The organism is Kitasatospora sp. NPDC058048 (genome assembly GCF_042885555.1).
In the GTDB taxonomy this organism is placed as follows: Bacteria; Actinomycetota; Actinomycetes; order Streptomycetales; family Streptomycetaceae; genus Kitasatospora; species Kitasatospora lactacystinica.
Map to the genome: position 1 here is coordinate 227,161 of NZ_JBHVRT010000007.1, position 46,375 is coordinate 273,535.

The 46,375-nt window shown below is 75.3% G+C and carries 38 protein-coding genes (1 of these 38 cut by a window edge); 17 read left to right on the forward strand and 21 right to left on the reverse strand.

Annotation, left to right across the window (positions count from 1 at the left end):
• From ACFVVA_RS10195 to ACFVVA_RS10260, 14 genes are all read right to left on the reverse strand, one after another.
• On the reverse strand, positions 1-1,672 hold the start of the coding sequence (locus tag ACFVVA_RS10195; protein WP_387687726.1) for a DUF4157 domain-containing protein. It extends 4,562 nt beyond the left edge of the window; 1,672 of the gene's 6,234 nt are visible here — the first part of the coding sequence; the start codon lies at positions 1,670-1,672; the stop codon falls past the left edge of the window.
• On the reverse strand, positions 1,669-2,049 hold the full coding sequence (locus tag ACFVVA_RS10200; protein ID WP_387687728.1) for a hypothetical protein: 381 nt from the start codon (positions 2,047-2,049) through the stop codon (positions 1,669-1,671). The genes ACFVVA_RS10195 and ACFVVA_RS10200 overlap by 4 nt, the downstream gene beginning before the upstream one ends.
• A complete protein-coding gene (locus ACFVVA_RS10205; RefSeq protein ID WP_387687730.1) occupies positions 2,040-4,019 on the reverse strand; it encodes an ATP-binding protein in 1,980 nt (659 codons plus the stop codon). Before ACFVVA_RS10205 ends, ACFVVA_RS10200 begins: the two co-directional genes overlap by 10 nt.
• A gap of 20 nt (positions 4,020-4,039) precedes the next feature.
• Positions 4,040-5,308 (reverse strand): DUF4255 domain-containing protein, encoded by a 1,269-nt coding sequence (locus ACFVVA_RS10210; protein ID WP_387687732.1) that lies wholly within the window; start codon positions 5,306-5,308, stop codon positions 4,040-4,042.
• Positions 5,309-5,422: 114 nt separating this feature from the next.
• The gene (locus tag ACFVVA_RS10215; RefSeq protein ID WP_387687734.1) at positions 5,423-6,121 is read right to left on the reverse strand and encodes a hypothetical protein; all 699 of its coding nucleotides are present in this window, start codon (positions 6,119-6,121) and stop codon (positions 5,423-5,425) included.
• Entirely contained in the window at positions 6,114-6,845 is a 732-nt protein-coding gene (locus ACFVVA_RS10220) for a hypothetical protein (protein ID WP_387687736.1), read from the reverse strand. Before ACFVVA_RS10220 ends, ACFVVA_RS10215 begins: the two co-directional genes overlap by 8 nt.
• A gap of 11 nt (positions 6,846-6,856) precedes the next feature.
• Positions 6,857-7,381, reverse strand: coding sequence for a phage tail protein (locus ACFVVA_RS10225; RefSeq protein ID WP_350550005.1), 525 nt, complete (start codon positions 7,379-7,381; stop codon positions 6,857-6,859).
• Between the two features lie 7 nt (positions 7,382-7,388).
• Complete coding sequence (locus tag ACFVVA_RS10230; RefSeq protein WP_387687738.1) at positions 7,389-9,236, reverse strand: phage tail sheath family protein; 1,848 nt, start codon at positions 9,234-9,236, stop codon at positions 7,389-7,391.
• A gap of 187 nt (positions 9,237-9,423) precedes the next feature.
• Positions 9,424-9,855 carry a hypothetical protein gene (locus tag ACFVVA_RS10235; protein WP_387687740.1) on the reverse strand — a complete coding sequence of 144 codons (432 nt, stop codon included), beginning with the start codon at positions 9,853-9,855 and terminating at the stop codon, positions 9,424-9,426.
• A 19-nt stretch (positions 9,856-9,874) separates the two neighbouring features.
• Positions 9,875-11,602, reverse strand: a complete 1,728-nt coding sequence (locus ACFVVA_RS10240; RefSeq protein ID WP_387687742.1) for a peptidoglycan-binding protein — start codon at positions 11,600-11,602, stop codon at positions 9,875-9,877.
• Positions 11,603-12,152: 550 nt separating this feature from the next.
• On the reverse strand, positions 12,153-12,548 hold the full coding sequence (locus ACFVVA_RS10245; protein ID WP_387687744.1) for a hypothetical protein: 396 nt from the start codon (positions 12,546-12,548) through the stop codon (positions 12,153-12,155).
• A gap of 178 nt (positions 12,549-12,726) precedes the next feature.
• A complete protein-coding gene (locus tag ACFVVA_RS10250) occupies positions 12,727-13,632 on the reverse strand; it encodes a ketopantoate reductase family protein (protein WP_387687747.1) in 906 nt (301 codons plus the stop codon).
• A gap of 61 nt (positions 13,633-13,693) precedes the next feature.
• Positions 13,694-14,422, reverse strand: coding sequence for a hypothetical protein (locus ACFVVA_RS10255; RefSeq protein ID WP_387687749.1), 729 nt, complete (start codon positions 14,420-14,422; stop codon positions 13,694-13,696).
• Positions 14,419-14,616 (reverse strand): hypothetical protein, encoded by a 198-nt coding sequence (locus ACFVVA_RS10260; protein ID WP_387687752.1) that lies wholly within the window; start codon positions 14,614-14,616, stop codon positions 14,419-14,421. Before ACFVVA_RS10260 ends, ACFVVA_RS10255 begins: the two co-directional genes overlap by 4 nt.
• Positions 14,617-14,975: 359 nt before the next feature.
• Between ACFVVA_RS10260 and ACFVVA_RS10265 the strand changes: the two genes are divergently transcribed.
• The 3 genes from ACFVVA_RS10265 (at position 14,976) to ACFVVA_RS10275 (ending at position 18,613) form a co-directional block, all read left to right on the forward strand.
• Positions 14,976-15,740: an ABC transporter ATP-binding protein gene (locus ACFVVA_RS10265; protein WP_387687860.1), complete on the forward strand. Its 765-nt coding sequence runs from the start codon at positions 14,976-14,978 to the stop codon at positions 15,738-15,740.
• A gap of 5 nt (positions 15,741-15,745) precedes the next feature.
• The gene (locus tag ACFVVA_RS10270) at positions 15,746-17,137 is read left to right on the forward strand and encodes an FtsX-like permease family protein (protein ID WP_387687755.1); all 1,392 of its coding nucleotides are present in this window, start codon (positions 15,746-15,748) and stop codon (positions 17,135-17,137) included.
• Positions 17,138-17,299: 162 nt separating this feature from the next.
• The gene (locus tag ACFVVA_RS10275; protein WP_387687757.1) at positions 17,300-18,613 is read left to right on the forward strand and encodes a sensor histidine kinase; all 1,314 of its coding nucleotides are present in this window, start codon (positions 17,300-17,302) and stop codon (positions 18,611-18,613) included.
• 141 nt (positions 18,614-18,754) lie between these two features.
• Here the strand turns inward: ACFVVA_RS10275 and ACFVVA_RS10280 are convergent, their stop codons facing one another.
• A complete protein-coding gene (locus ACFVVA_RS10280; RefSeq protein ID WP_359900828.1) occupies positions 18,755-19,423 on the reverse strand; it encodes a response regulator transcription factor in 669 nt (222 codons plus the stop codon).
• Between the two features lie 83 nt (positions 19,424-19,506).
• Between ACFVVA_RS10280 and ACFVVA_RS10285 the strand changes: the two genes are divergently transcribed.
• Both ACFVVA_RS10285 and ACFVVA_RS10290 read left to right on the forward strand, forming a co-directional pair.
• Positions 19,507-19,995, forward strand: a complete 489-nt coding sequence (locus ACFVVA_RS10285) for a MarR family winged helix-turn-helix transcriptional regulator (RefSeq protein ID WP_387687759.1) — start codon at positions 19,507-19,509, stop codon at positions 19,993-19,995.
• Positions 19,995-21,494 (forward strand): MFS transporter, encoded by a 1,500-nt coding sequence (locus ACFVVA_RS10290; RefSeq protein WP_387687761.1) that lies wholly within the window; start codon positions 19,995-19,997, stop codon positions 21,492-21,494. The genes ACFVVA_RS10285 and ACFVVA_RS10290 overlap by 1 nt, the downstream gene beginning before the upstream one ends.
• Positions 21,495-21,501: 7 nt before the next feature.
• Here the strand turns inward: ACFVVA_RS10290 and ACFVVA_RS10295 are convergent, their stop codons facing one another.
• Together ACFVVA_RS10295 and ACFVVA_RS10300 are read right to left on the reverse strand one after the other, a co-directional pair.
• Complete coding sequence (locus ACFVVA_RS10295) at positions 21,502-22,032, reverse strand: DUF5959 family protein (protein ID WP_387687763.1); 531 nt, start codon at positions 22,030-22,032, stop codon at positions 21,502-21,504.
• A 307-nt stretch (positions 22,033-22,339) separates the two neighbouring features.
• A complete protein-coding gene (locus ACFVVA_RS10300; protein WP_387687766.1) occupies positions 22,340-23,338 on the reverse strand; it encodes a ScbA/BarX family gamma-butyrolactone biosynthesis protein in 999 nt (332 codons plus the stop codon).
• 461 nt (positions 23,339-23,799) lie between these two features.
• On the opposite strand from ACFVVA_RS10300, the gene ACFVVA_RS10305 reads away from it, so the two are divergent.
• Both ACFVVA_RS10305 and ACFVVA_RS10310 read left to right on the forward strand, forming a co-directional pair.
• The gene (locus ACFVVA_RS10305; protein WP_387687768.1) at positions 23,800-24,501 is read left to right on the forward strand and encodes a ScbR family autoregulator-binding transcription factor; all 702 of its coding nucleotides are present in this window, start codon (positions 23,800-23,802) and stop codon (positions 24,499-24,501) included.
• Between the two features lie 289 nt (positions 24,502-24,790).
• Positions 24,791-25,645 (forward strand): BTAD domain-containing putative transcriptional regulator, encoded by an 855-nt coding sequence (locus ACFVVA_RS10310; protein WP_387687862.1) that lies wholly within the window; start codon positions 24,791-24,793, stop codon positions 25,643-25,645.
• A gap of 100 nt (positions 25,646-25,745) precedes the next feature.
• Here ACFVVA_RS10310 and ACFVVA_RS10315 read toward each other — a convergent pair whose 3' ends face one another.
• Positions 25,746-26,165 carry an SgcJ/EcaC family oxidoreductase gene (locus ACFVVA_RS10315; protein ID WP_387687770.1) on the reverse strand — a complete coding sequence of 140 codons (420 nt, stop codon included), beginning with the start codon at positions 26,163-26,165 and terminating at the stop codon, positions 25,746-25,748.
• Positions 26,166-26,199: 34 nt separating this feature from the next.
• Positions 26,200-26,919 carry a TioE family transcriptional regulator gene (locus ACFVVA_RS10320; protein WP_387687772.1) on the reverse strand — a complete coding sequence of 240 codons (720 nt, stop codon included), beginning with the start codon at positions 26,917-26,919 and terminating at the stop codon, positions 26,200-26,202.
• Between the two features lie 169 nt (positions 26,920-27,088).
• Here ACFVVA_RS10320 and ACFVVA_RS10325 point away from each other — a divergent pair, with 169 nt between their 5' ends.
• Entirely contained in the window at positions 27,089-28,243 is a 1,155-nt protein-coding gene (locus ACFVVA_RS10325) for an erythromycin esterase family protein (RefSeq protein ID WP_387687774.1), read from the forward strand.
• Here ACFVVA_RS10325 and ACFVVA_RS10330 read toward each other — a convergent pair.
• Positions 28,156-29,319, reverse strand: coding sequence for a LysR family transcriptional regulator (locus ACFVVA_RS10330; RefSeq protein WP_387687776.1), 1,164 nt, complete (start codon positions 29,317-29,319; stop codon positions 28,156-28,158). The two genes, ACFVVA_RS10325 and ACFVVA_RS10330, sit on opposite strands and share 88 nt — an antisense overlap.
• Positions 29,320-29,390: 71 nt before the next feature.
• Between ACFVVA_RS10330 and ACFVVA_RS10335 the strand changes: the two genes are divergently transcribed.
• Positions 29,391-30,080: a maleylpyruvate isomerase family mycothiol-dependent enzyme gene (locus ACFVVA_RS10335; RefSeq protein WP_387687779.1), complete on the forward strand. Its 690-nt coding sequence runs from the start codon at positions 29,391-29,393 to the stop codon at positions 30,078-30,080.
• A gap of 38 nt (positions 30,081-30,118) precedes the next feature.
• Here the strand turns inward: ACFVVA_RS10335 and ACFVVA_RS10340 are convergent, their stop codons facing one another.
• Entirely contained in the window at positions 30,119-30,490 is a 372-nt protein-coding gene (locus ACFVVA_RS10340; RefSeq protein WP_387687781.1) for a hypothetical protein, read from the reverse strand.
• A gap of 140 nt (positions 30,491-30,630) precedes the next feature.
• Between ACFVVA_RS10340 and ACFVVA_RS10345 the strand changes: the two genes are divergently transcribed.
• The 8 genes from ACFVVA_RS10345 (at position 30,631) to ACFVVA_RS10380 (ending at position 46,278) form a co-directional block, all read left to right on the forward strand.
• Entirely contained in the window at positions 30,631-31,755 is a 1,125-nt protein-coding gene (locus ACFVVA_RS10345) for a PP2C family protein-serine/threonine phosphatase (protein WP_387687783.1), read from the forward strand.
• A 489-nt stretch (positions 31,756-32,244) separates the two neighbouring features.
• Positions 32,245-33,570 carry an MFS transporter gene (locus ACFVVA_RS10350; RefSeq protein WP_387687785.1) on the forward strand — a complete coding sequence of 442 codons (1,326 nt, stop codon included), beginning with the start codon at positions 32,245-32,247 and terminating at the stop codon, positions 33,568-33,570.
• A 129-nt stretch (positions 33,571-33,699) separates the two neighbouring features.
• Positions 33,700-35,013, forward strand: coding sequence for a non-ribosomal peptide synthetase (locus tag ACFVVA_RS10355; RefSeq protein WP_387687788.1), 1,314 nt, complete (start codon positions 33,700-33,702; stop codon positions 35,011-35,013).
• A 345-nt stretch (positions 35,014-35,358) separates the two neighbouring features.
• Positions 35,359-38,445, forward strand: coding sequence for an amino acid adenylation domain-containing protein (locus tag ACFVVA_RS10360; protein ID WP_387687790.1), 3,087 nt, complete (start codon positions 35,359-35,361; stop codon positions 38,443-38,445).
• A complete protein-coding gene (locus ACFVVA_RS10365) occupies positions 38,442-39,617 on the forward strand; it encodes an acyl-CoA dehydrogenase family protein (RefSeq protein WP_359900872.1) in 1,176 nt (391 codons plus the stop codon). Before ACFVVA_RS10360 ends, ACFVVA_RS10365 begins: the two co-directional genes overlap by 4 nt.
• 39 nt (positions 39,618-39,656) lie before the next feature.
• Positions 39,657-41,528, forward strand: a complete 1,872-nt coding sequence (locus ACFVVA_RS10370; protein WP_387687792.1) for an amino acid adenylation domain-containing protein — start codon at positions 39,657-39,659, stop codon at positions 41,526-41,528.
• Positions 41,529-41,596: 68 nt separating this feature from the next.
• Positions 41,597-43,447 carry a non-ribosomal peptide synthetase gene (locus ACFVVA_RS10375; RefSeq protein WP_387687794.1) on the forward strand — a complete coding sequence of 617 codons (1,851 nt, stop codon included), beginning with the start codon at positions 41,597-41,599 and terminating at the stop codon, positions 43,445-43,447.
• Positions 43,444-46,278, forward strand: coding sequence for a condensation domain-containing protein (locus ACFVVA_RS10380; RefSeq protein ID WP_387687796.1), 2,835 nt, complete (start codon positions 43,444-43,446; stop codon positions 46,276-46,278). The genes ACFVVA_RS10375 and ACFVVA_RS10380 overlap by 4 nt, the downstream gene beginning before the upstream one ends.
• Positions 46,279-46,375: the final 97 nt, after the last annotated feature.

Here is a 46,375-nt window from a genome sequence, read left to right on the forward strand (position 1 = left end):
GTGGCGCGGCCGGTTCCTCGTCGGTCTCCGGCCGGCCCTCCCGCTCCTCCTGGACCTGCTCGGCCTTGGTCGCGGGCGGCTCGGGGAACGCCGGTGCCTCGGCGTTCGCGGGGGGCGCGCCGTCCGCCGACAGCGGGATCCGGTCGACGGTCGGGACGGCCGACACGTCGAGGTCCGAGGCGGGCAGGAAGTCTTCGGGCCCCAGAGCCTGCTCGGCGGCGGACGGCTGCGGCGACCGCTCCTGGTCCGTGCCGGGAGCGTCCCGGACCTCGGAGTCCGCGCCGGGCTCCATGCCCAACGGCCCTTCCGCGTCCAGGGTTTCGTCCTGCGGTTGGGTGCCCTCCAGCAGCCCGTGCCGGGCGAGCGGGCTGTCCGGGGCCTGCGCGATCGCGTCCAGGCGCTCGGGCTTGACCGGCGCGGACTGCGGCGCCGGGGCGGCGGCGGGCTGCGGTGGCCTGGTACCGGCCGAGGGCTGGGCGGCGGCGTCCGGCGGCCCGGCTTCGGGCGACGCCGGTACGACGGCGGCCACGGGCTGGGCGGCGGCCTCCTCGGCCGGCGCGGGGGACGGCTCCGGGCCCGCCTCGGGGGCCGCCTCGACGGTCGACGGCTGCGCCTGCCCGGGAGGCCGGGCCTGATCGGCCTGCGGCTGCGCGGCCTCGCCCTGCACGGGCGGTGCCTGCTGCTCGTCCTGCCGTTCGTCCTGCTGCTGTCCCCGCTCCTCCGGGCGTTCCGCGGCGCCGTGACCCTTGCGGCGCCTGCGCCGCCCCCTCGGGGCGTCCGACTGCCGCGCCTCCTCGTCGAGTTGCCGCTGCCGGTCCTGCTCGCCGCGGTCCTTCCGGTCGATCCGCTCGTGGTCGTCGGTGGTTCGGTCAGCGGCATCGGTGACCGGTTCGGGTGTCTGCGGGCTGTCGAGGTCGGCCGGACGGTGCTCGGCGGCCTCGACCAGCTCCAGCACCCGGGTGTAGTCCGAGGAGGGCAGCCGGACTTCCAGGCGCTCCAGCACGGAGGCCTGCAACTCGGGGGCGAAGCGTGCGAGTTGCCAGCGGACCCGGCCGGCGGAGTCGGTCGGGTCGCCGCGCAGTGAGCGCAGGATGCCGGCCGCCAGCCGGTCGACCAGGGTGGCCGGGTCGAGCCGCTCGGCGCGGAACCGGTCGGCGTCGACGGTCGCGTAGCGCAGCCACCCCGGCGTGGCACCCGGCGTCGCCGCCGTCGGCCGGTCGTCGCGCGCGCCGTGCTCCGCCTCCCGTTCGATCGCGTCCTGCGGCAGGCTGACCGCGCCCAGGTCGCGGCCGGCCCGCAGCGCGCCGAGCGGGTTCGGGGCCTGGACGGTGTGCAGCAGCTCGTGGGTGAGCAGCCGCCGGCCGTCCTCCGCGGCGGGCCGGTACTTGCCCTCGCCGAAGAAGAGGTCCGGGCCGACGGCGACGGCGTCCGCGCCGATCAGCTCGGTCAGCGCGGCGGAGTCCCGGTCGGTGTGTACCCGGACCCGGCTGAGGTCGTGCCCGAGCCGCGCCTCCAGCTCCCGCCGCACACCCGGGTCGAGCGGCTGGCCGGCGCCGGAGACGATCTCCTTCGGCTCGGGCGTACGGGCCTTCGGCACCCGGGTCCTGCGCCGGGCCGCGCCCTGCTCGGTGTCCGGTGCGGAGGCCTTGGCCGCTACGGCGGGTCGAGTCATGTCCGCCCCCGTCCCGGCGGCCGGCCACCGCCGGACAGCCCGGCGTGCACGGCGCGGGCGAGCGCCTCGCCGAGCCGCTGCGGCGAGGTGCCGGCCGGGAGCGGCGGCAGGCCGGAGAGCAGGTCCAGCGTGCGGTCGCCGCCGACCGCGAGCGGCACGCCGCGCGCCTCGACCAGGCGGGTCAGTTCGCTCCGGAACGCCGCCGTCAGCCGGTCGTGGTCGATGTGTGCGAAGCCGTCGAGGACCAGTTCGCCGATCTCGACCTCGATCCGCCCGGCGCCCCCGGGCCCGGGCTCGATCCGTCCGGCGCCCCCGGGCTCGGCCCCGCTCCGCCCGTCGCCGTCCCTCCCCGTCGCAGCCCCCTCGGTCAGATCCATCCGCCGACCTCCGAGGGCGTCAGCGAGCGCTCCAGCTTCAGGTACTCGGTGCGCGCGGCGGCCAGCAGGTGCCGCATCTGCACCGGGCAGTCCTCGTCGGCGGCCAGGAAGGCGGCCGACAGCGCGATGTTGCGGATGGAGCCGCCGGCCACGGTGAGCTGCGCGAGCCGGTCCGGGTCGAGGCCCTGGCTGGGGGTCTCCTCGGGGATGACCCGGCGCCAGATCTCGGCGCGCTCCGGCACCCCGGGGAACGGGAAGTCGACCACGAACCTGATCCGCCGCATGAACGCCGGATCCAGCGCCTTCTTCATGTTGGTGGTGAGCACGGCCAGGCCCCGGTAGGCCTCCATCCGCATCAGCAGGTAGCTGACCTCCAGGTTGGCGTAGCGGTCGTGGCTGTCCTTGATCTCGCTGCGCTTGCCGAACAGCGCGTCGGCCTCGTCGAACAGCAGCAGTGCGCCGCCGCGTTCGGCCGCGTCGAAGACCCGTCGGAGGTTCTTCTCGGTCTCGCCGATGTACTTGCTGACGACCTGGGAGAGGTCGATGACGAACAGGTCCACGTCGAGCTGCCCGGCGACGACCTCGGCCGCCAGCGTCTTCCCGGTGCCCGACCCGCCGGCGAAGAGCGCGGTGACGCCGAGGCCGCGACGCAGCACCGACTCGAAGCCCCACTCCTGGTAGACCGTGCCGCGCCGGCGGACGTGGGCGACGATCTCCCGCAGGATCGCGCGCTGGCGCTCCTCCAGTACCAGGTCCTCCCAGCCGGCCCGCGGCTCGACCCGCCGGCCCAGCTCCTCCAGGGACATCCGGGCCTCCGTCAGGCCGGCGTGCCAGGCCAGCGGGCTGATGTCCCGGCCGTCCTCGGCAGCCCGCCGGGCCGTCGCCGCGGCGGAGCGGATCACATGGCCGGGCAGTGAGAACTGCGCGGCCAGCGCGCGGAGTTCGCTCTCGTTGATCCCCGGCGCACCGTCCAGTTCCGCCGCCCAGATCGCCAGCTGTTCCTCGGGGCCGAGCGGGGGTACGGTCAGCCGGGCCCGGTCCGAGGCCCCCGCCGGCGGAGGCTCGTCGCCGGAGACGACCAGCGGCACTGCCAGGCTCGCGAGGAAGGCCTCCGTGCCGTTCGGGGACCGCGGGTGCTCCCGGCCCGGCCCGCCGCCCTCCACCAGCAGCGCGGCCGGGATCAGGATCGCCTCCCGCTGCCACAGCCGGGCGAGCTGATCGCGCTCGGCGGGCTCGGTGGGCAGGTCCTCGCGGTGCGCGGCGTAGAGGCCGAGCCCGGCGCGGTGGGCCGCAGCCGCCGCGATCTCCCAGCGGGTACGGCGGTCGGCGCCGGTCAGTTCGGTGTGCGGCGGGCCGGTCAGCCCGGCCGCGGTCCACCCCAGGGCCAGCCCGGCCGCGCACCGCTCGTGGGGCTCGGGCAGCTCGCCGGGCGGCCCGACCCGGGTGAGCAGGCCGTGCAGCCGCACGTCCAGGTACGGCACGCCGACCAGGAAGTGCAGCACCCGCTCGTCGATCCGCAGCCGGGAGGCGGTGAGCGCGGTCTCGTCGTCCAGCTCGACCAGCCGGAAGCGGCGCAGCGGGCCGACCGGGGTGAGGGCGCTCCAGTGCGGTTGGTCCAGGGCGGCGAGGGCGAGCGAGAAGGTCGGGTAGGCGCGCCCGGGGTCGCCGCCGGCCGCGGCGCACCGGGCGGCGGCGGTGGGGTCGACCACGGGAGCGGCGGCCAGCACGAGGACGTCGCGCTCGAACGGGGTGAGCCCGAAGGAGGCGCTGAGCGCGTCCAGGGCGGTGGCGGGCTGTCGCCGCCCGCCCCTGCGGCCGGTGGGTTTGTCGGACGAGGTGGGGTCACCCGCGTCGCGGCCGGCCGCGTGCGCGTCGACGCGGTCGAGCACGGCGGCGACCGCGGCCGACAGCGCCTGCCGGTGCGGCTCGTCCGCCGGGCCGTCGCGGCCCTGCCCTCGACGCGTGCTCATCTCGGTCCCCCGTCCTGCGGTCAGTGCGTCAGGTCCACGACGGGACCGCTGAACGTCCCGTCGCTCGACACCGTCAACTCGCTGGGCACGCCGTCCACCTGGACCCGGGCCAGGTACGCGGTCGGGCGCACGCCGACGACCGGCACCCGGACCTCGTACGGGTCGGTGCGCGGCCGCGGCGGCGCGGGCGCGCGGAACTGGTGGCTCGCCCCGCGCCGCCCGGCGGGCGGGTGCGACTCGTCCAGCAGCAGCACGACCTGCTGGTCGTCCCGGAGCGGCAGGTCCAGCCGGACATCCAGCCGGGCCGAGACCCCGGACGGTCCGTCGCCGCGGTCCGCCGTGCCGATCGGCCCGACGATCCGCGGCTGCCGGGCGAAGGTCTGCGCATTGGACTCCAGCGCGAGGTGGTCGGCGGCGGGCCGGCCGTTCAGCGCCAGTCCGTGCAGCACCTGCACCTGGTACACGCCGGGCGGCAGGTCCTCCGGGACAGCGACCACCAGGCGGTCGTCCCGGACGCCGCCCGGATCGACCGGCACCCGCCGCTCGCCCAGCCGGGCCACGATCAGGTCCGCGCGCAGGCCGGTGCCCTCCAGCACCAGCTCCCGGTCCTTGGTCACCGGCCCTTCCTCGGGAGCACCGGGGGACCCGGCGGGCCGGGAGAGCACCCGCTCCACGACCGGTCCGCGGGACGGCACGGCCCGCACCGTACGGCGCAGCACCGGCTTGCCGGCCACCGGATCGACCCTGCCCTCCACGAGGACGGCGGCGGCCTGGTAGGTCACGGACAGCGCGTACGGCGTCTGGAGCAGCGTGCTCCACAGCTTGGACAGCTCCTCGACGTCCATCGTCGTGGGCGTGAAGCGCACCCGCTGCGGCGAGGCGGCCAGGTCCGTCCCCACCAGGTACGGCTGGGCGGCGGCCTCCTCGATCAACTGCCGGGACAGTACCGGCTGTTCGGTCAGTGCCCGGACCACGCAGCCGAGCAGCCGTTGGCCGACCAGCTGGGACTCCTCGCCGTAACAGCTGATCAGGTAGTGCAGGTCCAGGGCGGCGGCCGGCCGGGCCAGCACCGTGCCGTCCGTCGCGCGGGTGGGTGCGTCGCGATTGCGCAGCGAGGCGTTGGCCGTGACCTGGTAGAGGAAGACGGTGATGGTCGGGTCGGTGGGCGGCTCGGTCGGCGGCTTGCGGGCGCCGACCTCGACCGCGAACGGGATGTCGGGCGGGAGCGCTCGGGTGATGAGCAGCCGCAGCGCCTCGCTCACGGTGGCGATCGCGAGGTGGTTGCTCATGCGCCCGCCTCGCTGCGCTCGGCAGGGGCATTCGCCCGTACGCACCTTCTGATGGCTCGCTCGCTCCGCTCGCTCACGGGTTCGCCCCCTCGGTCGTGTGCCCCACCCGCGCGCTCATGAGGTCTCCCGGTCGAGGTACTTGTCCAGGTCGAGGGCCGGGCCCGGGCGGGCGGCCGCCGGCTTGGCCGGTCCGGCCGGGGTGCGCTGGGCGGCCCTGACCTCGACCCGCCCGATCTGGACCCGTACCACCCGCTCGACCGGGCGCTGCCGGCGTCGGGTCCCGGTCCCGTGCGCCTGGCCCGGATCAGCTGCCCCGGCGGCCCGCCGTACGGACGCCGGCGCGGCGGCCGACCGGACCGGTGCGGGCGGTGCCGCGGTCGGCCGGTCGGGGTCGGCCGCCCGGTGCCGTGCGGTGACAGGTGTCGGTACGGCTGCCGGGCGGGCGGTCTCCCTCCGCACCGCCGGCCCGACGGCCGGTGCGGCACCGGCGGTGACCTGCGGCGCGATCAGCAGCGGCGTCCGCGGCAGCGGAAGGACGGGTGCGACAGCCGGCCGGTCCTCACCGACCACCGCCCGCAGCGCCCTCTCGGCCGGCGCCGCGGGCGGTGCCGCCGGCGGCCGGGGGAGCGGCACGGGAACGGGTCGCCCGTCCGAGCGGCCCGGCCCGAACGGCTCCGCGTCGATGACCGGCGGCGCCGGAGCGAGTGCGTCGAGCCGTTCGAACGGCCCCGGCAGGCGCGGGCGCACCCGTACCCCGGCCCGGTCGCCGCCCGGGCCGCGCTTCGCCACCAGGCGGTCGAAGTGGTCAGGCATCTGCACACAGCTCCAGGTAGTAGCGGCGCCGCAGCGGGCTGAGCGCCAGGATCTCCGCCTCGCTCCAGCCGTAGGCGGTGGCCAGGAGGTGGACGTGGAGCAGGGTCGCCCGGGCCCAGTCGTCCAGCTCCTCCCAGAGGTAGGAGGCGATGTCCAGCTCGGCGAGGGCCTGCTCGCCGCACTCGGGGCAGCCGAGGTGCAGCCGGACGTCCGCGCAGGGGTCGGCCGCGGCGGCGGCCTCGGCCACGCGCCGCTGGACCGGTCCGGGGAGCTGCCGGGCGGCGACCGGCTCCCCGCCGTGCTCGGCGTCCAGCACGCACCGCTCCAGCACCACGGCCCTGGCCTGGTCCGCGGGGGCCTGTTCGGCGGCGGCCAGATCGCCGGGGGTGGGCAGCCGGAAGCCGACCTGCCAGCCGTCCAGCTCCACCCGCAGCGGGCCGTCCGCCGGCCGCGCGGCACCGACCACCTGTCCGGAGTCGAAGGTGAACTCCATCTCCTCTGCGCAACTCGGGCATCCGACCCGAACGTTGAGCCGTTTGCCGAACAACTCGGCTCGCAGGCCGAAGAGTTCGGCGTCCCGCTGGCCGAGCGGAACGGCCAGCAGCTCCTCCGTCCCGGCGCCCGGACGGGCGACGGCGTGCAGCAGCAGGGCCCGCCCGGTGCGGCCGGCCGTCAGCCCGGCCTCCCAGGCGGCCAACAGGGCTGCCTCGCCGGCGAGTTCCATCGGCCGGCCGCTCAGGCCGGCTGCTGGAACGAGGGCTCTTCCGGCTCGGGCGTCTCCTCGTCCCGCTCCCAGCCCTCCACCTCCAGCTTGAGGCTCTGGATCGCCACCGCGTTGGCGTTGGCGTCCAGTTCGCCGAGCACCTGGTACTCACTCGGCCAGGCGCGGTACAGCTTGTGGGCGACCGCCACCTGACCGGCCTCGTTGAGCACCTGGATCACCAGGTCCTTGCGGAAGTCCCGCAACGAGACCTCTGCCCCGCGGCCCGCGCCGACCATCCAGACCTTGTTGGCCCAGCGGTCGAACTCCGGGTCGTGGGTGACCCCGCGCTCCAGGGTGACCGCCTCGAAGTCGGTGCGCCCCGGCGACTTGCGCGGCGCGCTCGGATCGCCCCCGCTGCGGTGCTTCACCACCTCGGTGGTGCGTTTGAGCGGGCTGACCTTGCTGACTCCGGCGACGACCCTACCGTCCCAGACGACCAGGAACTTGAAATTCTTGTACGGATCGAACCGGTGCGGATTGACGGTGAACTCGACCATGGAGATCCTAAACCTCGAACTGTCCGGCGAGCTGCTCGATCTTGACGATCACGAATTCCGCGGGCTTGAGTGGCGCGAATCCGACCACGACGTTCACCACACCACGATTGATGTCGTCCTGCGTGGTGGTGTCCCTGTCGCACTTGACGAAATAGGCCGAGCGCGCCGACGTGCCCTGGAACGCGCCCTGCTGGAACAGCGAGTGCAGGAACGCGCCCACGTTCAGCCGGATCTGCGCCCACAGCCGCTCGTCGTTGGGCTCGAACACGACCCATTTGGTACCGCGGTAGAGGCTCTCCTCCAGCATCAGCGCCAGGCGCCGCACCGGGACGTACTTCCACTGCGAGCTGAGCGCGTCGGCGCCCGCCATGGTCCGCGCGCCCCACACCACCGGGCCCACCACCGGGAACGTCCGCAGGCAGTTCACCGCGAGCGGGTTCAGCAGGCCGTTCTCCCGGTCCGTCAGCGGGACGGTCAGCGCGCGCACCCCGGGCAGTCCGGCCTCGGTGCCCGCGGGCGCCTTCCACACGCCCCGCTGGCCGTCGGTGCGCGCCATCACGCCGGCGATGGTGCCCGACGGCGGGAAGCTGCGCAGCCGGCCGGTGAGCGGGTCGACCAGCTCCAGGTGCGGGAAGTACAGCGCGGCGTGGTCGCTGCGCACCGAGTCGAAGGCGGACAGGCCCGCCCGGGCGTCGTCCAGCGTCGTCCACGCCTGCGGCGAGTCGACGATCAGGAACATCCGCTGCTCCACGCAGAGCGCCTGGGCGGCGGAGACGACCGTGACGGCGTCGTCCACGCCGGCGTAGCCGGCCAGTTCCGGCAGCACCAGCAGGTTGACGTCCGGCACGTCGCGCAGGGCCTGGATGCCGGTCTTGCCGGCCTCGCTGCCGATCAGGTCGGTCATGCCGGGGGCTGCGCCGTCCTGGCCGCCGGCGAGGGCGAGGACCGGCGGATTGACCGAGCCCTCCAGTCCGAGGTTGTTGGCGGCCTCACCGAGGAAGCGCACCACGTCGGCCGGGTCCGTGGAGCCGGCGACGACCTGGAGCTGCCGGCCGAACACGCTCACCCGGGTGCCCGCGAAGGCCCGCCTGCCCGGGGCGTCGGGCAGGGCCCGCAGCTTGCGCTCCAGCAGCAGGGCGAGTTCGGGGACGGTGGTCGGCGCGGTGCCGTCCGCGGCCGGGTCGTAGATCGTGACGGTCCGCGAGACGTCGGCGATCTTCACCTGGATCTCGTGGGTGAGGTCCGGCAGCGTGGCGGCGAAGGGCTTGGAGACGGTGCCCACCGGATCCGGTCGGCTCTCCGTCAGGACCTTCACCCGGACGACGCCCGAGCCGCTGTTCACCACCGTCTCGGCGAACCGGGGGCTGGCGGCCCGGACCGACAGGTCCGCGAAGGACTCCCGGACGGCGCCGGAGGTGTCGAAGACCTGGAGGTTGAAGGTCTCGGCCGGGGTCGGCGTCCGGTAGTCCACGGCGACCCGCAGCCCCCCGCCCCAGAGCCCCGGCTCGACGGCCGTGACCTCCAGGGCCGGGGTGGCGGTGGAGGACTGCGTCGAGTTGAGCGTGACGCCCGCGGCGGCGCCGGTGCCGGCCGCCGCGACCCGGACCACGACCCCGACCGAGCCCCCGTTGAGGAAGAACTGCTGGACGGCGTAGCTGACCGGGCTCTGACTCGCGAGTCCGCCGAAACGGCGTTCGAAGTCCGCGAAACTGGTGATGGTGACCGGCTGGTTGAGCGGGCCGCGCCGGGTGGCCCCGACGAAGGCGGTCACCGAGGTGCTCACCGCGGTGATGGTACGGACGCCGCTGGGAAGCTCTTCGATGTAGACGCCCGGGTAGGTCGGTGTCGTCGGCAATTCCCCCTCCGTTCACTTCGTGCATCAAGAAACCGCTCAATGGGATCAGGATGCATTGGTGGCAGGCTCAGTCTCGGATTCAGGTGACAATTCGTCAAGGCCTGAACGCGAAAGGCTAATTGTATTACTGGGCCTGTTTTCGGGGGCTGCGGACTACGCTGTTCCGCAACCCTTGTGCTGGTGCCCGTCAGCCGCCCTCGGGCAGGTTCCGGTAGTCGGGTCGGGCCGGCGCGGGGTCCGGCGGCGTCGCTGCGGGTGCCGGTGCCGGTGCCGGTGCCGGTGCCGGTGCCGGTGCGGGTGTGGGCGTAGGTGCGGGTGCGGGTGCGGGTGCGGCGGGCGCAGGCGCAGGTGCGGCCGGGGCCGGTGCGGGTGTGGGCGCGGGGACCGGAGGCTGGTAGGACGGCGGCCGGGCCGCCCCCAGGAACCAGCCCCAGTTCGCGCCGAACCGGTGCTCCAGGAACCGGAACGCGGCGTAGTAGACCGTGCCGAAGCCGGTGACCAGGGCGGAGGTGACGGAGGCGTTGTCCAGGTGGATGCCGAGCCGCGCGGCCTGCACCACGAGGAACGCGACGATGTAGGGCACGCACGTGCGCCACAGGGACAGGGCGAGTTGGTACATCTGTCCTCCTCGGCCGGTGTCAGCCGGCGACGGTGAAGCCGTGCGCCTGGCCGAGCCGGGTCAGCGAGTTGGTGCCGGGTATGCCGTCCGCCTGCTGCCCGCTGTACCCGTACCGGCGCTGCAGCTCGGCGTAGGCGTCGACGGTCCTCGTGCCGAACGAGCCGTCGGCCCACTGCCGGTCGAGCAGCCCATCGGCGACGAGCGCAAGCTCCACCGTGTACACGTCGTCCGGGTACGTGGTGGCGCCCTGGGCCGCGTCCGGGTCCTGGCGGGCCGCCGCGACGACCCTCGACTTCGACACCTCGGCCAGCGGGACGGCCCCGCCGAGCAGTCGGCGCAGCGAGGCCTCGCCGGGCACGCCGTCCGCGTCCCCGCCGGAGTAGCCCAGACTGCGCTGGAAGTCGGCGTAGTTGAGGGTGTCGGCGTCGGTCCAGTCCGGGCCGGGGCCCTGGCCGTAGTGCGAGCCGAAGTTCGCCGCCACCAGCGCCTCGCCGACGAGGGTGACCTGCGGACCGTGCGCGCCGTAGCCGTACGGCAGGCCGCCGACGCTGTTCTGGTACCTGGCCGGGGTCGGGTCCGGTTGCGGCGCGGGCTGCTGGGGCGGGGCGTTCGTCGGCCCGGACGGGCGCGGCGCACCCGACGTCACCCAGGCGTACAGAGCCGGGCCGGGGCAGTCGGTCGAGTAGCCGTCCTGGTGCCCCTTGATCTCCGGGCCCGCCGGGCCCTGCTGCTCGCAGTACTCGATCGCGTCCCGCAGCCCGTTGAGCTGTTCCGGGGTGGGCACGGTCGAGCCGGAGGAGCCGACCAGCCCGCACACCGCGTAGTGCGCCTCGTTGAGCGGGACGTCGCCGTTGGCGCTGTTGCGCCGGTTCAGCCCGCGGCCCTCGAACACGTGGCCGTGCTCGCAGACCACGAAGCTGTAGCCGATGTCCGACCAGCCGTCGTCGTCCATGTGCGAGGCCTGGAGGCGCCGTACGTAGGCCGGGCAGGTGTCATGGCTGTCGAAGGTGTACGCCGTGCCGAGATAGTGCACCTTCACTCCGGCGCGCGGACCGGCGTACGGGATCGAACCGTTGGGCTCGCGCCAGGGCCGCGCGCCCCACTGGTCCCGGGGCACCAGCTGGAGCCCCGGCCAGTCGGGCGACTGCGGTCCTGGGGTCGGCGTGGGTGGCTCGGGGTCCGGGGCCCGGCCCGTGCCGGCCCACGCCCGCAACTCGTCCAGCGAGCCGTTGAACACGTCCGCGTCGAGCGGGTCGTCGCTGTACTGGTGGAAGCGCCACGACGCCTGGATGCGCGGCGAACCCGCGGACACGTAGTCCGCTATCCACAGGAAGTCACCGGCGTTGTCGTCCGTCCGGAACCAGTAGTCCCGGTTGGTGTAGAGCCCGACCAGGCGGTCCGGGTAACGCTGCTTGACCGCCGCCAGCCACCGGTTCTTCGCCTCGGTCGCGTCGCCGTCGCCGACCGACTGTCCGTACGGCTCGAAGTCCAGCACCAGCAGCTCGCCCGCGGGCACCTGCCCCACGATCCGGCAGAAGTGCTCCACCTCACCGTCGACCGGGTTCTCCGCGTGCAGGAAGTGGTAGTGCCCGACCACCAGTCCGCGCCCCCGGGCGTCCGCGAGCTTGTCGGTGTACCCCGACTGGCCGGTGTGGCCGCCCTCGGTGGCCTTGATGAAGACGAACTCCGCGTCCCCCGGGATGCCCGACTGGAAGTCGGAGACGTCGTAACCCTTCGCGTATGCCATCAGGATGCTCCCCCTTTGCGCCGATGGCAGCCACGGCCGACCGGCCCCTCACCTCAGGGCGCACGACACCGGCCAGGGCGTCATGTTCACTCCACATGAGAACTGACTGAGCGTCAACTCTCTTTATTTGAATGTGTTCTGTGGGTTCTGCGGGCCTTCTGCGGTGGTCTCGTCCGGCAGGTCCGTGCCGCTGGCACATTCGCCGGACGACGCGCCGTGGCGAGGGTGCTCGGGGGTCCTGTCCGGCGGTCGGGGCATGGCCGGGCCCGCCGGGGCGGCACCCCGGCCGAGGACGGCCGAGTGGATGTGCGATCCAGCGCCCGGGCGCGGCGGGCGGCCTGCCGCAGGTCGAGGATGCGGTGGGGCAGGCCGAGGTCCGTCACCTGCGGGATGAACTCCGCCTGGGAGACCGTTCGCCGCCGGCCCGGGCGGCGCGTGTGCTCATGATCCGGGACGGGATGCGCTCCCGGCCGGGCTGTGCCGGGCCGGGAGCCGGTGGAGCGGGCGGCGGGCGGCGGGCGGTGCGGGAACCGGGAACCGCGCCGGCGCGTCAGGAGTCGGCGCAGGCCTTCCCGATGTCGCCGGCGGCGTCGGTGATCGGCTTGAAGTCGGGCTGTTTGCCCTTGGAGACCTGGTCGATCGCGTTGTTGACGGCCTTGGCCAGCCGGTCGGCCGCGGGGTCGATCTTGTCCCCGCCGTCCTGGCGGATCTTCTTGGCGTCGTCGGCGACCTTCCGCAAGGCCTCGACGGTGTGGTTGCGGCGGTTCTCGTCGGTGATCTGCCCCACGTTGATCGCCGAATCGGCGAGGTCCTGGACGTCGCCGGTGAGGCTGATCGCCCGCTTTCCGCAGTCCAGGGCCTTGTCGGCGTCGCACGCGGTGAACAGTGGGACCGCGAGGAGCAGCGCGAGCGTGGTGGCGGCCAATCGGTACGGCTTCCTTGTCATGTCTCTATCCCTCCCGCCGTATCAACGCCGCTCCGTCGTGCGGAGGTTCCGGAAGACCGGGTGAACCCTTGGGAAAGTCTTTGCCCCGTCGCGGAACATGAGGTTCCGTCATGTGAGGGAAGACGTGCGGGCGTTCACCCCGCAGTCGCCGTGCGCGGGGTGAACGCCTCTCCCGGCCCTACCGGTTGGCGGACTCGGACAGCTCGCGCACCAGACGGGCGATGGTCGGGGCGGCCACGGCGTGGGCGTCGGCCGCCCGCAGCACGGCGCCGCCGATGGCGTCCAGCTCGGTCGCCCGGCCTGCCTCCACGTCGCGCTGCATCGAGGACTTCATCGCCGCGGGGAGGCGGTCGAAGGAGGTGAGCAGCGCCTGCGCGTCCGCCGGCGCGCCGACCGCCCGGGTGACGGCGGTGATCTCGTCCAGCACCGCGAGGAGTTCGGCCCGGTGCTCGGTGCGCACGGCGCCGATCCCGCTCGCGTGGCGGGTGGTGAGCAGGGCGAACGGGGCGAGGAAGGAGAGCTTGCCCCACAGCATCGCCGTCTCGTCCTCGCGCAGCGTGACGTCCAGCCCGGTGTGGCGCAGCCGTTCGGCGAACCCGGCCACGGGGGAGTCCGGTTCGGCGGTCGCGCCGAGCTCGACGGCGGCGAACGGACTGGTGTGCTCGATCCTCCCGGGCGCCGTCCGGGTGGCCTCGACCCGGATCGTGCCGGCCACCACGCGCCCGGCCGGGTAGCGTTCGCGCAGCAGCGCCATGTGGTCCAGGCCGTTCAGCAGCGGCACCACGATCCCGGTGCCGAGCACCTCCGGGGGCATCCGGTCGAGGGCGGCGGCCAGCGCCGTCTCCTTGACCGTCACGAAGGCCGCGTCGACCGGCTCGCGCAGCTCGGTCGCGGCCTCGACCCGGGCGGTGAACTCGCCGAACCGGCCGCTGCGGACGTGCAGTCCGTCCCGCCGGACGGCGGCCGCGGTCTCCTCGCCGGCCAGGCAGACGACCCGGTGGCCGTCGCGGGCGAGCAGCCCGCCGATCAGTCCGCCGACGCCGCCCGGCCCGAGGACGGCGACGGTCAGAGGGGTGGTGGTCATGGTGACTCCCGTGGGTGGGGGTGGGTGGGTGAGGGAGGGGGAGGCGGAGGGGCGGGCCCGGCTACGACGCCTCCCAGAAGAACCGGCCCTCCAGGCCGTCCGGGCTGAGGAAGCCGAAGCCGTTGCCGTAACCGAAGTTGAGGAAGTACGGATCGCCCTCGTCCGGGGCGTCCGCGAGGGCGAAGAGGTACTGCCAGGGCGCCGGGACCCTGGCCCGGCCGTTCGCGTAGGACGGGTCTCCGCCGAGGTGGTCGTGCACATGGTCGCCGTCCGGGAAGGGCACCTCGGGGCCTTCGTCGCGCAGGTACCGCTGGAAGGCGGCCCGCTGGTCCATCGCCCGGTCGACGTCGTCCGACAGCGGCACCACGTCCAGGTGGTACTCGACCGGGGTCCGCTCGCCGTCGGCTTCGCAGCGCCAGAGCGTGCGGCCCCGGGTGCCGGGCGGGCCGATCACGGCGGACGGCGGGATGCGCCCGCCCGGCTGGACGAGCAGCAGGCCGTCGCCCCGCTCCGGGTCGAGGCCGCCCATGATCTCGTCCTCCTCCTCCAGGAAGAGGTACGCCAGCCGGCCGGGCTCGCCCGGGACGGGGAACTGCCCGATGAACACCAGCGGTTCGCCCGTGGTGGGGGCGAGCGGCCAGGCGGGCTCGGCCAGCCAGCACGGCTCGCCGCCGAGCTTGGGGACCGGTGCGGTGATCGGTCGCTCGGCCGGGCGCGGGGACAGCCGGCGGCGGGGCAGGTAGGCGGCGTCGTGCGGACCGGTGGCGGTGCCGGTCGGGAGGGGGATCATGCGGCGGCCTCGGTGGGTGCGTAGTGCCTGGTCGGTGTGTCGTGCCCGGTCGGTGTGTCGTATTCGGTCGGTGCGTCGTGCTCGGAGGGGGCGGAGTGGGGGAGGGAGCCGGAGGAGAACGGCTCCTTTCGGTGCGGCTCGCCGCCCGGGGCGGGCAGCCGGAGGCCGCGGCCGGGCAGCAGGTCGATGGTCACCGGATCATGATTCCCCGTCGGGCGGATTCGACGGGAGGCGGGGTGGGGATGGGTGGAAGAGGGGAGGGCGCGCCGGACCGCGGCGGGGCCCGCCGGGGCGTCCGTCCCCGCCCCGCGGGACGGCTCGAAGGACCGCCCGCGGGCGGCGGTCACGGTCGAACCGTTCGGGCCGCCGACCGCGCCGCAGCACGGGGACGGCCACCGGGCGGGAGCGCTCCGGAGCCGGCCCCGGCGATGCCGCGACCGGCGCGAGGGGGCGTAGCACCACCTGCGGGGTTCGGATTTCCGAACCCCGGATTCGGGTGCCAGCACAATCGATCTCCCGGCCCCGGACGCCCACGATGGAGGGCATGAACGGGATGACGACAGCCGCCACCACGGCGGCGAACGACGGGACGACGGGCGCGGCCCTGAGCGCGGTCGGGCTGCACCGGGAGTACGGGCGCGGCGCGGCGGCCGTGCGGGCGCTGCGCGGGGTGTCGGTGGGCTTCGCGCCGGGGACGTTCACGGCGGTGATGGGGCCGTCGGGATCCGGCAAGACCACCCTGCTGCACTGCCTGGCCGGGATGGACCGCCCGACCAGGGGCACCGTGCGGTGGGGCGACACCGAGGTGTCCGGGCTGCCCGAACGGCGGCTGGCGGAGCTGCGCCGCACCCGGGTGGGGTTCGTGTTCCAGGCCTTCAATCTGATGCCCGCGATGACGGTCGCGCAGAACGTCGAGCTGCCCGGGCGGCTGGCCGGGCGGCCGCCGGAGCGGGGCGGGGTGCGGGAGGCGCTGGTCCGGGTCGGGCTGGCCGGGCGCGAGCGGCACCGGCCCGGGCAGCTGTCGGGCGGTCAGCAGCAGCGGGTGGCGATAGCCCGGGCCCTGGTCTCCCGGCCGGAGGTGCTGTTCGCCGACGAGCCGACCGGCGCACTGGACCGCGCCACCGGGCAGGAGGTCCTCGGCCTGCTGCGCGCGGGCGTCGACGTCGACGGACAGACCTGTGTGATGGTCACCCACGACCCGGTCGCCGCCGGGTACGCGGACCGGGTGCTGCTGCTCGCCGACGGCCTGCTGGTGGACGAGCTGATCAGGCCGACGGCCGCGCAGGTCGGCGAGCGGCTGAGCCGGTTGGGCGGGTGAGCGCCGTGAGCAGTCCCGTGCTGAGCCTCTCGGCGGGGCAGATCCGCCGCCGTCCGGCCTCCTTCGCCGGGCTGGGAACGGCGCTGTTCCTGGCGGTGGCGGCGGTGACGCTGTTCGGGTCGCTGGTCGCCGCGCAGGTCACGGCACCGGCCGCGGTGTCACGGACGACGGTGTCCGGGCCGGGCCTGGTGCTGATCGCGGGCGCGTTCGGCGAGATCGCCGTCCTGGTCGCGCTGTTCGTCGTGGTCAACGCGCTCGGCTTCACGCTGCGCCAGCAGCACCGGGAGCTGGCGCTGCTGCGCACCGTCGCGGCGACGCCCCGTCAGGTCCGCCGGGTGGTGCGCGCGCAGGTGGTGGCGACGGCCCTGCTGGTGGCCGTGCCGGGCGGCCTGGCGGGTTTCCTCGCGGCCCGGGCCTTCCTCGCCGCGCTCCAGCGGCGCGGCATGGCGGCACCCGGGCTCCGCATACCCGGGGCGCCGGTGCCGGCGCTGGTCGGGTTCGGGGTGGCCCTGCTGGTCGGCCTGGCGGCCACCGCGGTCGCGGCCCGCCGGATCACCCGGCCCGCCCCGGCCGTCGCGCTGACCGAGGGCGCGGGCGGGCCGCGGCGGACGGGCGCGCTGCGGGTGCTCGCCGGGGTGGCGGTGCTCGCCGGCGGCGGGTTGCTGCTGCGACTGGCCGCGAGCCGGCCGGCCGGAGAGCTGGACAAGGCGGGGCAGGCCGCGCTGCTCGGCTCGCTGGTGCTGCTGGTCGCGGTCGGACTGCTGGGGCCGGTGGCGGCGAGGGGCCTGGCGGTCGTGCTCGGCGCCCCGGCGCGGGCGCTCGTGCCCAGGGCGGGCTGGCTGGCGGACGCCAACCTCCGGGGCTACGCGGCCCGGCTCTCCTCGGCCGTGGTGCCGGTCGCGCTGCTGGTCGGGCTCTGTGGCACCATGCTGACCCTGACCAGCACCGCGGAGCACGTGGCCCGGGCGACGGGTGCCGCGACCAGCGTCACCAAGGAGAGCGACATCTGGCTGCGCGAGATGGAGCTCGGACTGCTGGTCTGCTTCGCGGCGGTCTCCACGGTCAACACCCTGGTGGCGCTGACCGCCGAGCGGCGCCGGGAGTTCGCGCTGCTGCGCCTGGTCGGGGCGACGCGGCGGCAGCTGTTGCGGATGCTCTCCGTGGAGGCGGCCCTGACCACGGCGATCGGGGTGCTGCTCGGTGCGGCGGTGGCGGCCGCGGCCTCGGGGGCGTTCAGCCTGGCGGTGACGGGCTCGGTGGTCCCGGTGGTGCCGGGCGCGGCCTGCGCCCGGGTGGTGCTGGGAGCGGCGGTGCTCACGGTACCGGGGATCGTGGGCACGGGGCTGTGGGCGGTCGGTGGCTCGGCGGTGGCGTCGACGGGCGGGGAACGGCGGTGAGACGAGGGAGGGCGCGGCGGGCGTCGACGGTGGGCGGGCCGCCGGGTCGGTGCCGTGGTGGTCCGCGGGGCCGTCCGGATGGAGGGGCAGGTGGGTGCGGTGGCTCCGGAGGTGCCTGGTGGATGCTGGAGGCCGGTCGGAGGGTGAAGGGTGAGGTGGACGGTGGCTGAGCGGCGGCGGTACCGGTCGGTGAGCGGCGGCGAACTGGCCTTCGCGGTGCTCGGGTTGCCGCTCGGGGTGCTCGGCGGGGCGTACGCCGTCGCGGTCCTCTACGCCGGGGTGCTGCTCTCGCTCACCGTGCTGGGCCTGCCGTTCGTGGTCGCCGCGCTGCTCGGGGCGAGGCGGCTCGGCGGGCTGCACCGGTGGCTGGTCGGGCGGCTGCTCCGGGAGGAGGTGCCCGCGCCGCCGCCGTTGCCGCGTCCGTCCGGGGTGTTCGCCCGGGGCCGGGCGGTGCTGACCGACCCGGTGGCCTGGCGGACGCTGCTCTACCTCCTGGTGCGGCTGCCGCTGGGCGTGCTCGGGTTCCTCGCCGTGGTCGTGCTGCCGCTCGGCAGCGTCTGGCTGGTGGGCTTCCCGCTCTGGGTGCGGATGATGGAGCCGGGCCCGCGGTCGATCGGCCTGCTGGACCTGGGAGCGGTCCCGGTCGGCCTCGCGGTGCTGGCCGTCGTCCCCGCCGCGGTGCGCGCCCTCGGCGGAGCGGACCGCGCGCTCGCCCGCGCCCTGCTCGGGCCGGTGCGCTCGCAGCAGCGGGTGCGTCAGCTGGAGAACGCCCGGGCCATCCTGCTGGCCGAGAACACCGACCGGCTGCGGGGCCTGGAACGCGACCTGCACGACGGCACCCAGGCACAGCTGGTCGCGCTCGCCATCACCCTGTCACTCGCCGACGACGTCCTGGCGGAGGGCGTTCCCTCCGCGGGCGGACCGGCCGGGGGTGTTCCCGTCGGGGGTGTTCCCACCGGGGGTGTTTCCTCCGTGGACGGACCGGCCGGCTCGGGCGGGCCCGACCTCGGGCGGCTGCGCACCCTGGTCGACCGGGCCCGTGGGCAGACCGACGACACCATCGCCGGCCTGCGCCGGCTGACCCGGGGCATCCACCCGGTGGCACTGGACGGCGGGTTGGCCCAGGCCCTGCCGGGGCTGACCGCCACCTCTCCGGTGCCGGTCGACGTCCGGCTGGACCTGCGGGAGCGTCCGGAGGAGGTGATCGAGCGGGCCGTCTACTTCTGCGCGGCCGAGCTGCTGACCAACGTGGCCAAGCACAGCGGCGCGCGGTCGGCGGAGCTGACCGTGACCGCGGCCGACGGGAGGGTCCGGCTGACCGTCAGCGACGACGGGCGCGGCGGCGCCGCGATCGGCGCGGGCACCGGCCTGGCCGGCCTGGCCGAGCGGCTCGCGGTGGTGGACGGGACGCTGTGGGTGGACAGCCCGCCCGGCGGGCCGACGGTGGTCGGTGCCGAGCTGCCCGGCCGGCTCTGACGGGGGCACGGTCCTTGCCTTCAGGGCCATCGCCTTCGGGGCCGTCGCCCTCCGGCGCCGCCGGTCTCGGGGCTGCCGGTCTCGGGGCCGCCGGTCTCGGGGCCGCCGGCCTCGGGGTGTCGCCGTTCCGGGTCCCTCGGCTCAGGAGGCGCCGCTCTCCGCGAGGTAGGCGAGCACGGCCTTGACCCGCCGGTTGTCGGCGTCGGTCGCGGGCAGGTCGAACTTGCCGAACACGGCGGCCACGTGCTTCTCCACCGCCCGCTCCGAGACCGTCAGCAGCGTGGCGATCGAGCGGTTGGAGTGCCCCTGCGCCATCAGCTCCAGCACCTCCCGCTCGCGCGGGGTGAGCGCGTCCACCCGGCTGCGCCGCCCGCCGTGCATCAGGCCGTTGACGATCTCTGGGTCGAGGGCCGTGCCGCCCGCGGCGACCCGGTGCAGGGCGTCCACGAACTCGGAGGTCCGGGCCACCCGCTCCTTGAGCAGGTAGCCGATGCCCGCTGCGCCGGCCGCCAGCAGCCGGGCCGCCCAGACGGTCTCGACGTGCTGGGAGAAGACCAGGATGCCGACCTCGGGCAGGGCGGCCCGGATCTCCACCGCGGCCCGGATGCCCTCGTCGGTGTGGGTGGGCGGCATCCGGATGTCCACCACGGCCACGTCGGGCCGGTGCTCGGTGACGGCGGCCACCAGCTCGGGCGCCGTACCGGCGGTGGCGACCACCGCGCACCCACGGGCGGTGAGGAGTTCGACCATGCCGTCCCGGAGGATCACCGAATCCTCGGCGAGGACGACGCGGAGCTGATTGTCGATCATGCCGTCATTATCCGGCCCGCCGTTCCCGGGAAATCCTTCAGTCCAGACTGGACAGTTCAGACTGATGAAATTACCGTGGAGCCATGACCGAGAAGCGAACCGGCCCCCAAGCCGCCGCGGCCCGTACAGCCCCCGCCGAGGCCGTGGCGCCCGACACCGCGGCACTGGCCGCCCGCGAGCTGCGGGCCGTCTTCAGCCGGCTGCGCCGCACCCTGCGGGAGGCGAGCGGGACCAGCGACCTGACCCCCTCCCAGACCGCCGTGCTCAGTCGGCTGATCAACGACGGTCCGGCCTCCGCGAGCGCGCTGGCCGCCGCCGAGCGGGTCCGTCCCCAGTCGATGGCCGCCACTCTCGCCGTGCTCGAACAGCACGGACTGGTCGGTCGCCGCCCCGACCCCGAGGACGGTCGCCGCCAAGTGGTCAGCCTCACCGAGGCGGGCCTGGCCCACGTCGCGGACAGCCGCCAGGCCCGTCAGGAGTGGCTGACCCGGGCCATGGCGGAGCACTACACCGAGGCCGAGCGCGCCACCGTACTGGAGGCACTGGCCCTGATGGACCGGCTGAACCGGTGATGGCCGGTCCGTCCGCCCTGCTGGCCCGGCTCCGGTCCCGCCGTCGGCTGCCCGCTCCGGAGGGCGGGTTCAACCGCCGGCTGATCGCACCGATGGTGCTCGGATCGGTGCTCAACCCGATCAACTCGTCGATGATCGCGGTGGCCCTGGTGCCCGTGGGCGCCGCCTTCGGTGCGCCGCCCGCCGAGACGGCCTGGCTGGTCACCGCGCTCTACCTGGCCACCGCCGTCGGCCAGCCGGTGATCGGGAGGCTCGTGGACACCCACGGGCCGCGCCGGCTCTACCTCGCCGGGACGGCCCTGGTCGGCCTCGCCGGACTGCTCGGCGCGTTCGCCCCGACGCTCGGACTGCTGATCGCCGCCCGGGTGCTGCTCGGCCTGGGCACCTCCGCGGCCTACCCGGCCGCGATGCACCTGACCCGTACCGAGGCCGAGCGGACCGGGCAGTCCAGCCCCACCGGGGTGCTGACGCTGCTGGCCGTCGCCAACCAGACCGTCGCGGTGGTCGGCCCCACCCTGGGCGGTCTGCTGATCGGCGCGGGCGGCTGGCGGACGGTCTTCGCCGTCAACGTCCCGCTGTCACTGGCCTGTCTGGCGCTCGGCGCGGCCCGGCTGCCCGTCACCGACCGCCGCTCCGGCCGTCCGGACCGAGGTGACGGGTCCGACGGCAGAGACGCGTCCGGCCGCGGGGACCACCTCGACCGTCCGGACCGCCTCGACCGTCCGGAGCGCCTCGACCACGCCGGGATCGCGCTGTTCGCGGTCCTGCTGCTCGCCCTGATGCTGTTCCTGATGCGGCCCGACCCGGCGCGCTGGTACCTGCCGGTGCTCGCCGTCCTGGCGGCCGCCGCCTTCGCCGTCCGCGAGCGGCGGGCCCGCACCCCCTTCATCGACCTGCGGTCGCTCGCCGGCAACCGCCCGCTGATCGCCACCTACCTGCGCCAGGTCCTCGGCTACACCTCCGTCTACGCCTTCCTCTACGGCTACACCCAGTGGCTGGAGGAGGGGCGCGGCCTGTCGGCGGCCTCCGCCGGACTGGTGCTGCTGCCGCTGTCGCTGACCGCGCTCACGGCCGCCGGGGTCACCGGCCGCAGTCCGGGTGTGCGCGGCAAGCTGCTGGTCGGCTCCGCCTGCCAGATCGGGGCCTGTGCCGCCCTGCTGTCGGTGCACGCGAGCAGTCCGGGTGCTCTGCTGATCGCGGTCGGTGTGCTGGCGGGCGTCTCGCAGGGGCTGATCGGGCTCGGCACCCAGACCGCCCTCTACCACCAGGCGGACCCGGCCGCCATCGCCTCGGCGGCCGGGCTGCTGCGCACCTTCATGTACCTCGGCGCGATGGTGGCCTCGGCCGCGAACGCCGCCTTCTTCCCGCACGGTGCCACCACGGGCGGTCTGCACCGCCTCGCGCTGTTCATGCTCTGCGGCGCGGCCCTGCTCTTCCTCCTCACCGTGCCCGACCGTTCGCTCGGCCGGCCGGGACGTCCTGTGCGGACCCGGGGATGACCGATGATCAGCTCTCCTCCACCGGGGTTCCGCGCCAGGCGTGGAGGCCCGGGGTGAGCTCGACCACCTCGGCCGGATAGGCCTCCCGGACGAGCTTGAGCAGCGCGCGCTGCTCGTCCAGCCAGTCCGGTGCGGGGGAGAGAACGACCCGGAGCGTGACGCCCGATTCCTCCGCGTCCGAGACGGTCACCCAGAGCCCGCCCGGCCGCGCGGGCTCGATCCGCAGTTCCGGGCCGTGCTCCTCGTCCAGCCAGCGGACCGCGGCGCCGCGCCCGAGCCGCTCCAAAGCCGTTTCCCACTGGGTGAGATGGCGGTCGGTCACCAGCGTGACGAACTGCCCGCGCACCGAGTCGGCGGTGACGGTGATCTCGCAGTCCAGCCAGTCGTGTCCGAGCAGGGAGCCCGGTGCGTGCCGTCCGAGCACCCGTACCCGGACGTTCCGGCCGCCGGTCCGCCCGTCGCGGCCGGGGGCGTCGTCGGTTCCGGGGCGGTCGGTCAGTCTTATCAACTCGTTCTGCTGCGAAGCGACTTCGCTCACGGCGTGCTCCTGTTGGCAGCGGATCAGGGGCTGACATCCTTGCGCAGGTGTTCGCCCCGGTGCCAGCCCGGAATCGGGATGTTCCGGTCGTCGCCGGCGGGCGGGAAACGCCCTGTGCCGGGGGCGCCGCCCCGGCAAGCGTCGTCGGCACGCGGACGGCCTCCCGGACGCGGACGGCCCGCCGGACCGGGAAGGTCGGGCGGGCCGTCCGCGTGGCGTGGCGGTGGGTGCGTCCGGTGGTGCGGCGGGTGCGGGCCGCTGCTCGGGCGGTACCGGCTGCCCGGTCGGGGCGGCGGCGGCCGTCGGGTCAGCGGTGGTCCGGGTGGCCGGTGAGCACGGTGGTGAAGATCGGTTCGCCGTGCTGGTGGCCGGTCACGGTGGTGGTGAGGCTGTCCGGCTCCTCGCCGGGGGTGTGCCGGGCGGTGATCGTGGTGGGCGCGTCGTGCTCGGCGTACCGGTGGAAGGTGGTGGCCGCGGCGGCCGGGGTGATGGTGACCGGGCTGCTCAGGGCGTTGGCCGCCTGCCGGGCCGCCTCCAGCAGCACCATGCCGGGGATGTGGTCGTTGGCGTGGTCGAAGAGGATCGGGTGCCGGAAGTCGGGAGTGAGGTGCCAGCTGTCGGGGGCGTCGGCCGGGGTCAGGACGACGTCGCTCGGGCGGACTCGGCCGACCCGGGCCGGCGGGAGCGGCTCGGCGGTCACGGTCGGCGCCGCGGGCTGCTCGGCGCCCTGGCGCCCCCGGCGCAGCCGCTGGTAGGTGGAGTCCGGGACGGTGGTGAACCGGGCGTACCCGGTGGCGGCGAGCTGGGCGCCCCGTCGGACGACGGTTTCCAGCGTGAAGTCGACCGTGGTGCCGGAGCGGCGCGGCTGGGCGAGGAGCTGGATCTCCAGGGTGAGATCGGTCGGTGCCGCTCCGATCGGCAACTGCCGCGGCTGAGTGGTGTAGTCGAGGTTCCACATCATGAACTTGTGGTCGAGCGGTACGCCGAACCGGGTGTGGGCGAGGTAGAGGCCGGCCTGGCGGATCGTTTCAGCTGCTTGCATCGGGTCGTGCCGGGTGCCGTCCGGCGTGCAGAAGAAGGTGTGCGCCCGCGGCCACTGCGCGGTGACGGCGAAGGCCGTGTCGGTCAGCTGTTCGCTGCCGGTGATGAAGACCTCGGCGTGGCAGGCCCGGTGCACGTACTCCTTGGCGACGGTGCTGGTCAGGCGAGGCGCCGGGGCCGCTGCTGCGGCCGGGCCGGGGATCGTCCGGGGGTCCGGGCCGGTGGCGAGGGCGGAGGCGGGCGTGCGGAAGGCGAGCAGAGTCATGGGGAGCGCTCCGAAAGGCCGTGATGGGCGGGGTGGGCTGCTCAGGGCTCGTAAGATACGTACCTACCGGTTTGGTTTTCAAGGAGCCAGAACAAAGGTTCGTCGGCGGCCGAGCGTGTTCGGTCGGGCACGGTGGGTGTGTGCCGGTCGCCGCCCCGGGACCAGGTTCACCGGTCGGGCCTGCTTGACCTGTGGGAATGTCGATGGGCAAAGTTGTCAGGTTCATTGCCACGACTGGATCGTTCGTCGTCCCCCCGGGCACAAGTGGGAGCTGTCGCTCCGGATATGGGGGCTGGCGGCGAGATGTCGGCCATCTGTTCGTCCCATACCGTCCACGCGGTTTTAGTCCGCTTGAGGACGGCCCTAGGTGACCTGGGATGCAGGGACCCCCGTCGACCGCGGCGGGTAAGATACGGGGTGTTTGGTTTTGTTTGCCGAGCGTTTCGGGTGGGGTGGTTGCGGTGGTGCGACAGGAGCGGGCGGTCCGGACGCGTCGGCTGATCCTGGAGGCGGCGGCGTCGGTCTTCGACGAGTACGGGTACGAGGGGGCGACGATCGGCGAGGTCGTGGCCCGCGCCGGGGTGACCCGCGGCGCGGTGTACTTCCACTTCGCCTCCAAGCGGGAGCTCGCCCAGGGGGTCGTGGAGGAGCAGTTCGGCCGGGACGAGATCCCCGAACGGCAGTGCAAGCTGCAGGAGTTCGTGGACCTCGGGATGGTGGTCGCCCACCTCATGCCGCGCGACCCGGTCCTGAGCGCGGGCGCGCGGCTCTCCCTCGGCCAGGACGTGTTCGGAGACTTCAGCGGCGGTGCGGCGCCCGGCTGGATCCAGCGGGCCGAGAGCGTGCTGGAAACGGCGGGCCGGCGCGGTGAGCTGCTGCCCCAGGTGGTGCCCGCCGAGACAGCGTGGCTGGTCACCGGGGCCTGGACGGGGGTGCAGATCCAGTCGCAGAAGATGTCCGGCCGGGCGGATCTGGAGCGCCGGATCTCCGCGCTGTACCAGCATGTGATGCCGAGTATCGCGGTGCCCGGGGTGCTGGCCACGCTCGACCTCGCGGTGGACCGGGGCGCCCGGGTGGTCGCGGAGCTCGCGGCGGCCCGGGTGGCGGAGTCCGGCCCGACTGGGCCGGACGGGGCGGGTGCGGCCGGCGTCGGACCGGCCTGAGTCGGGCGCTCGGGGTGACCCGGGTGGTCCGGGTGGTCCGTGCGGGCCTCGTTCGAAGCGGTTCGAGGTCGGACGGGCGGTCCGGCGTCCGGTTCCGGTGGGGATTGCTCCGCCCAAAAACAAACAGCGCGTTCGGTTTTGTATTGACAAACCGTCTGTCCTGTTTTTGGATGGGCGTCGGGTGCTCGACCGACCTTCCAGCGGACCTGCGTGGACGGTGAGCAGCGGAGCACCCGCCCGGCCGGCGGCCGTCGGGGCCGCCGATCCGTCTGGATATGGGGTGGTCGTCGTGGAGATCCGGGTGCTGGGGTCCTTGGGGGTCCGACTGTGCGGGGCGTCGGTGGTGCCGTCGGCGCCGAAGCCGCGGCAGGTGCTCGCCCTGCTGGCGTTACGGGCCGACCAGGTCGTGCCGGCGGGAGTCCTCGCCGAGGAGCTGTGGTCCGGCCGCCCGCCACGCAGTGCCCGCACCACCGTGCAGACCTATGTGCTCCAACTGCGCGACCTCATCGACCGGGCGCTCGCCCAGGGCGACGGCGGCCCGGGGGCCTCCTGCGCGAAGGACGTCCTGGTCACCTCGGCCGGCGGCTACATGCTGAACAGTGGCGGCGGACTGGTCGACCTCCAGGAGTTCGACCGCCTCGCCGGGCACGGCTACCGCGCCATGGACGGGGGCGACTTCCCGCTCGCCGCCCGCCAGTTGGCCGATGCGCTCGCGCTGTGGCGCGGCCCGGCCTTCGCCGACGTTCCGGTCGGCGGCCAACTCGCCGTCGAGACCAGACGGTTGGAGGAGATCAGGCTCTGCGCGCTGGACCAGCGGATCGAGGCCGACCTGCGACTCGGCCGGCACCGGGTGCTGCTCGCCGAACTCACCGTCCTGATCGACCGCTACCGCACCCACGAGAGCCTGCACGGCCAGTACATGATCGCGCTGCACCGCTCCGGTCGGCGGGGCGAGGCGCTTGAGGCCTACCAGCGCCTGCGGAACACCCTGGTACGGGAGTTGGGCATGGAGCCGTCCGCGGCGCTGCGGCGGCTCCAGCGTTCCATCCTGCTCGCCGGCCCCGAGCGCGCGGACCAGGAGCAGCCGGGCGCGCCCGCGGACGGCGCCGGCGCCCGCACCGCCCGGCTCACCCGGGTCGGCTGAGCCGGGCCGGTCGGGCCGGGTCGGCCGACCGGGGCGCGGCGCCGGCGCCCGGCGGGGACGGGCAGGGGCGGACTGCGACGGACTGCGGCGGGCCCGGTGGCTATTCGGCGAGCACGCCGGTGTTCTGGCAGGCGTGCAGCAGCCACCGGCCGTCGTCCTGCCTGGTCATGACGTACAGCGGCGCGCCCTCCGAGTCCCCCTCCGGCGACCGGTAGACCTGGCGGACCTTGACGGCGGCCACGTCGGGGCGAAGGAACTGAATGTGCACCGGCTCGTACGTGACGTCGCCGTCCCAGGTCGCGGCGGGCAGCACGGCACGGGTGAACTCGGCGATCGCGTCCAGGCCGAGGAGGACCTTGCCGGGCGCGGTGGTCCAGATCGCCTCGGGGTGGAACAGCGCGAGGAACGCGTCCGGGTCCTTGGCGCGCTGGGCGCGTTCGACGGCGGCCACGACCCGTTCGACGGCCTGGATGTCCGCCTCGGGGGCGGCCTGCGCGTTGGCTGCTGCTTCGGTGTCCATGTGGATCACTCTGGTACCTCAAGTGGCCTTGAGGTCAAGCCGGTCGGGGCGTTCCGGTGCGCAGCCCCAGGTAGCCGTCGAGGTGGGCGGAGGCGGTGAGCATCGCCAGGCCCCGGGCGGTGAGGCGCTGCTGCCAGCCGTCCAGGGCGGCGGCGAGCTCGCCGGTGCCGCCCGCGGTGCGGATCTGCCGCAGCACGGTGGCGATGTGGTCCAGCAGGTAGCCGCCCCGGCGGAGCAGGTGGGCGAGTTCGGCGTCCCGGACGTCGGCGGGGAGGTAGCGGCGGTGGCCGGTGGCGCGGTCCCGGGGCGGGGTGAGGATGCCGGCGGCCTCCCAGGCCCGCAGGGTCGCGGGGGTGACGCCGAGCCGGTGCGCGACCTCGCCGACGGAGCGGGGGCCGGGTGGTGCGGGGAGCCCGGTTCCGGCGGCGGCGCCGCCGGTCAGGTGGCCGACGGCCTCGCGAACGGCGGCGAGGGTCTCCCGGTCGCGCAGCAACTGGGCGTGTCCCCGGTCGAGTTCGGTGAGGGCGTCGCCGATCCGGTCGGCGTGGACGGCGGTCATGACCGAGCCCGCGGTCGCGTACCCGTACGCCGGGACGAGGGCGAGGTAGGCGCGAAGGGCGGCGGCGTGCAGCTCGGTGTAGATCCGGTATCCGGTGGGCGTGCGTTCGGCGGGCGGGAGGCAGCCGTCGCGCTCGTAGTTGCGGATCGCCTGGGTCGAGATGCCGTGCTCGCGCGCGAGGTCGGAGGGTCGCATGGTCGTCCGGTCGTCTCCCGTTCCGGGCTGGTGGGGTGAGGTGGGGCCGGGTGGGGCGGGGTGCTCGAAGTCGGTCGATGAGTGGGGGCTGTTTGAGGCTTTCGGCGGCGAATGGGCGGCACGAGCGGGAAAAGTCTCAACCGTTCCTTCAAGGATACGCTTGAGGTCCATGAACCAGGACGTGTATGACTTCATCACCCCCGCGTGCGAGCTTCTGGGGCTGGGCGAGCCGACGCACCAGGAGCCGGCGTTCGGGCTGGTCCGCAACGAGCTGTTCGCCAGGCTGGTCGACCGGGGCTTCCGGTCGATCGCCCTGGAGACCGACCGGGTGGCCGCCCTCGCCGTGGACGCCTACGTCCGGGAGGGTGTCGGCACTCTCGAATCGGCGATGCGGAAGGGCTTCACGCACGGCTTCGGGGAACTCGCCCCCAACCGCCGACTCGTCGCCTGGATGCGGGAGTTCAACCGGCAGCGGCCGTCCGGGGAGCGGCTGGCCTTCCACGGCTTCGACATCCCGACCGAGAACACCAGCGCCCCCAGCCCGCGCCGCTACCTCGAACACGCCCGCGACTACCTGGGGCTCGACCTCGACGTCGCCGGTGTGGCAGGCGAGGACGAGCGCTGGAGCCGTACGGAGGCGGTGACGGACCCGGCCCAGTCGCCGGGCGACACCGCCGACGCCGCCCGGCTGCGCTGCCTCGCCGACGACCTTCTCCTTCAACTCCAGATGCGGGCACCGGAATTGATCGGATCGACCTCGCCGGCCGAATGGTACGGGGCACGCGCCCGACTGGCCGCCGGGATCGGACTGCTGCGCTACCACGCCCAGTCGGCGGTCCGGGGCCGCACCCCGAGCGCCCGGATCAGCGCCCTGCTCGGCGTGCGGGACGCGCTGATGGCGCAGAACCTCCTCGACATCCGCGAGATCGAGGCCCGGCGCGGACCGACCCTGCTCTTCGCCCACAACCGGCACGTGCAGCGGAACCCGAGCGCCTGGGCGCTGGGCGAGCTGGACTGCCGGTGGACCGGCGCGGGCCACACCGTCGGCACGCTGCTGGGCGAGCGCTACGCCTTCGTCGCCGGGAGCCTGGGGCGCAGCGAGGCGCTCGGACTGGCCGAGCCGGCGCCGGGGACGTACGAGGCCCACCTGCGGGGACGCGGTGCGGCCTGGGAGTTGACGGACACCGCGCTGCCGGCCGACGCCCGCACCCGCACCGACACCGTCCCGCGGCAGGGCTACTTCCCGCTCGACCGGGAGGTGCTCGACGGCGCGGCCGCGCTGCTGCACATCGCCGACGGCGCGGCGGTGACGGCCGGAGCCTGAGCGGCCGCCGGCCCGGGGTAGGCCTGCCGCAGGTGGGCCACCAGGGCGGCGGTCGGCGGCGAGGAGGGCTGCCCGGCCGGCCAGGCGAGCGCGATCCGGACCCGGGGAACGGGGTCGGTCAGCGGACGCACCCGCAGGCCGGGCAGCGGGCCCGGGTCCGGCAGCACGGCCACGCCCAGGCCGTGCGCGGCGAGCTCGGCCAACTGCGGTGGCGCGGCCGCCTCGACGCCGACCGTCGCCGCGACGCCGGCCTCGGCCAGGGCGCGCTCCAGCGCCGTGCGCAGGCCGGTGCCGCGCGGGGTGCTCACCAGGGCGTGTCCGGCGAGCGCCGCGACCGGCAGCGCGTCCCGGCCGGGGGCGGTAACACCGGCCCCGCTTCCCGAGCCCCCGGAGGAGCCCGTGCCCGGGACCGTGCCCGTGCCCGAGCCGTGGACGGAGCCCGCGCCCGATCCCGCACCCGAGGCGGGCGCCGCCCCCGAGGCCTCCGCGAGCGGATGGTCCACCGGGCAGGCCGCGACCAGCGGGACCTCCAGCACTGTGTGCAGCGCCAGCCCGCTCAGCGACGACCCGCCGTCGTCGCCCTCCCGCCCGCTCCCGGGGGTGGGCAGGCCGACGACGGCGAGGTCCAGCCGGCCGTCGCGCAGCGCGGAGAGCATCCGCGCGGTGGTGTCCTCGGTGAGCGAGAAGTCGATGCCGGGGTGTTCCTGGCGGAACGCCGCGAGCGTGGTGGCGAGCCCGGGGATGGTGCCCAGTCCGGACGGCGGGGTCAGGGCCGCCCCGGCGACCATGCCCAGACGCACGTGTCCGCGCCGCAGCCCGCCGAACTCCTGGGCCGCGCGGCGGGCCGCGGCCGCGGAGGCGAGCGCGGCCCGGGCGTGCGGCAGCACCGCCTCGCCGACCGGGGTCAGCCGTACGGTGCGGCCCGAACGGTCGAGCAACTGGTGGCCCAGGTCCCGTTCCAGCTGCCGGATCTGGGAGCTCACCCCGGGCTGGGTGAGGTGCAGCAGCCGCGCGGCCCGGGTGAAGCTGCCGTGCTGGGCGACGGTGACGAAGTACTGGAGCTGCCGCAGTTCCATAACTCCCGATCATAAGTGCCAGAACTTCCCGGTCTTGGACGGGTGCACGGTTCCGGCCGCAGGCTGGGCGCATGGAAACCGTGCCGCAGAACAAGGACACCGGGGTGCCGCAGAGCCGGGACACCGGGCAGATCCACTGGATCCGCGAGCAGATCGCGGCCGAGCGCCGCGAGCTCGCCCGGGTGTTCGCCGACCTCGCCCCGGAGCAGTGGAACTCGCCCTCGTTGTGCGGTGGGTGGCGGATCCGCGAGGTGGCCGCGCACATGAGCACCGGATTCCGGCACTCGACGGCGCGCACGCTCCTCGAACTCGCCCGCTCCGGCGGCAACGTCCACCGGATGGCCGACCGGATCGCCCGCCGCGACGCGGCCGCCATGACCGAGCGCGAACTCGCCGCCGCCATGGCCGACCACGCGGACCACCCCTGGCGCCCGCCGGTCGGCGGCCCGATCGCGGCCCTCGCCCACGACGTCGTCCACGGCCTCGACATCACGGTGGCGCTCGGCCTGCCCGCCCGGCTGCCGGTGGCGCGGACGAAGGCCCTGCTGGCCGGTGTCTCACCCCGTGCGCTGCGGTTCTTCGGGGCCCGGCTGGACGGCGTCCGGCTGGTGGCGACGGACACCGCCTGGGCGTACGGTGACGGGTCACTCACCGTGACGGGGCGGGCGGAGCACCTGCTGCTGCTCGCGTACGGGCGCCGGGTGCCGGAGGGCCTGCTGGCGGGGCCCGGTGCGGGACGGTTCACGGCCGACGCCGCGTAGCGGCGGATTGGCGTACGGGCGAACGGGCGAACGGCACGCTACCGGCGGTCGGTGTTCAGCCACTCGGTGAGGGTGGCGTGCAACAGCTCGACCTGGGCGCGGTCCAGGATTACCGTCGCCCGGGAGCCAGTGCCGCCAGTGCCGTCCGTGCCGCCAGTGCCGTCCGAGGCGGGCCCGCCGAGACCCAGCCGGAGGTACTCCACCGGGAGAGGCCAACCGCCCTCAGGTTCGGGAGCGTCGCCGAACCGGACGTCCGGGTGGCAGTGGTTGGGGATCACGCCGAGTTCCAGCCAGCCCCCGCGGCGGTCGTCCTCGGCGGGGCTGACGTGCGAGCCCTGGTAGATCCTCGGGGCGGGCGCGTTGCCGTCACCGTCGTCGGCGAAGTACAGCCAGGAAGCGAAGATGGACATCCGGTTCTCCTCGGGTCTCGGACCGTGTGGGGCAGGAGCCTAGCGAGCGCCCGGGCGGCCGTCGTGCGCGTTGCGGGGGCCCGTGACTACGATCGGAAGAAGTCCTTCCGGATGGTGGTGAGACGGAAGCCAGGTCGCCGATGGCCCAGAGGTCCGTGCAGTGGCCCCCGTACGTGCGGGTCGCGCCGTGGTTGCTGACCGCCGGCGGGCTGGTGTGGAACGCGCTGGACCCGACCGACTACTGGGGCGATCCGCTGCTGGCGGCGGCCGCCGTGCTGGCGGGTGCGCTGCTGGCGCTGCGGGACACCGTCGCGGTGGGGGCCGCCAACGTTCTCGGCATCCTGCTGCTGTCCACCCAGGACGGGTCGATCGGGACCGGGGCCGGCTTCCTGGAGCTGGCGAACACGGCGTTCGCGGCGCTGCTCGGGATCGGGGTGAACCGGGTGGTGGACCGGCACGGGCGGCGGCTGGCGCGGGTGCGGTCGGTGGCCGAGGCGGCGCAGCGGGCGGTGCTGCCGGAGCCCCCCGCGGAGGTGGGGCGGCTTTCGGTCGCGGCCTGCTACCGGGCCGCCCAGGACGAGGCGCTGATCGGGGGCGACGCGTACGCGCTGCAGGTCACCCCGTTCGGCGTGCGGGGGCTGATCGCCGACGTGCGGGGCAAGGGGCTGCACGCGGTCGGGGCGGTCTCGGTGCTGCTGGGCGCCTTCCGCGAGGACTCCCACCGGCTGCCGGACCTGGCCGCGCTCGCGGACGCGCTGGAGGACTCGCTGCTGCGGGAGAGCGAGCGGATGAGCGAGGAGCTGCGGCTGGAGGGGTTCATCACCGCGCTGCTGGTGGAGTTCCCGCCGGGGGAGGAGAGCGTGCGCACGCTCGACTGCGGGCACCCCGGCCCGTACCTGCTGAACCCGTACGCGCGGGGCGGGGGCGAGCCCCCGGTGCGCCGGCTGGACGCGGCGGATCCGGGGCTGCCGCTGGGGATGGGCGGACTGGGTGCGGCGCGCCCGGCGCCGGAGAGTCGGCCGTTCCCGGCCGGGTGGACGCTGCTGCTGGTGACCGACGGGGTCACCGAGGCCCGGGACGGGGCGGGGGAGTTCTACGACCCGGTGCTCGGGCTGGCCCCGCTGGGGCCGTTCGCCGGGCCCGGCGAGGTGCTGGACGCGCTGGTGGCGGACGTCGAGCGGTGGACCGGCGGGCCCAGGGACGACGACATGGCGGTGCTGGCGATCACCCGCCGGGCGGAGGCGGAGGCGGAGTCGGGCGGCTGACGGCCGGCCGACGGTCGGCGGAGCGGTAGGCGGAGCAGTCGGCGGAGCGGGCGGCGAACGGGTCGGCGGAACGGGCGGCGAACGGGGGCGGGACGGGTGATGGACCGGGTCGGGCGCGGGTGCTCCGTGACCGTCCGGTCACCTTGTCTACGGCTCGCTACGGTCACGCCGGTATCACGATGAGATGACGGTCGGACTGCACTCCATGGAATCCGGCCAAGTTGAGCGTCTCCGTCCGGTGGCTGGAAAGACAGCGTCCGAATACCGGACAAGGAAATGGACGGACGGGCCCGGAAGTGGTCGGAGTGCCCGTCGGCCGGTGCCGCCTAGGCCGACGGACGCCGCGGGCGGCGTGACGGCAGGAGAAGCGGCCATAAGGAGCGCGCAAAGGCGGGCCGGGGGAGTGGCGGGATTCGGCCGACGTGCGTTCCGTCCGGAAACGGACCTGGTGCTTGCCCAGTGTCGAAGGGGTGACCGAGAGTCGCACCGATGAACGAGAAGCCCAGCCCCCGCCAGGCCCGTCTGCTCGGCCACCGCGACTTCCGGCTCCTGCTGACCGGAGCCGCGGCGGCCCAGACGGGCAGTCAGGTCACCCTGGTCGCCCTTCCCTTGGTGGCCGTGATGGTGCTCGACGCCACGCCGTTCGAGGTCGGTCTGCTGACCGCCGCCGAGACCGCCGCCTTCCTGCTCGTCGGCCTCCCCGCGGGCGCCTGGCTGGACCGGATGCGCAAGCTTCCGGTGCTGATCCGGGCCGACGTGGTGCGCTGCCTGGCCGTCGGGTCGATCCCGCCGGCCGCCGCCTTCGGGGTGCTGACCATGCCGCAGCTCTACCTGGTGGCGCTGGTCACCGGGGTGGCGACGGTCTTCTTCGACGTCGCCCACCAGTCCTTCCTGCCCGCCGTCCTGCCGCGCGAGCAGCTGGTCGGCGGCAACGGCGCCCTGGAGACGGTCCGTTCCTCGGCGCAGATCGCCGGGCCGGGCCTCGGCGGCGGGCTGGTCCAGCTGCTCGGGGCGCCGCTCGCCATCGTGGCCGACGCCTGCGGCTACCTCGCCTCCGCCCTGCTGCTCGTCCGGATCAAGGTCGACGAGCCGCGGCCGGAGCCCGAGCCGGGGCGCTCGCTGCGCGCCGAGGTCGGGGAGGGTGTGCGGTTCGTGCTCGGCCACCCGCTGCTGCGGGCGATCGCGACCGCCACCGCCACGTCCAACCTGTTCTCCGCCGTGCTGACCGCCGTGCAGACGGTGTTCTGGGTGCGGGTGCTCGACCTGTCGCCGGGAGCCATCGGCGTGCTGCTGTCGGTCTCCGCCGTCGGCGGACTGGCCGGCGCGCTGTGCGCCGGGCAGCTCGCCCGGTGGATCGGACAGGCCCGGCTGATCTGGCTGTCCACGGTGGTGACGGCGCCGTTCGCGCTGCTGTGGCCGCTGTCCGGAGGCGGTGCGGGCGTGGTGCTGTTCGGCCTGGCCTCCGGGGTGGTGCTGTTCGGCGCGGTGGCCTACAACGTCGCCCAGGTGAGCTTCCGGCAGAGCATCTGCCCGCCGGAGCTGCTCGGCCGGATGAACGCCACCATGCGGTTCCTGGTGTGGGGCACCCTGCCGATCGGCGCCCTGATCGGCGGCGTGGTCGCCGAGGCGTCCGGGCCGCGCACCGCGCTCTGGCTCTGCGCCGCCGGCTTCCTGCTGGTGCCGCTGCCGCTGCTGCTCTCCCCGCTGCGGCGGATGCGCGAGCTGCCGGGCCCCGACCGTACGGCCGGGCAGGACGCGGACGCGGAGGCGGACGCCACCGACCAGAAGAGCGCGGTGAGCCCCGGCACGTCCTGACCGGCCGCCCACCCGCGCCTTCCGCACCCGAACCCCTCCTGCCGACCGAACCCGACCCCCGACCGACCCCCGACCGACCCCCGACCGATCCCCGACCCGAGCCGCGACCGGAAACCGGAGACCGTTCCCGTGCACGCCAGCATCACCGCCGCCTACCTCGCCCGGTACCGCTCCGCCGCCGCCGAATCCCCGGTGGAGCTGCTCCCGCTGACCGGCGCCCAGCGGCGCTTCCTGATCACCCGCCGACTCGCTCCGCAGAGCCGCACCGACGTCGTCCCGCTGTTCTTCGCCTACCCGCGCGGCACCCTCGACCTGGGCCGACTGGCCCGCGCCGCGGCCGCCGTGGCCGCCCACCACCCGGCGCTGTGCGGCGGATTCGCGACCGTGCGCGGCACACCCGTGCTGCGCACCGGCGGCCCCTCGGCCGAGGCCGGCCGGATCGCCGTCGCCCCCGGCGGCACCGCCCGTGCGGCGCTGCGCGAGGCCCTGTCGAACTGGCCCGCGGACGGACCCGCGCTGCGCCTGCTGGTGGCCGCGGACCCGGACGGGGACGAGGAACTGCTCGCCCTCGCGCTGGACCACGCCGCCTGCGACGAACAGTCGCTCGGCCTGCTCACCGCCGAACTCGGCGCCGCGTACGAGCGGGACGAACCGCCGGCGGACGGGCCCGACCCCCGGGCGCTGGCCGACTACCGGCAGGCCGTCGAACTGCAGCTCGCCGCCGAGGACGCAGCCGGCGGCCCCGCCGCCCAGGCCCACTGGGGCCGCCGACTGGGCGGCCTGACCGGGGCGGGCGGCGGCGCGGCGACGTCCACCGGCATGCTCACCGAGCGGCTGCCCACCGCCGGGGGCGCCGCCCGCGGCGCCGTCTTCCCGGCCCTGCTGGACGCGGTCGGCTCGGCCCTGCACCGGCTGCATGGGGCGGACGGGGCGGCCCGGCCGGAGACCGCGGGAGGGCCGCTCGCGCTCGGCTACCCGTGGGGCGGACGGCCGGCGGGCGCACCCGCCGCGCTCGGCTGCTTCCTCAACACCCTGGTGCACCCGGCGACTTCGGGCCCGGTCGCGGACCTGGACGCCCTCGCGGACGCCTGGTGGGACGACCTCGACCAGGCCGGCACCCCCTTCGACGAGGTGGTCCGCGCCGCCCGCACCGCCGGGGCCCCGTGGTCGGGCGCCCTGGACGGCCTGCTCACCATGGAGGACCTGCACCGCCGCCCACCGCTGGTGCTCGGCGGCACCCCAGGCCGGGAGACCCACCTGGACGGGCGCCCGCTCGCCGCACCGCTGGCCGTCTCCGCCTCGCACGGCGACGACCTGCTGATCCGGCTGGCCTGGGACCGCGACCGCTTCCCCGAGGCCGACGCCCGGGCCGCCTTCGGCGAACTGCTCGCCGTGCTGCGGCACCACCTGCACGCCCGGCCGGTCCCGGTCCCGCAGGCCTGAGGCGCCCGGCCGGCCGCGTCGCCCACCCGACCGCGCCGCCCATCCGCTCGCACGAGCCTGACCGCCCGCACGAGCCCGACCGCAGGCGTCCGACCGCACGCCCCACCCCGCGGGCCCCGAACTCCCACGACGGACCCACGACGGATCCGCCACGGAGCCACGACGGATCCGCCACGAACCCACCACGCCCGTCCGCGCGCGTCCGACACGCCGCCGGACGGGACCCGGGCCCAGGGCCGCACCTCACCCCGGTGCGCCCCCGGGCCGCCGGCCGGCACGGGAACACCCCACGTCCGCGTCCGGCCACCGCAGTGCCGACAAGCCCACCACACAAGGGAATCGACCATGTTCGCACTCTCTCCCTCGCAGGAGATCGTCTGGCTGCACGAGCAGATGCTGCCGGGCAGCCGCGCCTACAACTTCACCGCCGTCCTCGACCTGTGGGGCACCCTCGACCGGGACGCGCTGCACACCGGCCTGGCCGCCGTGCTGGCCCACCACCCCGGTCTGCGGCTGGAGTTGGTGCCCAGGCCGGAGGGGCTGCCCGGCCAGCGGGTCGCCGAGGTCTGCGAACCGGAGCTGCGCCACAGCGACTTCGCCGCCGAGCAGGACCCGGAGGCCACCTTCCGCCGGCTGCTCGCCGCCGAGGCCGAGGAGCCGCTGGACACCGAGCGGGCGCCGGTGCTGCGCTGGCACCTGGTCCGGCTCGGCGACGACCACCACCGGCTGATCCACGTCGAGCACCACCTCGTCCACGACGGCCACTCCTTCGCGATCCTGCTGCGCGACCTGTTCACCGTCTACCGCGCCACCGTCCTCGGCGAGCCCTACGAGCTGCCCACCGCCCCCTCCTACGAGGACCACGCCCGCGCCGCCGCCGACCTCCCCCGGGACCGCGGGCTCGACTTCTGGACCAAGGAACTGACCGACGCGCCGCGCGAGGTCACCCTCCCCGGGCTGGCCCGGCCGGGCGCCGAACGGCGCCACCGCGGCGGCCAGCTGCGCCAGTCGATCGGCGCCGACCTGGCCGAGCGGCTGCGCGAGCGCAGCAAGGCCGACGGCCACACCCCGTTCAGCACCCTGCTCACCCTGTTCGCCGAGCTGCTGCGCCGGCACAGCGGCCACCGCGAGGTGGTGATCGGCACCGCCGTCGGCAACCGCCCGGAGGGCTTCGAGGGCACCGTCGGCATGTTCGTCAACACCGTCCCGCTGCGCCTGCGGCTCGACCCGGCGGCTCTCGGCACCGACGCCGTGGACGAGGTGACCGACGTCCTGTTGCGCGCCCTGCCGTACCAGGACCTGCCGGTCCAGGAGCTGACCCGCCGGCTCGGGCTGCACACCACCGGGGCCGACAACCCGCTGTTCAACGTGATGTTCAGCGCGCACGACGCGGCGCTGCCCGATGTCCAGGCGCCCGGGCTGGAGGTCTCGCTGTACGAGGGCTTCAACACCGGCACCACCCGCTTCGACCTCGACCTGGTGCTGCTGCCCGACGACCGCCGGGTGGTCGGCGAGAAGCACGGCGCGGCCGGGATGACCCTGGTCTGGGACTACGACGCCGACCTGTTCCGCGAGTCCGAGGCGGTGCTGCTGTCCGAGCGGCTGCTGGAGCTGCTGCGCTGCTACCTGGATCGCCCGCAGGCGCCGATCGCCGGGCTGGCCCCCGCGACCGAGGCCGAACCGGCCGCCCCGGTCACCCCGGCCGCACTCGACCCGGCCGCCGCCCACGACCCGACCTCGCTCGCCCTGCTGGCCGGCACCGAGCGGATCAGCTACGGCGAACTCGACCGCAGGGTCAGCGAGTTGGTCGAGCGGCTGCGCGCCGCCGGAGTCACCCCCGGCCAGCCGGTGGCCACCGTGCTGCCGCGCGGCGCCGACAGCGTGGTCGCCCTGCTCGCCTGCCTGCGGTACGGCGCCGTGTACGCGCCGCTGTCCACCGAGGACCCGGCCGCCCGGCTCGGGCTGCTGCTGGAGCGGCTCTGCCCGGCGCTCGTCCTCGCCACCCGGCAGAGCGCGCTGGCACTGCCCGCCGAGGGCGTCACCCCGGCGCTGCTGGACGGCCCCGCCTTCCCGAAGGCCGAGCCCGCCGCCGCGCTGGACGGCGCCGCCTACGTGATCCACACCTCCGGCTCCACCGGCGTGCCCAAGCCCGTCCTGGTCGGCCGCGAGGCCCTCGCCGGGTACATCGCCGCGATCGCCGACCGCTACCGGCTCACCTCCGCCGACCGGGTGCTGCTGTTCGCCCGGCCGTCCTTCGACGTGGCCCTGGAGGAGGTGCTGCCCGCCCTCACGGCCGGCGCCGCCCTCGTCGTGCCGCAGCGCGAGGTGCCCACCGGGCCCGAGCTGGTGGCCGTGCTGGCCGCCCGCGGCGTCACCGTCGCCAACCTGCCCACCAGCTACCTGCTCGCCGTCCGCGAGGACCTGCGCGAGGCGCTGCGCGACGGCCGCTGGGCGCCCCGCCTGCTGGTGCTCGGCGGCGAGCGGCTGCCGGCCCGGGCGCTGGCCGGCCTGACCGGGGCCACCACCGTGCTGAACGCCTACGGCGTCACCGAGGCCACCGTCACCTCCACCGTGTACGAGGTCACCGACGCCGACGTCGCCGAGGACGGCGAGATCCCGCTCGGCGCCGAACTCGACGGTGCGCGCATCCACGTCCTGGACGACACGCTGCGCCCGCTCGCCCCCGGCTGCGTCGGCGAACTCGCCGTCGGCGGAACCCTGCTGGCCGAGGGCTACCTGGGGCTGCCGGAGCCCACCGCGGCCCGCTTCACGACGGTCCCCGCGCTCGACGACGCCCGCGTCTACCGCACCGGCGACCGCGGCTACCGCGACCTGGACGGGCGGCTGCGCTTCCTCGGCCGCGCCGACAACCAGGTCAAGCTGCGCGGCCACCGGATCGAACTGGAGGAGATCGAGGCCGCGGCCTCCGCCGAACTCGGCGGCCGCTCCTGCGCGGTGCTGCTGCACACCGACCCGCAGACCGGCCCCCGCCTGGTCGGCTTCCTGGAGGGCGCCGACCGCCCCGACCAGGCCGCCCTGCACGAGGCGCTCGCCCGCCGGCTGCCCGGCGGACTCGTCCCGGCGAGCTGGACGGCCGTCGCCGCGATGCCGACCCTGCCCGGCGGCAAGCCCGACCGCGCCGCCCTCGCCCGCCTGGCGGACGAGGCCCCGGAGGCGGAGGAGGTCGAGCCGAGCGAGTTCACCGACCCCGGCCAGCAGCTGATCGCCGCCGCCTGGCGCGAGGTGCTCGGCCACGACCGCTTCGCCGCGGACTCGCACTTCTTCGAGGTCGGCGGCCACTCGCTGCTCGCCGCCCAGCTCGCCGCGTACCTGGAGCCGCACCTCGGCAGCCGGCCGCCGTTGCGCACCCTGTTCCGACACGCCGTCCTGGCCGACCAGGCCAAGGCCCTCACCACCGGTGGTGCCAAGTGACTTCGCCCTCCGCCGTCCTGGAAGCCGGCCACCGCGAGCTCGTCGAGGCCTTCGAGAGCTTCGTGCGCCGCGAACTCGTGCCGCTGGCCGCCGAGCTGCCCGAGACCGCCGACCAGGTCCCGGCCGACCTGCGGACCTACGTCCGCAAGCGCTCCGCCGCCCTCGGCTTCTACGCGGGCGACTACCCCGAGGAGCTCGGCGGCGCCGACATGCCGTTCACCGCCGTCGTCCTGCTGCACCACGCCGCCGGACGCAGCGGCTGCGTGCTCGCCCCGTACGCGCTGGCCGGCTCCGACGGGCCCAGCCCGCTGCTGCGGCACGGCACCCCCGAGCAGGTCGAGCGCCACCTGGTCCCGCTGGTGCGCGGCGAGCAGACCCGCTGCCTCGCCCTCACCGAGCCGCACGCCGGCTCCGACGCGTTCCACCTCACCACCACCGCCGTGCGCACCGGCGAGGGCTGGGTGCTGAACGGCCGCAAGACCTTCGTCAGCAACGCCGAGCACGCCGGGATCGCGCTGGTCGTCGCCGCCACCGACCTCGGCGACGGGGCCGGCCCCACGGCCGGCGCCACCGCCTTCGTGCTGCCGATGGACCAGCCCGGGCTGCGGATCGGCCAGCGCTACGAGGGCATGTCCGGCGAGCCGCTGTTCGAGCTGCTGCTGGACGGGGTCACCGCCGGCCCGGAGGCCGTGATCGGCGGCGAGGAGGGCGTCGGCGCGGCCACCGCCCTCGCCATCGACAGCCTCTCGCGCGGCCGCCTGGTGGTCGCCGCGATGTGCAACGGCATCGCCGAGCACGCGCTGCGGATCGGCGTCGAGTACGCCAAGGACCGGCGGGCCTTCGGCCGGGTGATCGGCGAGTACCAGCACATCCAGGAGCACCTGGTCGCCACCCGGGCCGAGGTCGAGGCCTCCAAGCTGCTCACCCTCGCCTGCGCCCGGCTGGTCGACGAGGGCACCGAGTCCCCCGAGAACGCGGCGCTCGCCAAGCTCACCGCCTCCGAGACCGCCGTGCGCGCGGTGGACCGCTCGCTCCAGGTGCACGGGGCCACCGGCTGGGTGCGCGGGCACCCGCTGGAGTTCCTGTACCGCTACGTCCGGATGACCACGATCATCGAGGGGACCTCGGAGGTCCAGAAGGTGATCATCGCCCGTTCCATGGGCCTGAACTGACGAAGCGTCACCTTCGTACGCGACTTCCTGGAGACGATGATGGAACACCTTGACACGAAGGCCCCGAACGCGGACGCCCCGAGCGTCGACACCGTGAACACCGGGGCTCCGAACACCGGGACGCCGAACACCGACGCCCCGAGCATCGGTTACGGCCGTCCGCACCAGGACGGCGCGGTGCTCGACCTCTTCACCACCTGGGCGCACCGCACCCCCGACGCCCCCGCCCTGATCGACGGCGAGCAGGTCTACAGCTACGCCGAACTCGACCGCCTCGCCGACACCGTGGCCGAGGCCCTGCGCGGCAAGGTCGGCCCGGGCGACCTGCTCGGCGTCTGCCTCGCCCACTCGGTCTCGCTGGTCGCCGTCACCCTGGCCGCCGCCAAGCTCGGCGCCGTCCACCTGCCGCTCGGCCCGCGCCCCGGCGAGCACCGGCTGCGTGCCGTCGCCGAGCAACTGCGCCCGACCTGCCTGGTCGGCGAGCCGGACCTGCTGCCGCCCGGCGGCGAGCGGCTGCCGCTGGACCTGCCCACCGAAGGCGTGGTGGCCGCCCTGAACCCGGGCGAGCAGGTGCGCGTCCCGGCCGGCACCCACTACGCGGTGCTCACCTCCGGCTCCACCGGCACCCCGAAGGCCGTCGCCGTCACCGAGCCCGCGCTCGGCGCGCTGCTGCAGTGGTACCGCGGACTGACCGGCCTCGGCCCCGGGGAGCGACACAGCCTGCTGATCGGCGTCGCCTTCGACCCGCACATGCAGGAGCTGTGGGCCGGCCTCACCTCCGGCGCGGCCCTGGTGGTCGCCCCCGAGGCGGTCCGCTGGGACACCGGTGCGCTCACCGACTGGTGGCGCGAGGCCGGCGTCACCGTGTCCATCCTGCCCACCCCGCTGGCCGAGCCCCTCCTCGGCCGGCCCTGGCCCGCCGAGTCGCCGCTGCGCCACCTGGTGATCGGCGGCGACCGGCTGCGCCGCGCACCCGGGCCCGACGTCACCGCGACCGTCCACAACGCGTACGGCCCCGCCGAGGCCACCGTCACCACCACCGTGCACACCATGGCCCCCGGCGGCGACCACGGTGCCGGCGCTCCGCCGATCGGCCTGCCGATCGACGGCGCCGTCCTCCTGGTCACCGACGAGGACGGCCGCCCGGTGCCGCGCGGCACGGCCGGCGAGCTGCGGATCGGCGGCCGCGGCCTGGCCGCCGGGTACCTCGACCCCGAGCTGACCGCCCGCCGCTTCGTCGGCGCGCCCGCCGGCGTGGTCGGCACCGACCGGGTCTACCGCACCGGCGACCGGGTGGTCATGCGCCCGGACGGCGTGCTGGAGTTCCACGGCCGCCTCGACGACCAGGTCAAGGTCAGCGGCGTGCGGATCGAACCCGCCGAGGTCGAGGCCGCCTTCGAACGCGACCCGAAGGTGCGCCGGGCGGTGGTCGCCGCCCAGCAGGCGCCGACCGGCGTCCGGCTGCTCGCCTTCGTCCAGGCCGAGGACGGCGCCGACCCCGCGGCGCTGCTCGACGCCGTCCGCCCGTGGCTGCCCGAGCAGGCCGTGCCCTCCGCCGTCCGGCTGGTGGAGCGCTTCCCGCTGGACGCCAACGGCAAGGTGGACCGCCCGGCCCTGCTGGCCGACGCGCCGGCCCCGGACGAGGAGTCCCCGGCGGACGAGGCCGGCACCCCGGTCGAACGCGCCGTGCTGAAGCTCTGCCGCGGGCTGATCGGCCGGGCCGACCTCGGGCCCGAGGACAACTTCCTCGCGTCGGGCGGCAATTCGCTCGCCGCGGCAAGACTGCTGGAGGCCCTGGAGAACGAGTACGGCGTACGGCTGCGCGCCCCCCTGGTGCTGCGCCAGCCCGACCTGCGGGCCGTCGCCCGGCTGGTCGAGGAGCGGGTGGCCGATCTGGCCGCGACCGCCTGACCCCGCCCGAACCTCCTCAGCGGGGCGCCCCGGCCCACCCGGCCGGGGCGCCCGGAAGGGAACCACCCATGACCACCATGCACCGCGCGCACCCCGCGACCTCCGCGCACCCCGCGACCTCCGCGGCTCCGATCGACCGGACCGCCGAAGCCCTGCCCACCCCGCTGCCCGCCCTGGTCGCCCGGCAGGCCGAGCAGCGGCCCGACGCGCTCGCCGTGACCGACGGCTCCACCGTCCTGACCTACCGCGAACTCGTCGACGCCGCAGGCCGGTTGGCCGCCGTCCTGGCCGACCGGGGGATCGGCCCCGGCAGCGCCGTCGCCCTGCTGTGCGCCCGCTCGACCCGATTCGTCGTCGCCCAGCTCGCCGTCTGGCGGGCCGGCGCACTGGTCGTCCCGCTCGACCCGGCCTACCCGCGCCCGCGGATCGCCGAAATGATCGCCGACGCGGACGTCCGGCTCGTCCTCGGCGACAAGGGACTGCTCGCCGACGCCGGGCTCCCCGAGGACCGCACCCTGGCGCTGACCGAGCGCGGCACCGAGATCGCCGACGGCACGGCGCCCGACGCCGCCGACCCGGCCGCGCCCGCCCTGCTCTACTACACCTCCGGCTCCACCGGCCGCCCCAAGGGCGTCCTCGTCCCGCACAGCGCCGTCGCCGACCTGGCCACCGCCGAGGGCCCGATCGGCCTCGGTCCCCGCGACCGGGTGCTCTTCCACTCCACCGTCTCCTTCGACGCCACCACCTTCGAACTGTGGGCGCCGCTCGCCCGGGGCGCCGCCGTGGCCGTCTCCCCGAGCGAGCGGCCCAGCGCCGAGGACCTGGTCCGCGACGTCGAGAGCTTCGGCGTCACCACCGCCTTCCTCACCACCGCGCTCTTCCACCACCTGGCCGCCCGGCGGTCCCGGGTCTTCGGCGTGCTGCGCACCCTGGTCGTCGGCGGCGAGGCACTCTCCTCCGAGTACGCGGGCGCCGTGCTGCAGGCCTTCCCGTGGCTCGAACTGATCAACGCGTACGGGCCGACCGAGGCCACCACCTTCACCACCCTGCACCGGATCACCCGGGCCGACTGCGCCGGATCCGTCCCGATCGGCCGGGCCTTCGGCGGCGCCCGGGCGTACGTCCTGGACGAGCGGCTCGCGCCGGTGGCGGAGGGCGGCGTCGGCGAACTGTGGATCGCCGGCGACCGGCTGGCCCTCGGCTACCTCGACCGGCCGGAGCTGACCGCCGAGCGCTTCCGCGAACTGCCCGGCATCGGACGCGCCTACCGCAGCGGCGACCGGGTCGCCGAACGGCCGGACGGCTCCCTGGAGTACCACGGGCGCACCGACGACCAGGTCAAGGTGCGCGGCTTCCGGATCGAACCCGGCGAGGTCGAGCACGCGCTGCTCCAACTGCCCGAGGTCGCCGAGGCGGCGGTCGTGGTCCGCCGCGCCGGGCAGATCGACGCCGCGCTCACCGCCTGCCTGGTCCTCGCCGAGGGCTCCCGCCCCGCCGTCGAGGCACTGCGGGCCGCTCTGGCCGAGCGGCTGCCCGCCCACCTGGTGCCCACCGCCTGGACGGTGCTCGCCGCGCTGCCGCTGACCGGCAGCGGAAAGGTGGACCGGCGGGCGCTGGCCGCCGACGAACCGGACGGGGCACAGCCGTCCGCCACCGCCGAACTCGGCCCGATCGAACAGGTCGTCGCCGAGGCGTGGAGCCGCGCCCTGGAACGCCCGATCACCGACCCGTCCGCCGACTTCCTCGCCGAGGGCGGGCACTCGCTGCTCGCCATGTGGGTGGTGGACGACCTGCGCGAGGACCTCGGGGTCGAGCTGTCGCTCGCCGATTTCCTCGAGCACCCGACCGTCGCCGCCCAGGCCGAGCTGCTGGAGCGCGCCCTGCGGGCCGCCGACGACACCCCCGGAGCCGACCGATGACCACCGTCGACCAGAGCGACCTGCTGCGCCGCGCCCGCAACCGCCGCGCCGCCGCCCCCGTCACCTCCGCACCGCAGACCGGCCCCGCCGAATCGACCGGCCCCGCCCCGCTCTCGCACGCCCAGCAGCGGATGTGGCTGATGGACCACCTCGGCCAGGGCGGCGCCCTCTACAACGTGCCGGTCGCCACCCGGCTGCGCGGCCCGCTCGACCGGGCGGCCCTCGCCACCGCGATCACCGGCCTGACCGAGCGGCACGCCGTTCTGCGCACCCGTTACCCGCGCCGGGGCGACGAGCCGTACCAGCAGATCGACCCGGTCGTCCCGGTGCCGCTGCCGGTCCTGGACGCCACCGGCCCGGAGCAGCTCGCCGCCGAGGCCGCCCGGCCGTTCGACCTCGCCACCGGCCCGGTGCTGCGGGCCCTGCTCCTGCGGCACGGAGACGACGACCACACACTGCTGCTGACCATCCATCACATCGCGGTGGACGGCGGCACGTTGCGCTTCCTCACCTCGGACCTCACCGAGCTGTACCGCGCCTCGCGCGACGGCGAGCCGAACCGGCTCCCGCCGCCGGCCCCCTCGTACGCCGACTACGCCCGCCAGGAACGCGCCCGCGAGGCCGAGCTGACGGCCACCGCCGGAGTCCTCGCGGCCAGGCTGTCCGGCGCCCGGCCGCTGACCCTGCTGCGGCCCGTCCCGCCCGGCACCCGGGAGCGCCGCGCCGCGCTGCACGCCGCCCCGCTGGAACCCGCCGTGGTGGAACAGCTGCGCGTCCTCGGCGCGCGGCACGGCGCCACGCTGTACACCGTCGTGCTGGCCGCCGCGTTCGCCGCGCTGGGCATCGCCTCCGGGCAGGACGACCTCGTCCTCGGCTGCGCCAGCGGCCACCGGGCGCGGCCCGAGTTCCGCCGGACCGTCGGGCTCGCGGTCAACACCCTCGCCGTGCGGGCGAATCCGTCCCGGGACCTGTCGTTCACCGAGCTGCTCGCTCCGGTCCGCACCGCCCTGCTCGACGCCCAGCAGCACCACGAGGTGCCCCTCGACCTGGTGGTCGAGCGGCTCGGCGCGGCCGCGCGCGGCGCGGACGGCACCCCACTGCTCTCGGTCAGCTGCGACCTCGTCCAGACCGTCGACCCGCTGGTGCTGCCGGGCCTCGACACCGAGAACGTGGAACTCGACCTGGGACTGGCCAAGTTCGGCCTCACCCTGCTGCTGGAGGACGGCCCGGAGCCGCGCTGCCTGCTGCAGCACGACCGGGACGCGCTGGACCCGGACACCGCCGCCCGGCTGCTCGGCGCCTTCGCCGAACTGCTCACCGCCGTGGCCGCCGACCCGGAACGGCGGCTGTCCGAACTGCCGGGAGAGCGGTTGACGGCCGCCGAACACCCGGTCGTGGAAGCCCTGTCGGCAGACCCGGCGGTGGTCGAGGCGGCCGTGGTCGAGAACCCGGACGGCCCGCCGCTCGCCTACGCGGTGGTCCGCGGGCCGGTCGCGCCGAGCGGCAGCGCCCTGCGGGCCGCCCTGCGCGGGCGCCTGCCGGCCGCCGAACTGCCGCTCGCGGTCACCCTCGTGGACCGGCTGCCCCGCCACGCCGACGGCACCCCCGACCGCGACCGGCTGCCCGGCGCCACCACGCTGCCCGGCGCGACCGCGGCGGCGGAGGGCCCGTCGGAGGCAGGCCCGCTGGACGTCGTACGGCAGGCCTTCGGCGAACTCCTCGGCACGACCCCGCCCGCCGACGGCGACTTCTTCGCCCTCGGCGGTCACTCCCTGGTCGCCGTCCAGCTCGCCGAACGCCTGCGCACCCGCACCGGGCTGCCGCTCACCGGCCTCGACATCCTGGAGCAGCGCACCCCGCGCGCCCTCGCCGCCCTGCTCGCCACCCGCACGGACGAGCGCCGCGCGGCCCTCGCCCAGGCCGGTGCCCGATCGCGGACCACCGGCGCCCGCACCGGCACCGTCCTGCTCACCGGCGCCACCGGCGGGGTCGGCGCGGCCGTGCTCCAGGAACTGATGGCCCAGGGCCGGCCGGTCCGGGTCCTGGTCCGGCCGGAGTCCGCGCACCTGCCCGCGCTGAACGGCGCCGAGGTGGCGGAAGGCGACCTCGGCGACCTCGACAGCCTGCGCCGGGCCGTCGACGGCGTCGACGCCGTCATCCACTCCGCCTGCACCTTCACCGACCACGCCACCGACCTCGCCGCCATGCGCGCCCTGGTCGACGGCTGGCGGGGCGGCCCGTTCGTCTTCGTCAGCAGCATCGACGCGTACGGCCGCCCGGCCGGCACCGAGGTCCCCGAGGGCGGCCCCAGCAGCGCACCCGTCACCCCGTACGGGCAGGCCAAGCTGGACTGCGAGCGGATCCTCTTCGAGGCCGCCGCGACCGGCCGGGGCCAGGCCGTGGCCGTCCGCTCCCCGATCGTCTGGGGCCCGCACCACCGCCTGCGCGACCAGCTCCGCTGGGGCGCCACCGGCCCCCTCTACCAGGCCGCGCTGGCCGGCCGGCCGATCGGCCTGCCGGACGCCGAGGAGTGGAACGGAGCCTCCTGGGTGCACTCCGCCGCCCTGGCCCGCGCCCTCGGCGCCTGCCTCACCCCGGACCACCCCGCCGCCGGCCGGGTCGTCAACGCGGTGAGCGGACACGTCTCCTGGGCCGACTTCACCGCCGAACTGGTCCGCCTGCTCGGCTCCGACAGCCCGATCGCCGCCACCCCCGACGCCGACGGGGAACTCCGCCGCCCCTGGCACTACCGGGCGGACACCCTGGCCGGCCCGCTCGCCCCCGAGCCCGGCGAGGACTGGCGCAGCGTCCTGGCGGCCATGGTCCGCTGACCCCCCCGTGCCTGGGGGGCGGGCGCCGCCGCGCGCAGCGGCGCCGCCGCCCACGGCGCGGCCACGGCCAGCCGCAGCGACCCAACAGACGCGGCCG

Excerpts from the sequence above, each read along its gene's own strand:
- ACFVVA_RS10225 (WP_350550005.1), bottom strand. The coding sequence starts at position 7,381 with ATGGTCGAGTTCACCGTCAATCCGCACCGGTTCGATCCGTACAAGAAT.
- ACFVVA_RS10280 (WP_359900828.1), bottom strand. The coding sequence starts at position 19,423 with ATGATCGACAATCAGCTCCGCGTCGTCCTCGCCGAGGATTCGGTGATC.
- ACFVVA_RS10325 (WP_387687774.1), top strand. The coding sequence starts at position 27,089 with ATGAACCAGGACGTGTATGACTTCATCACCCCCGCGTGCGAGCTTCTG.
- ACFVVA_RS10380 (WP_387687796.1), top strand. The coding sequence starts at position 43,444 with ATGACCACCGTCGACCAGAGCGACCTGCTGCGCCGCGCCCGCAACCGC.
- ACFVVA_RS10215 (WP_387687734.1), bottom strand. The coding sequence starts at position 6,121 with ATGCCTGACCACTTCGACCGCCTGGTGGCGAAGCGCGGCCCGGGCGGC.
- ACFVVA_RS10340 (WP_387687781.1), bottom strand. The coding sequence starts at position 30,490 with ATGTCCATCTTCGCTTCCTGGCTGTACTTCGCCGACGACGGTGACGGC.
- ACFVVA_RS10345 (WP_387687783.1), top strand. The coding sequence starts at position 30,631 with ATGGCCCAGAGGTCCGTGCAGTGGCCCCCGTACGTGCGGGTCGCGCCG.
- ACFVVA_RS10300 (WP_387687766.1), bottom strand. The coding sequence starts at position 23,338 with ATGACTCTGCTCGCCTTCCGCACGCCCGCCTCCGCCCTCGCCACCGGC.
- ACFVVA_RS10265 (WP_387687860.1), top strand. The coding sequence starts at position 14,976 with ATGACGACAGCCGCCACCACGGCGGCGAACGACGGGACGACGGGCGCG.
- ACFVVA_RS10315 (WP_387687770.1), bottom strand. The coding sequence starts at position 26,165 with ATGGACACCGAAGCAGCAGCCAACGCGCAGGCCGCCCCCGAGGCGGAC.
- ACFVVA_RS10350 (WP_387687785.1), top strand. The coding sequence starts at position 32,245 with ATGAACGAGAAGCCCAGCCCCCGCCAGGCCCGTCTGCTCGGCCACCGC.
- ACFVVA_RS10335 (WP_387687779.1), top strand. The coding sequence starts at position 29,391 with ATGGAAACCGTGCCGCAGAACAAGGACACCGGGGTGCCGCAGAGCCGG.
- ACFVVA_RS10360 (WP_387687790.1), top strand. The coding sequence starts at position 35,359 with ATGTTCGCACTCTCTCCCTCGCAGGAGATCGTCTGGCTGCACGAGCAG.
- ACFVVA_RS10220 (WP_387687736.1), bottom strand. The coding sequence starts at position 6,845 with ATGGAACTCGCCGGCGAGGCAGCCCTGTTGGCCGCCTGGGAGGCCGGG.
- ACFVVA_RS10235 (WP_387687740.1), bottom strand. The coding sequence starts at position 9,855 with ATGTACCAACTCGCCCTGTCCCTGTGGCGCACGTGCGTGCCCTACATC.
- ACFVVA_RS10330 (WP_387687776.1), bottom strand. The coding sequence starts at position 29,319 with ATGGAACTGCGGCAGCTCCAGTACTTCGTCACCGTCGCCCAGCACGGC.
- ACFVVA_RS10285 (WP_387687759.1), top strand. The coding sequence starts at position 19,507 with ATGACCGAGAAGCGAACCGGCCCCCAAGCCGCCGCGGCCCGTACAGCC.
- ACFVVA_RS10290 (WP_387687761.1), top strand. The coding sequence starts at position 19,995 with ATGGCCGGTCCGTCCGCCCTGCTGGCCCGGCTCCGGTCCCGCCGTCGG.
- ACFVVA_RS10240 (WP_387687742.1), bottom strand. The coding sequence starts at position 11,602 with ATGGCATACGCGAAGGGTTACGACGTCTCCGACTTCCAGTCGGGCATC.
- ACFVVA_RS10200 (WP_387687728.1), bottom strand. The coding sequence starts at position 2,049 with ATGGATCTGACCGAGGGGGCTGCGACGGGGAGGGACGGCGACGGGCGG.
- ACFVVA_RS10375 (WP_387687794.1), top strand. The coding sequence starts at position 41,597 with ATGACCACCATGCACCGCGCGCACCCCGCGACCTCCGCGCACCCCGCG.
- ACFVVA_RS10250 (WP_387687747.1), bottom strand. The coding sequence starts at position 13,632 with ATGACCACCACCCCTCTGACCGTCGCCGTCCTCGGGCCGGGCGGCGTC.
- ACFVVA_RS10205 (WP_387687730.1), bottom strand. The coding sequence starts at position 4,019 with ATGAGCACGCGTCGAGGGCAGGGCCGCGACGGCCCGGCGGACGAGCCG.
- ACFVVA_RS10245 (WP_387687744.1), bottom strand. The coding sequence starts at position 12,548 with ATGACAAGGAAGCCGTACCGATTGGCCGCCACCACGCTCGCGCTGCTC.
- ACFVVA_RS10370 (WP_387687792.1), top strand. The coding sequence starts at position 39,657 with ATGGAACACCTTGACACGAAGGCCCCGAACGCGGACGCCCCGAGCGTC.
- ACFVVA_RS10320 (WP_387687772.1), bottom strand. The coding sequence starts at position 26,919 with ATGCGACCCTCCGACCTCGCGCGCGAGCACGGCATCTCGACCCAGGCG.
- ACFVVA_RS10255 (WP_387687749.1), bottom strand. The coding sequence starts at position 14,422 with ATGATCCCCCTCCCGACCGGCACCGCCACCGGTCCGCACGACGCCGCC.
- ACFVVA_RS10210 (WP_387687732.1), bottom strand. The coding sequence starts at position 5,308 with ATGAGCAACCACCTCGCGATCGCCACCGTGAGCGAGGCGCTGCGGCTG.